Origin of the sequence: Gabonia massiliensis (assembly GCF_001403595.1) — a bacterium.
In the GTDB taxonomy this organism is placed as follows: Bacteria; Bacteroidota; Bacteroidia; order Bacteroidales; family Coprobacteraceae; genus Coprobacter; species Coprobacter secundus.
Genome location: NZ_LN877940.1, coordinates 318,480 through 376,150, shown reverse-complemented (window position 1 = coordinate 376,150; position 57,671 = coordinate 318,480). Strand labels below are relative to the sequence as shown.

Sequence of the window (57,671 nt, the reverse complement as noted above, 5' to 3'; positions counted from 1 at the left end):
CGCTTACATGACGAAGCAGGTGTTCGTTTCAGCTACGGATTAATGAGCGGAGGAACTGATATTGAACGAATTATAAAGGATGCTCGACGATTAGCTCAAATAGGAGCTTTATTAGCCATAGAAGGAAATAATGAACCGAATAACTGGGGTGTAAATTATAAAAATCGTTTTGGTGGTAGAGATTCTTCCTGGATTCCTGTTGCAGAACTGCAACGAGATCTTTATCTTGCCGTAAAGAATGATTCAATTTTATCCGATTACCCAGTATTCGGAATCAGTGCCAGCGGAGCCGAATGGGACAATGTCGGGTTACAATATCTGACCATACCGAAGAGTGCGGGAACATTAATGCCCGATGGTACCCAATATGCCGATTATGCAAACTGTCACAACTATTCGACCCATCCTTCTTGGCCTGGTATCCATGACAATCAGACATGGAATGCATCTTCACCTTATGCAGATTGTAAAGTGGACGGACTTATCGGAAATTACGGCCAAACCTGGATGAAAAAATTTACCGGATATTCTGAAGCCGGTTTAGAATCTCTACCTCGAGTAACAACCGAAACAGGACTAACACAAAACGAATTCATCAGTGAAGACATGCAAGCTCGTATCTTATTAAATCTCTATCTTGCACAATTCAAACGTGGCTGGTCATATACATCTGTATATCTCCTACGTGACCGTACTGACGAAGAGGGAAATCAGACTTTTGGATTCTATGCTCCAGATTATACCCCCCGTCGTTCAGCTCATTATTTACATAATCTGACAACAATACTGAATGATTCCAATCCAATCAAAAAGTTATCTTCCTTGGACTATACTATCCCCGATTGCCCCGAAACAGTACATGACTTACTATTACAAAAGAGTAACGGGAATTTATATTTAATCGTTTGGGGAGAACGCTACACTGGAGGTGAAGATAAGATAACAATTTCACTCGGAGAAACTTGCAAACAAGTAAATATTTATGATCCGACCTTTGCAACTGATGCGGTAGATGATTACCAAAATGTATCTACTATCGATTTATCACTGAGAGATACCCCCTTTATCTTAGAAATCAAGAAATAAATATATAATCCTTTTTTGTTTAACTTAAAATTTAGTGTATGAAAACATCTACTTTTTTGAGAAATTCTGTAGCGATAGCTGCCTTTTCTCTTGTTTGTTCTCCTCTCGTAAAAGCTCAGGAAATAGCACATGGCTCTATCTTTTTACAAGAGCTGGAGATGCGAGACAATGATGCACCATCCGACCCATCAAAGAGTAATGGACATACTAATGTAAAGGCTGTAGTCATTGATAATACAACCTGGGCATGGATATCTATGAATGCCGACGAATGCTATGCAGGTATTGGCTCTGAAGACTTTGCCTGTCAATTACAATGCTGGAATAATACGGAATTGGTCAGCAACTTAGGTTGTCCGGAAGACAGGGATAAAACCGATATCATCCTACAACGTTATCATCAGCCAGACCAATCAGACTCTGACCCATATTACTTCGCTTATGCCAAAAAAGAAGGATTTGTCCCTGTCAGAATGATTAGCCCGTGGGTAATTATGTCCGGACGCTGGCAGTTCTCTGCAGAACGTCATCCTTTTGATATAACAAAAGCAAATAGTGCCGATGAATATGACCTGGAAGCTCCTGTTATCGAAAGTGCCACCGTTTCTATGAAAGGCAATGTCGCCACTTTCGATTTTACAGCCTCAGATGATGCCAGTGAATGGTTTTATGTTATCGAAGACGAATCTAAAGGATTCAAAGAAGTATGCTTCGAAATGGAACATTGGGAATTTGCTATGCCGGAAGCCGGGGACTACACCTTTAAAATTACTCCGATTGACTTCAGCGGACACCAAGGCGATGCTTATATCGCATCTACATCGGGAAGCGTAAATATAGAAAAATCTGAAATAGCAAGCATTACTGTTGCCCCGAATCCTGCAACGGATATTATAACCATTAATGGTGCAAACATTGCTAAAGTAGAATTATATACTATCGACGGGAAATTGGCTATGACTTCTGTTGAAAACACCATCAATGTTTCAACTTTATCCGACGGGTTATACGTCGTTCGCATTTATACAAATGACGGAACTATAATTACTCATAAAATTACCGTAAAATAATTTGCAAACCAATATTTTCCCCAGAGTCCATTGCTTCATATAGCTCTGGGGAAATAAATAAAAATACAGAATCCTTTAATTCTTAACAATATGAAAAACAATACTCCACTTCGAAATATACTAACAATAATAAGTATTACTGTATTAAGTTGCAGCCTCTCTATTCAGGCACAAATCCAACATGGCTCTATCATGGGGTCTGATGTTTTATTAAATTGGGACAATCCGCAAGATGATGGCGGTAGTAAAGGAAACTTTACTTATAAAGTCGTTACTATCGGGGAACAAGCATGGGGGTACATGCGTTTAGATGACGAAAGCCGCAGAGGGAATGGTTTTGTTCCCGATGGCACTCCGGGACGTATTATGAACTGGGTTGCAGATATTCCCCCTATTCTTGGAAATGACAACCTTACATGGAATAAAAATGATGCTCCAGTCAGTGGCAATCCCGATTATTTTACATCTATCCGATTAGAGTCCCGAATAAAAACCGCCGATGATAAATGCTTTGAAGTATACGGCAAAGGATGGTTACCTGCCGACGCTAAACAAATAGGTGCTTGGTCATATATTGACGGCATGTGGGGAATAAGCCGTTATAGAATAGATTATAAACACGATGTTGCAAATTCTCGTGATGAATATGACCTCGATGGCCCGGTTATGGAAAGTGCAAAAGTTTCAATAGATGGTTCCACTGCAACATTCGACTTTTCTGCTTATGATGAAATGGGGGAATTCTTTTATATCATCAAAGACGAAGCCAATGGTATACAAGAAGTATCCTTTGTCGACCATTTTATAATATCAGACCTGGATGCCGATAAAACCTACAATTTTACAGTAACCCCTATCGACTTTTCTGCCAATGAAGGAGAATCAATGGCTGTAACTTCAGGTGGGGAAGTTGATATTGAACAATCTGAGATGATAAAAGTTACAGTAGCGCCTAATCCTGCGACAGATATCATAAATATAATGGGTACAGATATCTCGAAAGTAGAGCTTTATACCATCGACGGTAAATTGGCAATGACTGCAGTAGAAAATATATTCAACATTTCTTCTTTAAACAAAGGCCTATACATCCTGCATATTCATGCCATGAACGGCTCTTTATACTCAAAAAAAATATCTATTAAATAAAAAAACAAATAAATTTTTAAGAAGGAAAAGAACGACTATGAAATCCTTCATAATCGTTCTTTTTAGACATAAATTTTATCCGTAATCTACTATCAGAAGAAAACCATTGATAACACATTATCAATATATAAAAATATGAGGCTCATACATCAAAAAACAATATACATATCACTATTCTGTTCCCTACTATGCACACCTTTGTCTGCACAGTTTTTACCTGATTTTTCAGATAATTCTTCTGATACGGAATACTCTTCCTCAACTTCTTTAAAAAACAATGAAGACGAACTATCTCATCATTCTGTTGCAGCAAATGATTTTCTGAATACTTTAGGGATAAATTCCTCTCTCTGGACTCGTAGCGAAAAGCTTGATAAAGTCATTGAATGCATTAAATACTGCGGATTCCGTTGGGTACGTTCAGGGAGTATGGAAGACTATTCCATCGAGAAATACCGGCGTTTATATGAGGAAACGGGAGCTAAAGTATCATATGGAGGAGCTCCCCCAAAAGTTATAGAAGAAGGGAAGGAATTAGCTTCTATTGGTGTTTTACTGGCATTTGAAGGCCCGAATGAACCCAACAATTGGACGGTAGAATTCGAAGGTGAAATTGGAGGTGGAAGTGGAACGTGGTTGCCGGTAGCTAAATATCAGGCTAATCTGTACGAATCAGTAAAAGCAGAACCAGAATTAGCAAAATACCCTGTATTCGGTGTAAGTGAAGTAGGAGGCATGGTCGATAACGTAGGCTTACAATATCTTACCATTCCTGAGGGAGCTAACACAATGATGCCCGACGGAACTCGTTTTGCAGATTATTTCAACATACACAATTATGTTACCCACCCAGGATGGTGGGGATTACATGATAATCAAACATGGGTTGCTGCATCTCCTTATTCTGACTGCCGAGTAGACGGTTTATACGGAAATCAATGCGTTCTCTGGCATAAAAAATGGAAGGGCCTTTCCGAACAGGAGGTTGCATCCTTACCTCGTGTAACCACCGAAACCGGAACTACCATCAATGATGAATACGACATAGATGAAGAGATGCAAGCAAAATTATTGACCAACTTATACCTGGCCCAATATAAAAGAGGATGGAGTTATACTGCCGTATATCTTCTTTCTGACCGCACCGATGAAGGAGGGAATCAGACATTCGGTTTTTATAAAAGAGGATATCCCGACTATAAACCTCGACAAGCAGCCCACTATATGCACAATTTTACAACTATTCTCGCTGATGATGCCCACGCTTCCACACAAGCGGGAGGAATATCTTATTATATTCAAGGAAACAATAACAACACTGTACATGATTTACTTCTTAGAAAAAGTAATGGCCGCTATTTTCTAATCATTTGGGGAGAAAATTATAAAAGCGCAGCATCCGAAATCAGCATTCAATTAGATAAAAAATATGGAACCATAAAAGTATATGACATTACTAAAGGGATAAATGCAACTAAAATTTACACCGATACAGATGTTGTGCCTCTTTCTGTCAAAGATTATGCATTTATATTGGAATTTAACGAGAATTCGGAAAGTGTGAATATCGAAAAAAACAACATCGAACAACTACACTATTTCAATCAAGCTTCAGAATTACATCTAATCGGAAACGCTTCTATTAGAACTTTATCTATATATAATATCGGAGGAACCAGAGTATTATACCAAGAATTTCCCGAAAATATAGTCTCCTTAGCAAACCTGCCCAAAGGAAGCTATATAATTCAAACAACAAATATTAATGGGAAGAAAAAGGTAAAAAAAATTGTAAAATAATTATCCTCTTATCACAAAAAATGAGACACATTATTTGGAAAACATACCTAACTGGAGGAATAGGTTGGCTGCTTAGCCTATCATCACTTGCATATAATCCTCAACCATCAGCAAACAATACTGATATTTCCATATCGGAGCAAGTATCTATTGCTGCAAATGATTTTCTAAACAGTATTGGAATAAATTCGGCAATACACGTAAGAGGTGAATCTCCCGAACAGACTTTAAAGTGCATAAAATATTGCGGGTTTCGCTGGATACGATCTGGATACGAAAGTACAGCCTTCTTTAATGACGAAGTATATAAGAACATCCATAATGAGACTGGAGTTTTATTTTCATACGGAGTGGGAAGTGGAGGAACGAATATAGACCGCATAATCTCTGATGCGCGTCGTTTACATCATATGGGAGCTTTACTCGCTTTTGAAAGCCTGAACGAACCTAATAATTGGGGAATCATATGGAATGGAGAAGCTGGAGGGAAAGATAATTCTTGGTTGCCAATTGCAAAATTCCAAAAAGAATATTATGCCCGAGTAAAATCTGATCCGGAACTATCGTCTTACCCGATGTTCGGCATCAGCGAAGTGGGTGGAATGAAAGATAATGTTGGATTACAGTATCTTACTATTCCAGAAGGAGCCAACACAATGATGCCCGATGGAACCCAATACGCTGATTATGTAAATATTCACAATTATGTAACCCATCCTAAATGGCCGGGAGGGATACATGACAACCAAACATGGATAGCCGCATCTCCATATTCTGACTGTCTGGTCGATGGATTGCATGATAACCATGGGCTTACGTGGTGGTCAAAGATACCTGGTTACGAAAATCAAGATTTAGAAACACTACCCCGTGTTACAACAGAAACTGGAACAACCATCAACAATGATGTTGACGAAGATATGCATTCCAAATTATTAACAAATCTGTACTTAGCTCAATACAAGAGAGGATATAGCTATACTGCCATATATTTATTACGGGACCGTTCCGATGAAGAGGGCAATCAGACTTTCGGATTTTACGACCCCGATTACCAGCCCAGACAAGCGGCCCATTATCTACATAATCTAACAACTATCTTAGCAGATAATCGACAAGCTATCACTCCTGAAGGCAGTATTTCTTACAAGATAGATGGAAAAGGAGAGACGATACATGATATACTATTACGAAAAAGCAATGGAAATTATTTTTTAGTCATTTGGGGAGAAAACTACAAAAGTGAAGCTAAAAATGTCACTATTCAATTTAAAAAACAATATAAAACAATAAACATATATGATGTAAAACAAAGTTGTGATGCCATTGACACTCGCCAAAACACAGACGCTATCTCTTTGTCAATAAAAGATGAAATAAAAATTTTAGAGTTAGAAACATCCGAAAGCGTATCTAATGAAAATATTTCCTCAAATACCACTTCTGATTTCTACTATTTGCCACAATCAGACAATCTATATTTTACGTGTCCCCAAAATATTTCTTCTGTAAATATCATAAATGCTCATGGCCAAACTTGCAGCAAAGAAGAATATCCCAATAAGTACATGACTATGAAACACTTACAACCCAGCATTTATATAATTCATTGTCAACTCTCAAATGGAAATATAATATCAAAAAGAATCATAAAATAAAATATAAATGCATTATGAAAATAAGAATATGTAGCCTTGTAGTCTTCCTCACACTATTGTCTAATAAAATAGCAATAGCACAAGATTTGTCGACAAATGTACTATACAAAGTTATAGCACCATCAGGAATGGTCCTGGATACCCGAGATGCAACAGACAATGCATCAACTGTATATTTAGGGAAAAATATAAAAGATAAAAAAAGCCAGCTATGGCGTATCACTACATATGGAGATACCTACCTACTGTATAATCCCTATTCATTCCTTGCTCTGGACTTCGGTGTACATGGAGCTGACAAGCCTGTCGGATTATGGTCTCTTAGCCGGGGAAATACAAATCAGCAGATATTACTAATTCCTGTAGAAAACGGTCAATATCGCATGGTTCACAAAAATTCCGGATTAGAAATACACACTACATCAACAACAGATGTCCATGCCATGTCAGGAGAAGGCATTTTCTGGCAATTTCAAAAAACATCGACAAAAATTCCACCAGAAACTTTAACCGGGAAAAAGGAATGGCAAAATGAACAAATCTTTGCTATAAATAAAGAAGACGGCCATAATACTTATATTCCATTTCTTTCAGTAAAAGACCTAAAATCTGATCCCTATTTCGAAAAACCGTGGTTGACACCATCATCTGATTTATATCAGTCCCTGAACGGAATGTGGAAATTCAATTGGGTAAAACAACCCTCAGAACGTCCGGTTAACTTTTACAAGCCAGATTACAATGTTTCCTTTTGGAAAGAAATCCCCGTACCGTCCAATTGGGAAATGCACGGATATGGAACCCCTATCTACACAAACGTAACTTACCCGTTCAAAAATCAACCATCACTAATTTTACCTCAAAAAGGTTATACTAATGAAAAAGAGCCCAATCCTGTAGGTTCATATCGCAGAGATTTCACATTACCTGAGCAGTGGGACAATAAGGAAGTTTTCATTCATTTTGATGGTGTATACAGTGGTTTCTATTTGTGGATTAACGGGAAAAAGGTAGGATATAGCCAAGGAGCAAATAATGATGCAGAATTCAATATTACTCGGTATATAAAACCCGGAAAGAACACTATTGCTGTCGAAGTATATCGCTGGACTGACGGCAGTTATATAGAAGACCAAGATATGTTCAGGTTAAGTGGCATACATCGCGACGTATATTTGTATGCAACACCAAAGACTCATGTCCGAGATTATACATTAACTTCTCAATTCAAGGATGGACATTTGGATGAGGCGACATTCAAAGTTAATGCAATTGTAAGAAACTACGGAGACAAAAAAACAGCAGCCACATTAGAAATCCTGTTGCTTGATCCCTCTGGAAAAACAGCTGCAACTTTGGTCCAAAAAATCGGTGATATCAAAAACGGAAAAGAAGAAAACTATACTTTACAGACAACAATACAAAATCCTATACTTTGGTCTGCAGAATATCCCAATTTGTACAGTACCATTGTAACATTAAAAGATTATAACGGGAACGTAACAGAAGCTATGAGCTCCAAATTCGGATTTAGAAAAATTGAAATCAAAAATAAACGGGTCTACATCAACGATGAACAAGTATTCTTCAAAGGAACAAACCGCCATGATATCCATCCCAAATATGGGAAAGCTGTACCGGAAGAGACCATGCTTAAAGACATCGTTCTGATGAAGCAGCACAATATAAATACTGTTCGTACCAGCCATTATCCTAATAGCCCCAAAATGTATGCCATGTATGACTATTATGGACTATATGTTATGGATGAAGCAGACCTCGAAAATCACGGAAATCATAATATCAGTGATTTTAAAAGTTGGCTTCCCGCATTTCTTGACCGGATTACCCGTGTAATTCAAAGAGACAAAAACCATCCTTCTGTAATATTCTGGTCGCTCGGAAATGAAGGAGGTGCCGGAGTTAATTTCGATGAAATGTACAAACGAGCAAAAGAACTTGACCCCACCCGTCCTATCCATTATGAGGGGAAAAACGATGCTGCAGACATTGATTCCCATATGTATCCCGATATACCCCGCATGAGTAGATTCGATCAGGAAAAATCGGATAAACCATACTTCTTGTGCGAATATGCTCATTCTATGGGAAATGCTCCGGGCAATCTGGCGGAATATTGGGACTATATCGAAAACAAATCTCAAAGGATGATTGGTGCTTGTATATGGGATTGGGTAGATCAAGGAATTAATAAATTCGGGAAACCCGAAAATCACTATTATTATGGAGGTGATTTTGGAGACAGACCTAATGACCTGGATTTCTGTTGTAATGGGCTGACTACTCCCGACAGACGGGAAACAGCCAAGTTGAAAGAAGTCAAGAAAGTTTATCAATATGTCAAATTCCGGCCAATTGCGCTTTCTGGAGGTAAAGTAGAAATAGAAAACAAATACGACTTTACAAATCTCAATGAATTCAACATAACTTGGGAAATATTAAAAAATGGGACAAAAATCGAAACGGGAGAATTAGATGATTTAAACTTAGCTCCAAATGAGAAAAGCGTCGTTACTTTTCCCTATAAAACAAAAATAGAAAATAACAACGAATATTTCTTAAATATCTATTTTTCACTGAAAAAAGATACACAATGGGCCCAATCCGGCCATGTTATCGCAAATGAACAATTTGCTTTGAATATGCGTCCGACCGTAAGCATGATTGACTTATCTTCCTTAGGAAATCTTGATGTAAAAGATCAGGGAAACAGGCTAACCATAGAAAACGGCAATTTTAAGTGCATATTCAATAAAACAACAGGAACAATGATTTCTCTACAATACGATGGCAAAGAAATGATTTATGAAAATAAAGGTTTTGCCTTGAACTGGTACAGAAGTGTTGGCAACGATAAATTTACAGACCAGAATTATTATGAAACTATCTGCAACCAGCCTATATTCACTTATAAAACAGATTCAAGTAAAAAATTCGTAACACTGCTGACTGATGCTCAAGTTGTCATAAATGCAAAGCAACCTGTTACCATTCCCTACGGAATAAAATATACAATATATTCCAACGGAACAATAGACATAGATGCTAACTTCATCAAACCAGACAACGCAGAAATTATACGTCGTCTCGGGCTCCAACTTATTTTGCCCAATGAATATGAAACGGTTTGCTGGTATGGATATGGTCCTCATGAAAATTACTGTGACCGTATGGTTTCCGCATCTGTAGGACTATATAAAACAACAGTAACCGACATGGCTTCAGAACACTATGTCAGAGCTCAAAGTATGGGTAACAGAGAAGGCATTAGATGGCTAACTCTGACAAACCACGAAAACAAAGGTCTAAAAATAACCGCAAAGAATCAAATGGCTTTCAGCGCTTTGCATTTTACCGATGCTGAATTATGGAATGCTAAACATGATTTCAAATTAGGACAAATAACAAAACCAGAAGTCTATTTGAATTTAGACTGTATCCAACAAGGGCTAGGCAATGCAACTTGTGGGCCATTACCCCTTGATAAATACATGATTCCTGTAAATGTTCCATTAAGTTATTCGTTTCGCATCGAACCGGTAAAATAAAACAGACTAAACTTTAAATATAAAAACAAATGATGAGAGTTTTCAAAAACATATTATTCTTCATTCTGCTATACTGTATACAATGTAACTATACTGTATACAGCCAAGAAAAATATGTAAAAAAGAATTCTCAAAAAGATCGCTTTATTGAAGTTGATATTAGAAAAAAGGCCGGACAGTACGATACATTTCATAATACGTGTGTCAGTACTGGCCGAGCCTATCTTCTTCTTCGAAAAGATCATCAGGAACATATACAGAAAGCAGCCCAAGAATGCGGATTCAAGTATTTACGATTCCACGGTCTATTTCAAGACGACATGGGATTATATCGAGAAAATGCAGCGGGAGAAGCCATTTACAGTTGGCAATATATAGATAAAGTATATGACTTCATTTACGACGCAGGACTTCATCCATTTGTCGTATTCGATTTTATGCCGGAAGCTTTGGCAAGCGAAAAAAAATATATTTATTGGGAACACTCCAACATAACACCTCCGAAAGACTATAAGAAATGGGGTAACTTAATTTACGAAACTGTAAAACATTTCACCGAACGATATGGTCAGGAAGAAGTAAGCCAGTGGTTTTTCGAAGTATGGAACGAACCGGATAAAAACTTTTTTACCGGAACGATTGACAATTATTTAGAAATGTATGAATATGCGGCCCAAGCTGTCAAATCTGTATCTGAGAACTATCGAGTAGGAGGTCCATCTATCGCAGGGAATAATTATTGGATAAGTCGTCTAATAGAATACTGCAATAAAAAGGACATACCCCTTGATTTTATATCCGCGCACAACTATTCAGCAAAGACGTTCTCAGAAGAAAAAACTTATAAAACATGGGAAGTTCCGTCCATTCCATCATGGGAACCCGGTCCTTCTTGGCCATTGGGAAACTTATGCTATGATCCTCATGGGACAACTGAAGCTATAGAAAATGTATACCGCACGGTCCAATCCTCCCTAATACCGACATTAGACATCCACTACACCGAATGGGGACTATCTTGGGATTATTGGGATCCGATAAGAGACTCATATCAGGCACCTTCATTCATTCTATCAAGAATAAATTCCATTGCCAATGACCGTATAAAGTCTCTTTCATACTGTATGGTTTCCGATGTCTTTGAAGAAGATGGTCCACCCACAGATTATTTTCACGGAGGATTTGGTCTTATAAATCTTCAAGGATTAAGGAAACCGGCTTATTTTGCTTACAAATTCTTAAATGAATTAGGAAATACAAAACTTGAGTGCTCCGATAAAAATACCATAGCCTGTTGCTCTGAAAATGATAGCATTCAGATTATATTTTGGGATTGTACTGTACGTCAAGATAAAGAAAATAAAGCATATTATGCCCAAAGTACCCCAGCACTACCAGCAGGAACAGCAAAAGTATCTTTTTCCGGATTAACCCCAGGCATGTATCAACTAACCTTGTACCGTGTAGGATACAGAAGCAATGATGCTTATTCCCATTATTTAGACATAAAGCACAACAATAATTTGACCCGTAGCCAGATAAGAGAGTTGGACAAACTCTGTAGTGGTTCTCCGGAACAGACCATAACTTTAGAAATCTCTCCCGACGGAAAGTACTTATTTCAAACACAGATAAAAGAAAATGATGTTTGCCTGATAAAACTGAACCGATTATAAACAAAATTATAAATACTGATATGAAATACATGCCCAATCTTTTGACACTTGCTATTTTTTCACTGTTGACATTCAATGCATGTCATCAAGAGCAAAAAGAGAAACGACTGATACAGTACGTAGATCCGTTTGTCGGAACCGCATATACGGGACACACAACCCCAGCTGCAGCCTATCCTTTAGGCTTCATGCAGCCGGGTCCACAATCTGGAAATTTCGGATGGGAACATTGTAGCGGATATAACTATGAAGATTCTCTAATATGGGGATTCACTCAAAACAAACTAAACGGTACAGGAATACCTGATATGGGAGACATCTTGATGATGCCATTCTCTGGAATTCCTACACGGAGTGATTACAGAAGTTCCGTATTAAAAGAAAAAGAGATAGCCTCTCCTGGATATTATTCTGTAGAATTGCCCGATAATCATGTAAACGTAGAGTTGACATGTACTCCCCACGTAGCTCTACATCGATATTCTTTTAAAGATGAAAATCCAGGAGTATACATCGATTTTCAAAGTGGTTCCGTAAGCACAGAAGAACAATTCAATAATAGAGTATTAGATGCAAACATCGTTGTAGATGATGACTATACGATTACCGGATATCATAAGTTAAAGGGATGGGTAGAAAGACAATTATTCTATGTCATCAAATTCGACCAGCCTATTGTTTCTCAAGAAACTATTCCCGGAAACATGGGAAATAAAGCTCCCATGAAAATATTTTATTTCAAATTAAAAAAAGGACAGCCCTTGTTGGCAAAAGTAGCATTCTCTACTGTAAGTATCGATAATGCAAAAGAGAATATGATAACGGAAATTAGTCATTGGGATTTTGAACAAATAAAAAGTGATACGGAGAACGCTTGGGAAGACCTTCTAACACGAATTCAGATTGAAGGCTCAGAAGACCAAAAAAAGAATTTTTATACCTCAATGTATCATTTATTTTTTCAACCTAACAATATTGCAGACATAAACGGACAATATAGAGGAGCAGACGATTCTGTATACACCGCCCCCTCAGGGAAATACTACTCTACATTCTCGTTGTGGGATACTTACCGAGCAGCACATCCTTTATATACAATCATAGCTCCCGATATAGTACCTGACATGATAAATACCATGCTTATGCATAGCGATATACAAGGATTTTTACCGATATGGGCTTTATGGGGTAAAGAAAATTATTGTATGGTAGGCAATCATGGAGTCCCGGTAGTAGTCGAGGCATGTATGAAAAATATTCCTGGTATAGACATGGAAAGGGCATACGCCGCAGTAAAAAAATCTTTGACAGAAAATCATTACCGTTCAGACTGGGACATGTACAACAAATACGGATACTATCCTTTCGACCTTATTAAAGAAGAATCTGTATCTCGGACTTTAGAAGGAGCATACGATGATTATTGTGCAGCACAATTGGCAAAAAAGTTAAAGAAAGAAGACGATTATTCTTTCTTTATGAAAAAAGCCAATTATTACAAGAACCTATTCGACCCGGAAACAAAACTTATGAGAGGGAAAGACTCTAAAGGTAACTGGAGAACTCCTTTTGATAAATTCAAGCTATCCCATGCAGGTACTGCCGGAGGAGATTATACTGAAGGAAATGCCTGGCAATATACATGGCATGTACAACAAGATGTCGATTTTTTAATAAATGCAATGGGTGGAAAAGAAGCTTTTGCAACTAAATTAGATTCTCTTTTCTTTCTGGAATCTACCGCTAAAAATACCGGGTTTGTCGGAGATGTTACCGGACTTATCGGACAATATGCTCAAGGGAATGAACCGAGCCATCATGTTATCTATTTTTACAGCATGATTGGTAAAAATTGGCGTACAGCAGAATTGATGAGAGAAGTTTTCGACAAATTTTACCAACCTAAAGCCGACGGCCTATGTGGAAACGATGATTGCGGACAGATGTCGGCATGGTATATATTCGGAGCTCTCGGATTTTACCCTGTTAATACAGTAAATTGCACTTATGTAATTGGAGCTCCGCAAATACCTCAGGCAACGATTAATCTCCCGATGAATAAAACATTCACCATGAGAGCCGACAATTTGTCGGCAAAAAACAAATATGTTAAATCTGTCCGATTAAACGGACAAGAGTTGACCGAACCTCATATCACTCATGAACAGATTATGCAAGGTGGTACATTAATATTCGAAATGACCGATACACCGATTAAATAATTAAAAATAACAAACCCTTCATATGACAACCATCATCATGGATAGAGCAAAATTAAAATGGATGCACCACTTATCTTTGCTGATATGTGGACTGGCTTTCAGTACATACGTAATTGCAAATACTGTAGAAGAGCCTGTAAACCCAGTAGAAATAAAATTCGACCAAGCCGGAGCCGTTTATAATCCTCAAGAAGCAGGATATGCTACCATAAAAGTAAATGATGCTTCACTGAATAAAATAAAAATAACTATTCTCGATGCAAATCATAAACCCGTGAAAAAAGCTAAAACATATATTGTAAAAGAGAATCAGGTTATATTTCCTTTCAAAATAAAAGATTTGGGGTATTACTACCTCCAAATAACTTCTGACATCAATTCTGAAAAAGTGGAAGAAGGATTTGGGGTGATTCCCAATGTTACTCTGACCCAAAAAGATTGGGATTCTCCATTCGGAATCTGCGGGCATTATCAACGCTACAAAGATTGGCGTATCGGAGATATACAAAAAAAATTGGGCATTGCCTGGGTTCGCGACGAAAGCGACTGGCATGGCGTTGTAACTAAAGGTTTGAAAAGCGACCCTTATCTTGATTATTTAGATAGTAAAAATATCTGCTGGCTGGCTCTATTTAACTACATTGACGCATTTAACGGTATACAGGGAGCAGATAGTATCTGGCGATGGGATGCCGACCTTTCTATCCTGAAAAAATACGTACAAATGCACAAAGGCCATTTTTCTGTTTACGAATCTCAAAATGAACCAAATAATTTTGGAGGGTGGTCGAAGCGATGGCCTCATCCTCAAAATCAACAATGGAGACCTCAAGGCTGGGGCAAGCCTTTCGCTGACCTCATCAAACAAATGTACGACTCAGTTAAATCTGTGGACCCCACACTAAAACTAATGTGGCCGGGAGAAGACGAATGGATAGAATATTTCGTAAAAGAAAGAGACGCAGCCCCCTATATAGACATTACATCTATCCATCCATATGTAAACAAATCTATTTACCCTGAAACGGAACAATTTGCATCCGGATTCTATTCCGAACATAAAAAAATGCTTCAAGAAGAATTGAATGTACCCACCGAAATGTGGGTAACCGAAGTCGGTTGGACGACCTACGATAGACCGGACAAAATTGATAGATATGTTCCTGTCACAGAATATGAGCAGGCAGCTTACTTGGTAAGGACTTATTTATTGCATCTCTACTATGGAGCATCTAAAGTATTCTGGTATGAAATGACCGACGAACCGTTTGGATCTCAAAATCCAGAATCCTATTTCGGTATTGTTCGTTATCCGTCGTTCTCCGTAAAACCCTCAGCTGTTGCTTATTCTAATATGGTATACAACTATCGGCACGCCATTCCCGTAGGCAAATATAAAGGTTCATCATATGGCTTTGCTTACGAAAATCAGGGAGAACCTCAATTATGTATCTGGCGTGAAAAAGATACTGCTATTGAAACTCTCTTTTTACCGAAAACTAAGAAAATTTCTGTAATAGATATATTCGGACGAGAAAAAACAATGAAAGTATCTAAAGGAAAAATCGACTTAAATATTGATATATATCCATTAACAATCAAAGGAATACAGAAAGAAGATTTTAAGAAATTATATCAATCCAAATAGAAGTTAAAGTGTGTGTGGTTTTATCATTATAACAAACAAGGATGAATATGAAAAACAATAATTCCAAATTTATTATTGCAAGCCTTATTTGGATTCTGTTTACCGGCTGTAAACAAGCTTCTCCAGAAAAAGAACTTGTAGACTATGTCAATCCATACATAGGCAATATCAGTCATATGCTGGTTCCGACATACCCTACTGTCCATCTCCCAAACAGTATGTTAAGAGTATATCCCCAACGCAATGACTACACAGGGAATCAATTAAAAGGCCTGCCCGTATTATTGACTGCACACCGTGGGATACATGCGTTCAATTTAAGTCCATATCAAGGAGCAGAAAGCGGGCTACAACCCATTATTTCATATAACTACGATAACGAAGACATCAAACCTTACTATTACAATGTATATCTTGACAATATTAACGCAAACGTCAGATTTGCACCGTCTCATCAATCGGCTATCTACAATATAAACTTTTATCAACCGGACTCGAACTATCTAGTAATAAATACGAACAAAGGCCGATTAACAGCAAAAGGCAATAGCATATCCGGATACCAGCAAATAGGTAATGCAAAAGCATATTTATATCTCGAAACAGAACAACAGCCAACAACAACTTATGCTCTCTCCGACGGTAAAATAAAAAATATTTCTGAAAAAGACAATTGTATTGTTTTTCACTTTGCTGATGCCCGACAAATAAATATTCGATATGGAGTATCTTTTATCAGCGAAGAACAAGCTAAAAATAATCTAATCCGGGAAATTCCAGATTACAATATCGACAAAATTATCGAACAAGGCAGAAATATTTGGAACGAGGCATTGGGAAAGATAAAAGTCAAAGGTTCGGACGAGAATCAAAAAACGATATTTTATACCTCAATGTATAGAGTATACGAACGCCCCATATGCATCTCCGAAGATGGACATTATTATAGCGGTTTCGACGGTAAAATACATGATGACGGAGGGACGCCCTTTTACACCGATGACTGGCTATGGGATACCTTTCGGGCAGCACATCCACTACGTATAATCATTGACCCCCAAAAAGAAAATGAAATTCTCAACTCCTTTATTCGCATGGCCGAGCAACGAGACAATTATTGGACGCCAACTTTCCCAGAGATAGGGGGAGACAATCATTCCATGAATTGTAATCACGGAGTGGCCTGCTTTTTAGATGCCTATATTAAAGGCATTAAAAACTTTGATCTGAATAAAGCTTATAAAGCTTGTAAAGGAGCCATTACAGAAAAAACCTTAATTCCCTGGTCTGCAGAAAAAGCCGGTATATTAGATAAATTTTACAAAGAAAACGGGTATTTCCCTTCATTAGCTATCGGTGAAAAAGAAACGGTTGCCGAAGTTAATTCATTTGAGAAAAGGCAAGCTGTTGCCGTAACATTAGGAACTGTATATGACGAATGGTGCCTGGCTCAAATAGCAAAACAATTAGGAAATAATGAAGACTATAGATATTTCCTAAATAGAAGCTTGAATTATCACAAAATATTCAACCCCCAAACTCGATTTTTCCATCCCAAAGATAGTAAAGGCTATTTCATTGAACCATTTGATTATGGACTATCCGGAGGCATTGGATTCCGTGAATATTATGATGAAAACAACGGCTGGATATACCGCTGGGACTTACAACACAATTTCGCAGATTTAGTAAAGATGATAGGTGGCAAGAAACAATTTGTAGCAGAGCTTGAACGAATGTATAATACGCAACTTGTATTATGGAAACCCGATTTTTTTGCAACAAATGCTGATCACACAGGTAATGTCGGCCAGTTTTCAATGGGAAATGAACCTTGTCTGCATATTCCATATCTATATAACTATGCCGGAGAACCATGGCGAACACAGTATCGTATTCGTCATTTGATGAATCAGTGGTTCCGAAATGATGTAATGGGTATTCCCGGAGACGAAGATGGTGGAGGTATGTCAGCATTTGTTGTATTTTCATCTTTAGGATTTTATCCTATTACTCCGGGTCTACCCATGTATGTAATAGGCAGTCCCATATTCGAAAATACACAAATACAATTAAATAACGGAAAAGTATTCAAGATCATCTGTAAAAATTATGCCCCAGAAAATAAATAAATACAATCTGCACGGCTAAATGGACAAGAATGGAACAAATCCTGGTTTACTCATACAGACTTAATAAATGGAGGGACTTTGGAATTGACCATGGGAAAACTTCCGAATAAAAAATGGGCCTCAACAACTGAAGCCATTCCCCCATCATTTGAAATGCCATAAACTTAATATAACTCTCATTCAATTACTAATTTAAATAAAAAATAACTATTATGAAAAAGATGACCAAAAGTTTATTTTGTACAGCCTTTATAACTACAATGCTTATATCCTCTTCCAATATATTTTCTCAAGAAAGTTTTACTATTGACGGAGATGAAAGCTTAATAGATTTTATTGGAGAAAACAGTGCCTTGTATATGACCGTACAAGATTTTACCTTAAAAAATATATCTCCGGAGGTAGCCGAAGCACAAGTTCATATGTTATCAAGTTGCATATCAACAATTAAAGGTACCGCCATGTGGGATAATGTAGGATATTCGACTACTGAAAATTTTTTCAATACCATTAAATGTGAAGGGAGTATCATTGTCCGAAATTGTGATAAGTTGGCAAACCCCAACGGATTCGAAAACTATACTATTATAAACGGAGATTTCATTCTCGAAAACTGTCCGAATATGCCCACAGGTTATGGCGATGGTTGGGAGCAGCACGCATTTACCAAAATTACCAAGGTAGAAGGAGATTTTCGTTTGATTAATGTCGGTCGCATAGGAGACGCATCAATAAAAGTACTAAAAGAAGTAGGAGGTGATTTTGAAATCTCCCAATGCGATAATATGTTCTGGGACTTTAAAGGTGGATTAAGTCTCGAAACTGTCGGTGGAGACTTTATTATAAATAACAATGCTGCTTTTGAAAATTTAAAAGGGCTTGAAGGAATAAGAAAAATTGGAGGAGATATCTCTATCGTTGATAATAACAGCACTTTAGGAGCCTACACTCCGGACTGGGAAGATGGAACATTTTCAAATGCCAAAGGCTTTTGTTTATTAGCTACCTGGAAACAAAATAATGTATTCTCTACTGATGCCAAAGTAACATTAAGGAAAAAAGGTGACGAACAATATATAGATATAGATAAGCTTGTCCCATGTGGAGATGAACATGACGATGATTATTATTTAGGAATATCCTCAACTACAGCCGACCAAGCATTAGTTATAACAACTATTAACGGATGTATATCTATTTCTGCTCCCTGGGAATCATACAATATCGAAATCTATGATATGTCCGGTTGCCAGGTTTACAAAACTATTGCTTTTGAAAGAAATTATATCTGTAATGAAATAAATTTACAGCCAGGGGCCTATGCCGTACGTGTAGGAGGAAACAAGGTTTCTATTGGCCGCCTTATTATTGTAAAATAAAACATACAATAAGAATATGGGATAGCCTAATAAAGCCATATAAAATGCCGAATCTATCATTTCTCTTAATTATTTTAATAAAATGAAATACATCTTATCTCTTATATGGATATCTATATTTCCATATGTTTGTTTTCCCAATACCCATAAAAAAATACAAGCACAAAGTGTAAACGATTTTCTAAATAGTATTGGGGCTAATTCTTCTATAAATAAACGTGGTGAAAATTTAGAAAAAACCATCGAATGCACCCGCTATTTAGGAATCCGTTGGTTACGATCAGGATATGAAGATGGTACAACTATGGAAGTATACAAACGGCTCCGAAATGAAGCTGGAATCAAATTTACATACGGATTGGGAAGTGGTGGGAACAATATTTCCCAATTACTGAACGGAGCTCGAGAAATTGCAGCATTAGATGCCCTATTAGCTATCGAAGGCAATAACGAACCAAACAATTGGGGCATCGAATATCAAGGAGAAAAAGGTGGCAAAGCCAATACATGGATGCCATTAGCCAAATTGCAACGGGATTTATACTACGCAGTCAAAAATGATCCGCTCCTAAAAAAATACCCGGTATTCGGCATTAGCGAAAGTGGCGGAATGACGGATAACGTCGGTCTGCAATATTTACGTATCCCTAAAGGAGCAAACACTTCGATGCCCGACGGGACACAATACGCAGATTATGTAAATATACATAATTATATAACACACCCCTCATGGGATAATGGTAAAATACATGACAACCAAACCTGGATTAGCTCTTCTCCTTTCAGCGATTGCAAAGTTGATGGTCTATACAATAATCATGGCTTAACTTGGTATAAAAAGCATAAAGGATATAATGAAAACGAATTGGCAGCGCTCCCCAAAGTAACAACAGAGACCGGCCTTGTTATCGATGAAAACATTTCGGAGGAACAACACGGAAAATTGTTATTAAACCTATATCTGGCACAATTTAAACGAGGATGGAGTTATACGGCAATTTACATATTGAGAGACCGCTCTGACGAGGGAGGAAATCAAAAATTCGGATTTTACACCCCCAACTACACACCAAGGAAAGCAGCTATCTATTTACATAATCTAACAACGATATTAGAGGATAATAAGCCGACTCCAAAACCTGGAAGTTTATCATACTATATCCCAAACCAACCGGAAACAGTACATGACCTTTTACTACAAAAAAGCGATGGGACGTATGAATTGATAATCTGGGGAGAAAAATACACCGGAGGAACAGATACCATCGACATACATTTTAAAAAAAGATATAAAAGTATCTCTATTTACAATCCATTAATAGGAACCGATGCAACACAAACATTATCAAAAATCAAATCACTAAAATTAAAACTAACTGATCATCCGATAATAATAGAAATAACAGAATAATCGAACCTATTTATCAATATTACAGAAATTTACACATATCCTTTCTGAAAAATAAAAAAATTTATCAACAGAAAAATCAATGGTCGCAAAATCTATAGAAAGAAATATGAAAAATAAGAAACTCAGTCATATTGCTTTTGCCATAGCAGGTATATTATGTACAAGCAATGTCTGGACACAAACAGCAATCAAACCCGTATACGCAAATCAAGTATCAGTATATACTACTGCCGAGAGAAACAACCGACAGATGGTAGAAGCCAAAAATTCACTTTCTCCAGGGTCTCTGGAGCGAAATACCGTAACAATTTTGATAGATCCTAATCATCAGTTCGAAGAATGGATTGGATTTGGAGGTGCTATTACTGATGCTGCTGCAGAAACTTTAGCTAAACTGCCCAAAGAAAAACAGGATGAAATCATGACAGCCTATTTCGACCCACAGAAAGGCATAGGATATAATATGATACGTACCAATATGAATAGTTGTGACTTCTCCAGCGACACTTATGACTATGTAAAAGAAAACGACATCAAATTAGAATCTTTCGATATTGCCCACGACCGGAAATATAAGCTTCCTTTTATCAAACAAGCTCAAGAAATTATAGGAGATAACATGAAATTTTATTTCAGCCCATGGTCTCCTCCTGCTTGGATGAAAACTAATAATAATATGTTGTATGGAGGATACCTCAAAAAAGAACATTACCAAACATGGGCAAACTATTTCATAAAATTTATTCAAGCATATGAAGCGGAAAATATCCCTGTATGGGGGCTGACTGTACAAAACGAACCTATGTCTATCCAAACCTGGGAATCATGCCTTTATTTGCCAAAACAAGAACAAGAATTTCTGAAAAAATATCTGGGACCTACTTTGTGGAAAAATGACATGAAAAATAAAAAAGTTATCGTGTATGACCATAATCGAGACTTCGGATATCACTATGTATCTGATATGCTGAACGATCCTGAAACGGCAAAATATATATGGGGTGTCGGTCTACATTGGTATGACGGTGGTATGTACGAAAATAACATATGCCTAAACCGCGCCTTCCCCAATATAAAAATGGGCTTTACCGAAGGTTGTGTTGAGGGATATGACCCCAATCGCCTGCAATCTATCGCTATTGGTGAAAGATATGCTACGAATATTCTGAATGACATGAACAGCGGATTCGTATTTTGGACAGACTGGAACATTGTATTGGACGAATTTGGAGGTCCCAATCACGTAAAAAATGTCTGCTTTGCACCCATACATGGTATTACCAAGACAGGAGAAGTTGTATATACTTATGCTTACTCATACATCGGACATTTTTCAAAGTTTATACGCCCGGGAGCACGGCGTCTCAACGCGGTAAGTAATAGCCGAGATTTGCAAACAACATCATTTATCAACACAGACGGACATATTGCAGTAGTCATATTAAATACCACTGGGCGAATGATCCCCTATACCCTATACATTGAAGGAAAAACAATGGAAATGGAAAGTCCAGCTCATTCCATTATGACTTGCATATTATGACACATAACAATATAGACCATCTAACACAACAATAAAACACAATGAAAAGTATGAATAATTACAAAAGGAAATGGAATTTCAAGTCTATTCTGACTATTTTAGTCGTCAGTGGAACAATAGGTACATTAAATGCTCAACAAGACCGACGTACCGAATATCCCGATTTCAGTTACGGTGAAGGTGTAGAAAACAATGAATGGATACAAGCAATAAAAGTTATAGAGCCCGCATGCCGCTCCCATGTCAAAGGTAAAGTCAACATATCTTTCCAAGCAAAAGGAATGAAAACCGCGAAAGCTATGTGCTGGAGCCAACCTACAGACGATAATCCCAATACTTGGGGACACGACGTAGACTTGACTCCTAAAGGTATACATCTGAAAAAAGACGGGACTGGTAAATTTTCTTTCAATGCCGACCAATTTCCAAACGGCCCAATGAATGTACGTATTTATGCACAAAATGACGTCAATAAAGATATTTTTGAATTGCAATTATATAACGACGGAGGTATAAAATGGAATCAAGGCATCCCGGCTCAAGACCCTGGTATCGTAAAAGAAAAAGGACTAAGCCTAGTTTTTTCTGATGACTTTGACGGTCCGTTATCCATTTCAAATGATGGCAGAGGAGCCCGATACAATGCCCATAAGCCCTGTTCCGGAGACTTTAGCGGTTGGCCTTTTTCTGATGTAGATCATCCTTTGAAGCCATTCCGCCAGATTGATACTTACTTGCATATCGCTGCTCGTAAAGAACCGGGAACTAACGGTGCCACTGGGTTAATCGCTTCGGTCAATATGGATGGTGAAGGCTTTTGGGTAAAAGCTCCATGCTATATGGAATGCCGTTTTACAGCACAATCTGCTCCCGGCACTTGGCCGGCTTTCTGGACAATCAACCAGATACATAACGCTCCGGGTGATGAATTGGATATCATCGAAGCCTATGGAGGACAAGGCAAAGGCAATCCTAACTATTGGGGATATTCCGTCACCAGTCATTTTTGGGGACAACATAATGCCGACGGTACCCCTAAAGACGCTGTATGGAAATCTATCGATATGCTTAAATTAGGAGGAAAATCATCTTGGTCTACGACTTTCCACACATATGGCATGTATGTAGGCATGGATGAAACTATATACTATTTCGACAACATGGAAGTATTCAGACATCCGACAAATGAAATCTCAAGGGACTTTCCTCACCTATTCATGGTAAACTATGCAATAGGGGGTATTAGCGGTTGGCCTATCGACTTGGAGCGATATGGCAACGGCTCGGACATGTTTGTTGATTTTGTACGTGTATACGCTAAGCCAGAAAAAGGGAAATAAATAATTATCAAAAATTGAGATAGTGTTTTTCTGTTAAATAAAAAGGTAACTTTGGTTTATAATTTGCCAAAGTTACCTTTTAACTTTTTATATCATCGGGACTTCCATCAATAATATAGTTGCTCTCTTTTGTATTTTTATCTCAACAAAAGCCGTATCGTATATACCCATTCCATCCCGCCGATACAACGGTTCCCCGGCAATTTCAACTTCACCTTCAATAATAAATATATATACCCCTGTATCTTTTCTATGCATTTTATACTCTATAACTCTTCCTGCATCAAGAGTACCCATAGAAAACCAAGCATCTTGTAAAATCGAGGCTTTTGTCTCCCCATCAGGCGAAATAAAAAGCGCCAGTTCATTCTCTTTAAGTAAAGGTCGTATATCATAATTATTATACTCCGGAGGTGTACTTTCTTTCTTAGGGAATATCCATATTTGTAGAAACTCGACAGGGTCTTTATCACTCCCATTATACTCACTGTGATAGATACCTCGTCCGGTACTCATTACCTGTATTTCTCCGGGAACTATTGTCTGAACATTTTCTACGCTGTCACCATGCCTCAACCGCCCTCTCAACGGAATAGAGACAACTTCCATATTCTTATGCGGATGTGTATCAAATCCATTACCCGGAGTAACCCAATCATCATTCAATACTCGCAATGCACCAAAATGCATTCTTTTGGGATTATAATAATCAGCAAAACTAAATGTATGATGTGTCTTCAACCACCCATGGTCAAAATACCCTCTCGATGCAGCTTTATCAATAATTGTTTTCATAAACTATATATCTATTTTCGTTTACTATTTATAACAAGTAACCCTATATAAAGGTTTCTGCCCGAATACCTCATTACCATCTTTTTCAAAACTATTACTTCCATATAGATTAAGTCTTTTTCACTAAATACATTTAAAAATCTAAACTTTCATCGCAAACATCAGTTTTATCTCATAGGTATACAATCTATATAAAACAAAGTATGCTAATATGGAGAGACAATTTACTTTAATTTTATTACTTATTACTTTACCCAGGATGTGGTCATACTCTCAGACTATCGTCCTAGACTCTACTACAACATATAATGCTCCTGAAACTATTGTCAAGAACAAAACCGATACTATCACCAAACGGTCTTTTTCCAAAAAATTTCTGGATTATTTTAATGATGCCAACAAAAACAAGAATCACAAAAAGTTCGATTTCAGTATTATCGGAGGCCCCCACTTCTCCTCAGACACCAAATTAGGAATAGGAGTAGTGGCAGCTGGGTTGTACCGAATGGACCGCAAAGATACGATTCTGCCTCCTTCTAACATTTCTTTATATGGAGATGTATCTACAACAGGATTCTATCTTCTGGGAATAAGGGGCAATAATCTGTTTCCTCAAAATAAATATCGGTTAGATTATAACTTCTACTTTTATTCTTTTCCAAGTCTATTTTGGGGAATAGGATATAACAATGCTGTAAACAATGCTAATAAAAGCAAATACAATCGATTTCAAGCACAAATAAAAGTTGATTTCTTACTCAAATTGGTAAAGAACTTATATGTAGGCCCACTCGTAAGCTTTGACTATGTTCATGGAAAAGACTTCAAAAAACCTGAACTATTAGAAAACATGGCCAAAACAACCCGGAATATTAGTGCCGGTATGGCTCTCATTTATGATTCTCGTGATTTCCTGACCAATGCTTATAGAGGATATTATCTAAAACTCGAGCAGCGCTTTAGCCCATCTTTTATGGGGAACAAATATGCTTTCAGTACAACAGACCTACGAGCCAGTTATTATCATAAAATTTGGAAAGGAGGCATTCTTGCAGGAGAATTTCACACCCTTATCAATACAGGAGATCCCCCTTGGGGACTAATGGCCCTATTAGGTAGTTCCTATGCAATGAGAGGATACTATGAAGGTCGGTACAGAGACAAAGATTTAATAGAAATACAGTTAGAACTAAGGCAACATATATGGAAACGTAATGGAATCGTTGTATGGATTGGTGCCGGAAATATTTTTAATTCATTCAAATCTTTTCATTTCAATCAAACTTTACCGAATTACGGATTCGGTTACAGATGGGAATTCAAGAAAAGAGTAAATGTAAGATTAGACTTAGGTTTTGGCAAAAAACAAACAGGATTTATTTTTAATATAAATGAAGCTTTTTAATCAGATAAAAGAACTCTATGTTAAACAGAAAACTATTTTTTTTCTGTTTATTGGGGTACTATTAATTCCCAACCTTTTCCTATTTTTTACAGAACCGGCCTCATTATTAGTTCGTTTCTGTAATATAATTATACCTTTATCTATATATTGGTTACTCCTGTCATCCAGCTCAAAACCCGGAAAAATAATCTGGTTGCTCCTTCCTTTATTATTTCTTGGAGCTTTTCAACTGGTATTGCTTTACCTGTTTGAAGAGTCTATTATCGCTGTTGATATGTTTCTAAATTTATCAACAACCAACTCATCTGAAGCTCTCGAACTATTAGACAACTTATGGCCCGCTATTATTGGAGTTCTTGTACTCTATGTCCCAACTCTTTTTATAGGGATACTCTCCATTATGAAAAAAGAGAAACTATCATCAGTATTTTTACATCATCAACGAAAATTCGCTCTCTATATTCTCGGAATTGGGCTGATATTTATAGGAATAACTTGTTTTACTGATAAAAGTTTTCGAATAAAAAATGACATCTATCCAGCCAATGTAGGATATAATATCGTATTAGCACTGCAAAGAAATGCTTTCACCCGAAATTATGAAAAAAGTTCAGAAGGTTTCCTATTTTACTCTTTACCCGAACATATCAATCATAAGGAAAAAGAAATTTATGTTATGGTCATTGGTGAAACATCTCGGGCTGCAAACTGGCAATTATACGGATACAACCGGAATACCAATCCAAAGCTCAGTACAGTAGAAAATCTTATACATTTTTCTGACGTACTCACTCAGTCGAACACAACACATAAAAGCGTCCCTATGTTGTTATCAAACGCTTCAGCATTACATTATGACTGTATTTACCAAGAAAAAAGCATTATAACGGCTTTCAAGGAAGCGGGTTTCCATACTGCTTTTTTCTCAAACCAACGTCCCAACCACTCTTTCATTGATTTTTTCGGTAAAGAAGCCGACCGGCATATATTCATCAAAGAACTTGTAGATGACCCTGATTACAACCCCTCAGACAATATTTTATTAGAATTGTTAGAGAATGAAATAAGAAAAGGATATCAAAAATTATTTATTGTATTACATACATATGGCTCTCACTTCAATTACCAAGAACGTTATCCCCTATCTGCTGCATATTTTTTGCCCGACAACATTTCCGGAGCTCAGATAGACAATAGGCAACAAATGATAAATGCCTATGATAATACTATAAGATATACCGATAACTTCTTGTATCAGATAATAATATTACTCAGTCAAGATGATACACATTCGGCAATGATGTATGCTTCAGACCATGGAGAAGATATATTTGATGACAAAAGAAAACTTTTTCTTCACGCATCTCCAGTTCCTTCTTATTATCAACTCCATATCCCACTTATTCTTTGGATGTCAAATTCTTATAAAGAATCATTCCCAATTTGTTATGAAACTGCCAACAAAAATAAAGACAAAGCTATTTCAAGCCGCAATGTTTTCCATACCATATTGTCTTTAGGAGGAATTCACACCCCATATCGCAGTGATTCTTTATCCATAGTCAGCCCTCTTTTTGTAGAAACAAAAAGATATTATCTCAATGACCACAATCAGCCCAAGCCGTTCGATGATATTGGATTAAAGAAAGAAGATTTCATGATGTTCAAGAAAGCCGGCATCAAACATTAAAAAAAGCCGCTTACAACCAAATGCAAGCGACTTTCTCTATTTAATTTACAGAAAAAAGTTATTCTTTGTCTTCTTTTTTAGGCTTATTAAAAGGTTTATTTCGGCGTTCAACCTTTTCAGGACGTTCTGTACGCTCTACTCTTTCAGGACGAGGCTGAAGAGCTTTCATTGACAACCGGAACTTTCCTGTTTTCTTATCGATTTCAATGAGTTTTACCGTTACATCATCTCCTTCTTTAATCCCCGAATTTTCCATTGAATCTATCCTATCCCAACTTATTTCAGAGATATGCAACAGACCATCTTTTCCTGGCATAAACTCGACAAATGCTCCAAACGCCAAAATTGATTTTACTTTTCCAGTATATACCTCTCCTTCTTCAGGAATAGCGACAATACCTTTAATCTTTGCCATAGCTGCATTAATTGCATCTCGGCCAGGAGCAGAAACTTCTACACGCCCGATATTATCTATTTCCTCAATAGTCACCACGGCTCCAGTCGCTTCCTGAATACCTTGTATTATTTTTCCACCCGGGCCAATCACTGCACCAATCATATCTTTAGGAATATTGATTACTTCAATACGCGGTGCATGAGGTTTCATCTCTGCTCTTGGTTCCGGTATGGTCTCTAATATTTTACCCAAAATATGCATCCGGCCTTCACGAGCCTGAGCTAAGGCCTTTTCAAGAACTTCATAGGAAAGACCGTCCACCTTAATATCCATTTGAGTGGCAGTAATGCCATCTTTCGTCCCAGTCACTTTAAAGTCCATATCTCCCAAATGGTCTTCATCACCCAATATATCTGACAAGACCGCAAATTTAACATTATCCTTATCGGTAATCAATCCCATAGCAATACCGGATACAGGTTTCTTTATCTGTACTCCAGCATCCATAAGAGCTAATGTTCCGGCACAAACCGTAGCCATAGAAGATGAACCGTTAGATTCAAGAATATCCGATACCACACGAATAACATAAGGATAATCTTCCGGAATCATTCTTTTTAGCGCCCGATTGGCCAAATTGCCATGTCCGATTTCGCGACGTCCTACGCCACGGCTTGCTTTCGCTTCCCCAGTAGAGAATGGAGGAAAATTATAATGCAATAAGAAACGCTCCCGACTCTGGTCCAAAACATCATCTACGATTTTTTCATCCAATTTTGTACCCAAAGTTACTGTTGAAAGAGACTGTGTCTCTCCACGAGTAAACACGGCTGATCCGTGAGGGCCTGGTATATAATCGACTTCTGCCCAAATAGGACGAATTTGTGTTGTAGTACGACCATCAAGACGCTTCCCTTCATCCAATATGCAACGGCGCATAGCTTCTTTCTCAACATCATGGTAATAACGCTTTACTAAAGCTTCTTTCTCTGCTGCTGCCTCTGGGTCCATTGCTGCTAAATAATCTTCTACGATTCCATCAAAAGCAGCCATCCGTTCATGCTTGTTCGTGTTACCAGAACGAGCTATTTCATAAGCTTTATCGTAACATTTTTCCCAAACGTCTTTGCGAAGCTCCTCATCATTCACCTCATGACAATATGTTCTCTTTACAGTAGAACCTACGGCCTCTGCCAATTCTATCTGGACTTGACATTGAACCTTTATAGCCTCATGTGCAAACTTTAATGCTTCTAATAATTCAGCTTCTGAGACCTCATCCATTTCTCCCTCGACCATCATAATATTGTCCATGGTAGCACCCACCATCAAATCAATATCAGCTTTCGCAAGCTCCTCAAAAGTCGGGTTTATTTTAAATTGTCCATCAATACGAGCAACACGTACTTCAGAAATAGGACCGTTAAAAGGGATATCAGAAACAGCCAATGCTGCTGAAGCTGCCAAACCGGCCAATGCATCAGGCATATCTTTACCGTCTGATGAAAATAAGATAATATTCACAAATGTATCAGCATGGTAATTATCGGGGAATAAGGGACGTAATACCCGATCCACCAGCCGGGATGTTAAGATTTCATAATCAGAAGCCCGACCTTCTCTCTTTGTAAAACCTCCGGGAAAACGTCCAAACGCTGAAAATTTCTCTTTATACTCTACTTGCAAAGGCATAAAATCAACACCTTCTCCTGCCTCTTGTGCAGATACTACAGTAGCCAGTAACATAGTATTACCCATGCGAACTTCTACTGCTCCATCGGCTTGCTTAGCCAATTTTCCTGTTTCGATCGTGATGGTCCGTCCATCGCTCAATTCGATCGTTTTTTTAATAGGATTAATCATAAATCTTTATTTCATTTTCACTTTCTGTCCAAAATCATGCAAAGATAAACAAACTTTTATGCGCAACCGCGTGAAAATGAAAGAAAAATATAAAAACTACTTTTTTATATATAAGAAATCCTTTCCTAAAGAGCACCTTTTTGTATTTTTACTTTCTTTTTAATCTTACCAAAGAATTGTGAGTACAATGAAAAAACATATCTTTGTAACAGATTATCTCAATAATCCAAACACATTATCTATATGAAAAAATATATTTTAATATTATTTACTGCCGTATTATTTAGTGCTTGTCATCATAATGATTTCACAGTAAAAGGTGTTATTTCTGGGGCAGGCGGAGAAATACTTTATTTGGAGGCTAATGAAATACATAGAATACAAGTCTTAGACTCTGTCAAACTTAAGACTTCTGGTGAGTACGAATTTCATGCCAAAGCTCCCGAATATCCTGAATTTTATCGACTCCGTCTAAAGAACTCATATATAAATTTTTCGATAGATTCTACCGAAACAATTATCATAAATGCTCAAGAACCGGGATTTACATCCAATTATAAAGTTGAAGGTTCTGATAATAGTGAAAAAATAAGAATAATCGCATTAGCCGGTCAAGAATTAAAGAAATACGTTGATAAATACAACGAACAAATCAAAAATCCGGAGAACAATTCTCAACTACTTGCACAACAACTACTTGAAAAAGTACAGAACTATAAAAAAGAAATTCTCCCTTTAATCTATGAAAATCCCCGTTCTACAGCTGCTTACTTCGCTATTTTCCAACAAATCAACGGGCAAGATATATTTGACCCATATGATAAAGAAGATAGCAAGGCAATCCGGGCTGTCGCTACACAATACGATTTTTACTATAAAAATTCTGTACGGGCGAAGCAATTACATAATATGGCTATAGAAGCTCTAAAAATGGCTCGTATCGCTGAGAAGGGTAACACCATAAAAATAGATACCATAGCATCGGTCATCGATATATCTTTACCAGATATATATGGAAAAAAACAAACTCTTTCCTCATTAAAAGGTAAAGTGGTCTTATTGGACTTTACAGCCTATCAGACTGAATATTCTCCACAATACAATTTATTATTGGCTGAAATATATCGGAAATATAAACAACAAGGAGTCGAAATCTTCCAAATTTCTCTTGACAATGATGATAATTTCTGGAAAGTATCCGCGTCAAATCTGCCTTGGATATGTGTAAGAGACGCAAATAGCCTGAATTCTCGTATTGCTGCTACCTACAATGTACAGCAATTACCAACAGCTTATCTTCTCGACAGAACTGGAGCTATCCGCACTCGATTGACATCTATGAAAGAGATTGAAAATGAAATAAAAAAACTTTTATAATAAAACTCCATAAATAAATATTTCTAATATAGAAAGTTAGAAAGATTTTGCTTTTTATTTGGCAAGTCAAAAAAAGAGATTATCTTTGCAATACAGAAGAACACAAAAAGGAGTTCCGGCTGAACAGCGGGGATTCTTTTTTGTTTTATAAAAAACGGAAACAATTTAAATAATAAAAACTATAGGAGATCAAAATTATGGCAATTAGTTATATGACCGAAGAAGGTTATAAGAAAATGCTTGAAGAAATCGCTTACATGGAAAATGTAAAGCGTCCGGAAATTTCAAGACAAATCGCAGAAGCACGAGATAAAGGCGACCTTTCTGAAAATGCAGAGTATGATGCAGCCAAAGAAGCTCAAGGCATGCTTGAAATGAAAATAGCTCAATTAAAAGATAAAGTAGCTAATGCTCGTTTAATTGACGAAACAAAGTTAAATACCCACACTGTCCAAATACTGAACAAAGTAAAAATAAAAAATACCAAGAATAATGCTGTTATGCAGTATATGTTAGTATCAGAAAGTGAGGCTAACCTAAAAGAAGGAAAAATAGCAGTAAGCACACCTATAGGGAAAGGATTAATCGGTAAAAAAGTAGGAGACATTGTAGAAATACAAGTTCCGTCCGGTCTAATGACATTTGAAATTATTGATATATCGATATAAAGAAAAAGCGATTCAAGCCAACTTAAAAGTGCGTTTGAATCGCTTTTCAAATTTAGTAAAAGAATCTCTCTTTCCATCCTATAGTTATTGGGGAAGAGAGATTTTTTTATATATTTGTAACTAGAATTCAAAGGTTTGCCGTTTAAAGTTTTAAAGAAGGCTTTAAGATTATTCATAGAGCAAAAAGTTCCGAAGTCATTTATATTGAGACTTCCTGTAACATACAAAATAATACATTTATATTTTTATGAAATAACCTAATACGCAAGACATTGAAAACAAAAGGTTTAATCTTAATCAGTTTATTATTTATTGTCTTCGCAAAAGTAAGCAAAGCTCAAGACTTTACTTTCCGGCATTTGACGACCAATGAAGGACTATCTCAGATTACAGTCAACTCCATTTACATAGATGAATATGGTTTTGTTTGGATTGGAACACGAGATGGTTTATGCCGTTATAATGGCAACGATATCAAAACATTCAAATTACAAAAAGGGAATCCGAACAGCTTATTTTGCAATACAGTAATCCAATTGGAAGGAAATCAAGAAGGAATTATCTATTTACTTTGTACAGAAGGTCTCTCTGAGTTTAATTTTAAAACAGAGAAATTCACTACCCTTATAGAAGGAGATGTAGGTGCTATCTATTATAACGAAGTCCTTTATATTGGTCTCGGCAATGAACTATGTATCTTCGACCCAGATTTAAGAAAGATAGTACCTTTTTTCAGACTACCTGACAAATACGCAAGAATCAGTCGCTTGCTGAAAGATAACAATGGCATATTCTGGATCGGCACCTCCAATAATGGTTTATACCGATTAAATACAGAAAACAAAGTTTTGATAGACCAGCCAGTAAAAAAGGGGAATATAACCAGTATCTACAAAGACAAAGAATATGGCATTTGGGTCGGCAGTTGGACCAACGGGCTCTTTTGGTTCACAAAAGACTCTATCAAGAACTTTCGCTACAATCCAATTGATAAAAATGGCTTATGTTCTGATTTTGTCCGTGACTGTTGTGAAGACAATGCCGGTTATATGTGGATCGGTACTTTTCATGGGTTAAACCGTTATGATAAAAAAACAGGAGAATTTATGCGTTTTGAAGCAGATATAAATAATCCGGAAAGTCTGACCCACTCGTCTATCTGGTGCATTGTCAAAGATCAGCAAGGCTCTCTTTGGATGGGAACATATTTCGGAGGCGTAAACTATTTTAATCCAGAATACGAAATCTATACCCGTTTCAAGATGTCCACCAAAGAAGAAGAAGGGTTGAGCTCTCCCATTGTCAGCCATATGTTGGAAGATAAGCACGGTAACTTATGGATTGCTACCGAGGGAGGTGGATTGAATAAATATGACCCTAAAACCAAAACATTCAAATGGTATAAACATATTCCCGGACAGAATAGTATTTCACAAAACAACATCAAAGCTCTATATTACGATACAGACCACGATTGTTTATGGATAGGCACACATTTAGGAAGCTTGAATAAACTAGATTTGAAGACAAACCTTTTCACTAACTATCCCTCTAAAGAAGGAGATAATGAAAGTCTCCCGTCCAATATCATCCGAGATATTGTCCCTTATAAAGATAGTCTTATCATTGCCACTCAAAATGGGGTCTGTATGTTCAATCCAGTGGATGGAAAATGCCGACAAATGTTTAAAGACATTAAACTGGGACATTCCATAAAGATGGTCGCCTCTTTATTTTTCGATCACGAAGGCACCTTATGGATCGCTGCCACTGGAGAAGGAGTTTTTGCTTATCGTTTCGATACCAATGAATTGACCAATTATCGTCATGACCCAAAAGATTCGACAAGTTTAAGTAATAATAATGTAAATGACATTACCGAAAGTCATTATAATGATCTATGGTTTTCTACTTCTGGAAGCGGGCTTGACAGATACAATTACAAAACTAAAACCTTTGAAAACTTTGATATGCAAAGTAATGGATTATCCAGTGACTGTGTCTACTCTGTTTGTGAGTCCCGTTATGGTAAATTATTAGTAATTACCAACAAAGGATTTTCGCAATTCGACCAATCCAGTAAGTCTTTTTACAATTATACAATAGAAGACGGATTCCCACTAATGACAGCCAACGAAAACGCCCTCTACCTATCCGCTGAAGGTGAAGTCTTTTTAGGAGGTGTTACCGGTCTTATTTCTTTTAATGAAAAAGATCTCCGATTTGCCCCAAAACCTTATAACATTATACTAAACCGTTTAAGTGTCAACGGAAAAGACGTAAAAATCAACGATGATACAGGCATATTACACAACTCGCTCTGTAATACAAAAGAAATTACTTTACAAAGTCAACATTCCGTATTCAGCATAGAATTTGCAGTATCAAATTTTATCCCAGCCAATAAAGATGAAATTATTTACAAATTAGAAGGATTTTCTGATAAATGGACCGAGACACACGGCCAACACTCCATTACTTACACAAATTTAAATCCAGGCAAATATATATTAATAATAAAAGGAAAAAATAATCCATTCACTCCTGAAGCTAAACTTTATATCAAAGTACTCCCTCCTTTTTATAAAACTATTTACGCTTATACGATATATATTTTAGTTATCGGTATCATTCTCTTTTATTTAATAAGAACATACAAAGGGCGTATCAAGCTACAAGAGTCTTTGAAATATGAAAAAAAACATATTCAAGATATAGAACGGCTGAATCAGTCCAAATTACGTTTCTTTACCAACATTTCCCATGAGTTCCGTACACCTTTGACTCTTATTACCGGTTATGCAGAAATGTTAATGCAAGTACAATCTTTTGCTCCGGCTGTATATAACAAAATATTAGGAATTTATAAAAATTGTCTGCAATTACAAGAGCTTATCACGGAACTACTCGATTTCAGGAAGCAAGAACAAGGACATATGAAAATAAAAGTATGGCATTATGACATTGTAAATTTTTTGTATGAAAATTACTTGATATTCAAAGAATATACTGCAGCAAAACAAATACAATTTATATTCCAAAAAGAAATAGATACATTGGATGTATGGTTCGACGCAAAACAAATGCAGAAAGTAATAAATAACCTGATATCCAATGCCCTTAAACATACGAAGAAAGATGGTATAATTACTATTAAAGTACGGAAAGAAAATAACGAAGCAGTCATTGATGTTAACGATACCGGTACAGGTATTGCTCCAGAAGATATAGATAAAATATTTGATCGATTTTACCAAAACGCACAAACCCAATCAGGCACAGGTATCGGTTTAGCTTTCGCAAAAGGTATTGTAGAACTTCACCACGGCACAATCAATGTAAATAGTGAATTAGGAAAAGGGGCTACATTTACAGTACGACTCAAATTAGGCGAAACTCATTTCAAAAAAGAGCAAATATGCGAACCCGAAAATACGACTAAACCTCTGCTCGAAATTGCCAAGCCTGAAATAGACCTAAGGGAACAAGAATTGACAGATACACCAGCTTTGAAAAATAATAACGTAAAAATGCTGATTGTAGAAGATAACGATGAACTGAAAGAAATGCTCGTCAGTATCTTCTCCACTTTTTATACAGTCATAACATCTTCTGATGGTCAGGATGGTTGGGAAAAAGTAAAAGAAGAGCTACCGGATATTGTTTTAAGTGATGTGATGATACCCAGAATGTCTGGAACGGAATTATGCAAATTGATAAAAAATGACATCGATACTTGCCATATTCCTGTCGTATTGATAACCGCCAGGACAGCAATAGAGTATAATATGGAAGGACTACGTTTAGGGGCCGATGACTATGTCACCAAGCCTTTTAATATTAATTTGTTGGTATCTCGTTGTAACAACTTGGTAAACAGCCGTATTATTCTTCAAGAAAAATTTAGTAAGCAACCTCAAACTGCGCTGAAAATGCTGGCAACCAATGCTATGGATAAAAATATACTGGACAAGGCCGTGAAAATTATAGAAAAATACATAGATAATCCCGAATTTAATATTAATATTTTTGCACGAGAAATGGGAATTGCTCGTACTAATTTATTTGCCAAAATAAAAGCTATAACGGGGCAGACACCCAATGAATTCATCTCTACAATTCGCCTGAAAAAAGCAGCAATTTTATTAAAGAACAACCCTGAACTGAACATATCCGAAATCTCTGATATGGTAGGCTTCAACTCATCTCGCTATTTCAGCAAATGTTTCAAAGCCCAATATCATATCAATCCCATATCTTATCGAAAAGGAATATCTGGGGAAGAAGAAGATAACAATGAATCAATGTCTGAAAACGTGTATTGATTAACCGATATGAATAAAAAAAGTACTATTTCTGTACGATTTTTATCTCCATTTTATCGTATAGTTACCATCTTTGTGTGACAAAATCTCGTATATGCTATGAAATGTAACTTATTTAAACACGGAACCGGCCTTCTATTGGCATCTTTATTTTCTTTAACAACTTCTGCTCAATTAGTACAGCATGAGCGGTTGCTCTCTTTCGAAGCCCCAGAAGTGCCGTCTTTTATCAGTAGTGAAAAATCCGAACTAAGCATCACCCCGGAGCATTATAAAGACGGAACTCAAGCTTTAAACTGGAAATTCAAACCGGGGGGCATATTATCTATTCAGAAGGATTTGCAATTTGAGCCCAAAGACCCGACAGGAAAAGATACTTATTTATCTGGATTTGTCGTTTGGATATATAATAAAAAGGCAACAGATAAATTGCTAAACTTTGAATTCCTGAAGGACGGAAAAATCTGTTCACACTTCCCTATGGGATTAAATTTTACCGGTTGGCGTGCTGCGTGGGTATGTTACGAACGAGACATGCAAGGAACTCCGGAAATCGGGATGAATGAAATACGTATCGTTGCCCCTGACGAAGCAGGAGAGCTTTGTATTGACCATTTATTGACTGCAGCAAAAATGGACCATCGTTATCAGACTGCAGACATACAAGTGCCGTTTGTCAACGCTGCAACAACCAGCCATTGGTTAGTTGTATATAAAAATTCAAAAATCCGTCCGGACATTGCTTTAGAAGCAACGGTAACCCCTCAACAGAAAAAAGAAATCGCTTTATTAGAATCCCGCCTGCGTGAGATAATCTATCAACCCTCCCAACTGACTGATAAAACCATGCAAAGTATTCGTAAAGCCTATGCAAGATATGGCATTACTTACAACAATAAAGGAGAAGTAAAAGGCATGCCTTTGTTTTTCGGACGTGCCGTCGAAGCATATGAACGGATTGTACCAAACTATAATCCCAATATATTCAATGACAATCACATGGAGTTGAAAGAATATTTCAACTTAATGAACAAAATTGCAATCGCATACAACAACGCTACAGAAGAAAAGGACAAACTTGAATTGAAAAAAATGTTTTTGGCAATGTATGACCATGTAACAGACCAAGGAGTCGCTTATGGCAGTTGCTTAGGAAATTTTACTCATTATGGGTATAGTTTTCGAGGATATTATACATCTTACTTTTTAATGAAAGATGTACTCCGTGACGCAGGCAAACTGGATGATGCAGAAAAAGGTATGCGCTGGTATTCTATTGCCAACGAAGTATTTATCAAGCCAAATATATGGGGGCTGGATATGGACTCGTTCAATACCACCACCACCGGACGCATTGCCAGTATTTTAATGATGGAAGATTCTCCCGAAAAAGTACAGTATTTAAAAGCTTTTTCCCGCTGGATCAATAATGGCTGCCTCCCTGCCGACGGGCTGCTCGGTTCATTCAAACCGGATGGAGGGGCATTTCATCACTGTAACAATTATCCGGCCTATGCAGTAGGTGGCCTGGATGGTGCTACAAACATGATTTACCTATTAAGCCGCACAAGCTTTGCCGTCTCTGAGTTAGGTCACAATACAGTAAAGAATGTCTTGTTGGCCATGCGTTTCTATTGTAACAAATTAGACTTCCCATGGTCTATGTCCGGCCGTCATCCTGACGGAAAAGGGAAACTAGTCCCGATGCATTATGCCATGATGGCATTAGCCGGAACTCCAGACAAATCCCAAACGATAGATAAAGAGATGGGCAATGCCTATTTGCGATTAGTAACAAACGTAAAAGAGCATGAAACCGATAACCCAGAATATATACCCTTTGTCCCCAGCAGCCGGGAACAAGCGATGAAAGAAAAGTTACAAGCAGAAAACTGCATTGCCGAAGGTAACCCGCAAGGCAATTGGAACTTAGGATATGGCTGTACCAACATTCAGCGTCGTGATAACTGGTCGGCAGTCGCACGAGGTCATTCCCGTTACTTTTGGGCTTCTGAACATTATCGGGGTGTAAATATCTATGGTCGTTATTTGGCACATGGTTCCCTGCAACTACTAACAGCGCGTAATAAGTACGATGACGTATCGTCTAAAACAAGCGGTTGGGTAGAAGAAGGTTTTGATTGGGGGCGTATTCCGGGAGCAACAGCCATCCATTTGCCTATTGAGCAATTGAAAGCCGTTGTTTTGAACGTCGATAAGTATTCAGGATATGAAGAAATGCTTTATTCTGATGAAGCCTTTGCCGGAGGCATTACGCAAGAAAAAAAGAATGGTGCTTTCGGAATGAAACTCCATGAACACGACAAATATAACGGTTCACTTCGAGCACGTAAATCTTATCATTTTTTTGATAATAAAATTATCTGTTTAGGAAGTGATATCGAAAATATCAACAATGATTATGACACAGAAACTACGGTATTTCAATTAGCTTTGCTCAACAAACAAGACAAATCCTATTGGAATAATCCCATTATCGGAAAAAATTACTGGATCGATCATATAAACACAGGATACTATATTCCGGCTATAAAAGGTTATGACACAGCTATATTGGAGACACATTATAATCAGCATTCTATGTCCAACGAAGGGAAACCAACAACCGGAGATTGGATATCCCTGACCATCAATCACGGCAAAGCTCCACAAGGGCGTGCTTACCAATACGTTATATTGCCACAAATAAGCAAAGAAACGATGGAGCTGTTCATTAAAAAGCCGACTTATAAAGTTCTCCAGCAAAATAGTAAGGCTCATATCGTACAAGATCTGAATACAAATACAACTTCGTATATCTTATTCGAAACGCCCGAAGTATTACCGGAAGGCCTGATTCAACACGTAGATACAACCTGCCTGGTGATGATACATGAATTAGACAAAAAAGAGGCAATCTTAACTGTATCCAATCCAGACTTAGCACTCTACCGTGGAGCATCTGATGAAAAACTGGATGCACAAGGCAAACGGATCGAGAGAAGCATTTATTCCCGGCCATGGATATCAAACAAAAGTCAGGAAATTCCGGTTCGCGTAACGTTAAAAGGCAGATGGAATATAAGTGAGAATCCGGCATGTAAGGTTATTTCTTGTAACAAGAAAGCCACTACATTGGAATTTACATGTAAGGATGCGGCAAGTTTTGAAGTGAAATTGACAAAATAATCCATCCACAGTCATCTTATCTTACCCCAATAGTACAAAAAAGTCCAGCCTGATTACAAGAAATCGGTTGGACTTTTTTTTATTTCTTTTGCACTATCTACTTAATAAGGAATCCTATCTGATAAAATCCGCTCCTTATACCAAGGGTCATCTATCCCTTTCAATAAATTACCCATCTCTTGATATAATTGCTTTACAATTTCGGGATGTTCTTCCAATGACAAATTATGCATTTGATAAGGATCATTTACATCATCAAATAATAAGCTTCTGACCAGCTTCTTACTATCACGATCTATATAAAGAGCCATAGTATATTGTGCAGTTTTGATACCTCTCGATGAAGGGAAATAAGAGACAACCTTTCCTTCGCTATCTTTTTCTCCATCCAAATTTTGAATATACAAAGCTGATACAGGACGTTCGATATCTGCATTTTCATCAAAAAACAGTGGAGCGAAGTTACGTCCTTGTACCTCTTCGGGAATGGAATCTGACAGACCGCATAAACCCAGTAACGTAGGCATAATATCTGGAGAAGAAAGCATCAGATTATCTACTCGAGGAACGAGTTTATCCGGATAACGTACAAGAAAAGGTACATTCATAGATTCGGAATAAGGAGAATTCTTTGGATCATTCGTCCCTTGGCTACATAATGTTTCACCATGGTCTGACGCAAAAACAACAATGGTATTCTTGTCCAATCCAAGGTCTTTCAGAGCCGCCAGTATCTGGCCAAAAGCTCTGTCAACCCCAGACACAGAAGCAAAGTAGTAACGGGCACAAATAGCCTTCTCCATCTTGGTATCAGCGTTCGGGCGAACCAGAAGACTGTCTAATGGTACATCTTTGTATAGATTGAAGTCTTCTTCCATGCAATCATCCAACGAACGGTAAGGGCTATGTGGGGGATTCATACCTACCATAATAAAAAAAGGTTTCTTCGTATCGCGAACATTCCCTTCATTCTTTAAATAAGATACAACTTTCTCAGCCTCATGCAATGGAGACCACATCTTTGGTTCATGACGTACTCCGTCCGTATCCCAATAATGCGGATTTTTATGTTCATCAAACGTCCCGTAAGAATACCAATAATTAAAACCATGTCTTCGTTCCTCCGGTGTATAAGCATCCCACACAGGATTCTGTTCTTCTACATATTGGCCTGGACGTTCTGGATCATTCGGTGTAGGAAAATCGACATGAAGCTTACCGAAATAAGCACATTCATACCCAGACTTGCGAAAAACGTCTCCGATACATTCAGCATCTTCTCTCAAAGAACTAATCGGACGATTAGAATTGCAGTTTAAAGGGACACCGCTCTTATTTGCATACATTCCTGTAAGTAACATTCCTCGATGGGGACTACTAAGCGGGCAATTACTTTGTGCAGAAGTCAGTACGACCGATTCTCGTGCAAATTGGTCCAACACAGGAGTATGCACCGGATCTCCTCTGAAGTTTACTTTATCCCGAAATCCTTCCTGGCTCCAAAAACCCATGGCCTGATTTCTATACTGATCAGGAAATACATAAATAATATTAGGATAAGTCATTTTCTCTGTCTGGGAAATACTACATCCAGACAGAGAAAATAACCCTACTCCTCCTAATAACAAATTCACTGAACTTTTCATATTTTCTCACTTCTTTTCCAGTTCTCTTTTTCGTATCAACCCTTCCAAAAAGTAATAATCAGCATAATTCAACGGTACATCAATTTCACTTCCATGAGGTATACTACCCACCGAATGCATCAAGATAAAGTTCCCATTTGTCCCAATTTCAGCACGATAAGCCGGAGAACCTAAACTATACATAATCTTATCGGCAACTTCCTTATAATTCTTTTCCGGGACATAAGTGCTCAATTCATACAAAGCGGAAGCTGTACAAGCGGCAGCAGAAGCATCACGAGGCTCATTCGGGATATTGGGGGCATCATAATCCCAATAAGGCACCAAATCTTCCGGAAGGTTTTTATTACCAAAAATAAAATCATAAATCTTCTGGGCATGTTCCAGATATCTCTTGTCTTTTGTATAACGATAGCACATTGTATAACCATACAATGCCCAAGCTTGTCCCCTCGCCCATGAAGACTCATCTGCATATCCCTGGGCTGTCTGTTTACTCCGTACTGCTCCAGTCTCCGGATCATAATCCACCACATGGTAACAGCTGTTATCTTCTCTAAAATGATTAGCCATCGTTACATCAGCATGGCTCACAGCTATATTATAAAACGTAGAATCCCCAGACAAAAGGCTCGCTTCAAACATCAATTCAAGATTCATCATGTTATCAATAATTACTGGGCATGCCCATCCTCTTTGGCTCTGCCATCCACGGTCAGCATCCCATGATTGAATAACACCAGCTCCCGGACGGAAACGAGTAGAAAGCGAACGCGCTGTTTCCACAACTACATCCTTATATTCAGGTATATTTGCTATACGCAACCCATTCAAATAACTGCATCCTATCATAAATCCCACATCATGATGCCATTTCAAGTATTTGACCGAGTCTAATGCTTCTGTATATTTCCGAGCTAAAGGTAGCCATTTGGCATCTCCAGTCAATTTGTATGTATACCAAATATTACCGGGGAAAAATCCACTGCACCAATCATCAATAGGAATATACTTGATGTTCCCATTTTCATCGATAGTTCTCGGATTGAGAATCTTACCAGACTTTTCGATAATGTCAGTCTGAAGTGTTTCTTGAGCCACGGCATTAGCAATATTATCTTCGATGAAATCGACTTGACGTTCCTTGGAAGACGAACATCCTATTGCCGCAAACAACGATAAACTTAAAAGACAAAGAATATTTTTCATAATTTAAAAAGTTAAAATAAAATAGATGTGATTTTTGACNTCCAAAATTGGAGTTAATCAAAAACAAATTGAGGCACCTACAAGAAATGGATGTTTTTAGCCAATTTCCGAACGATTTTACACAATAATATTTTCGCAAAATAGGACATTTGTAGCGATACTTTTTTACATTAACTTTTAGATTACATATTATGAAAAAGAGATTACTTCTTATGTCATTACTTGTGACATCATTGGGTGCCTCTGCTCAATTCAACTGGCTATCAAACGGTGATTTTGAAGCAAGTGATAAAACTTTGGAAAGATTTACCAGTGCAGCAACACCGGAGAAAGGAGACTGGGCCATTTATGGTCAAAATGGTACCGATGCTTTTACTGGGGTATTGAAACATGAAGACGATACTTACAAAAATGTAGTAGAAATTACCGGTTCCAGTTCCGTAAGTTGGTACAAAGCTTATTTGATGCAAAATGTACAATATCCATTGAAAGCGGAAAAATTCCAATTGGTCTTCGATGCTAAAAACGTCAGTGGCAATACAAATATTTCAGCATGGATTTATTTGGGAGGGGGCAATACATATGCATTGAAAACCGATTTCGACGACAAAGAGGGAACTTCTGCAGCGTCCGGTGCTCGTTACGATTTTGCCGGGACATCCGAATGGCAAACTTTCACTGCAGATTTCGACTTTACATACCAATGTAATAATATAAATGCACCAAAATCTGTAGCTGATTGGGCCAAAACAGCAACTACAGATTCAGATTTGGCAGACGTACGCGTAGTTTTCGGGACAAATGCCAAGACAGGAGCTTTTCTAATCGATAACGTACGGTTAATCCCTGTAAATCCCGAAACAACACCTGATGGTGAAGAACCGGACCCAAAACCAGACCCAACTCCGACAGTTCCCGAAGATCCTGAATTTCCGGCTTACGTAGAAGTAACAGATGAAGGAGACTTCTTAAAAGACGGAGGCTTTGAACTTGACGTGGACGAAATCCAAAACTGGAGAACTCTGAACAAAGGTAAATTTTTAGGAGATATCGGCCATTGGTATTTCTATAACGAGGATAAAGATGGTGTTGACCCATATGCTTCAAGTGCAAAAATTCAAGATTCAGGAGACTCTCACGGGAAAGTGGCCGCTTTGGTAAACAAATCGCCTATTAGTAGCTGGTGGGGACACAACCTGATACAACGTATAGGTGTAAAGCTACAGCCTATGACTTATCGTCTGAGTTTCTATGTTCGCTCCAATAGTGGTGCAAAAGGAAAGCTAAACATCGCCCTGAAAGAAAAAGATGCAGAAAAATGCACAGGCTATGCTTTACTGGATGGATTTGTTCCGGCAGATCATCCCAAATCAAGCGGAACGACACCCGACTTTACAGCAACAACAGATTGGCAATTGATGGAATATGTCTTTGATCTTTCCAAAATGGCTACAACAATCTGGAGTCCGACATCTGGAACTACTACTGAAGAAGAAGCAAACGAAAGTATCGCCAATTACATTCAGGAAGTTACCAATGAAGAACTATGGAAAAATGCTTATCTCATAATGTGGAATGAAACTGCAAATTCTACGTTAGAAATAGACAACGTCATTTTTGAGCCGATAGACACATATACCGAAATTCAAAACCCCAGTTTCGAATCAAATACACTACTCCCGATTATGGTAGCCGCAGAACCTGCACCTGGAGCACGCAGTGGTCAATGGGTCGTTGTCAATAAACGTGGCGGAGAAATGAATCTCTCTATTGACGAAGAAGATGCTTTCGAAGGCAAACGGTCTATGAAATTGGAAACCGTCAAAGCTGCAAGTTATCCAAGAATGGACCAATACATGGCCATGGATATTTATGAAGTACCCGAAGGGGACTACACATTTGACTTTGCAGCCAAAGCTTCCCAAGAAGGGGCACCTATTCGTGTAGATGTATACGTTTACACCGATTCCGAAACATTTATGGCGGTAACAGGTGAAAACGGAGATGTATATGAACCCGATACTAACACTGGCCATGGGTTGAAAGTATTCAACGCAACCACAGAATGGACAGAATATAGTCAACCGGTAAAAATCGAAGAAAATATGTTGGTACGTTTAATTATCCGCCCCAATATCAAAGGGACAAACAATACCGGTTTACCTGACGATTATACACTCCCGGTATCACATTGGTTCGACAATTTCGCACTCAACGAAGCTGTACCTTCAAGTATAGAAGCAAATACTGTCAACAACAATGTACGGGTATATGCTCTGAATGGTTCTATTCAAATCAGCACTTCAGAAAATACAAATGTCAATATCTATAACATGAATGGTGCATTGGTAGACCAACTTAACAACATAAATGGAACTACAGCACGTACAGTGGCCCCGGGATTCTATACTGTGAAAGCAGTTTCTCCCAACCATGTACAGACATTTAAAGTCCTGGTAAAATAATGACAACGTTAGAAAGAAAATAAAACTGGAAAGAAGAAGAGGGGGGCAATCATAGTCCTCCCCTTCTTTCTCCATAAATTTCTTGTCTGGACCTTTATGATATAAATACTCACACTTGTTTGAGGAAAAACATTCCGATACATCGAAAACAATCAATTTCATAATATTACTTACTTAAACACATGTATATGAAAAAGTTTTTTACAATTGCCAGTGCTCTATTCTTGGCAACAAGCCTTTCGGCAAAGGTTGTCTATGTTGCTACAGACGGCAACAATAGCAACGACGGCTCTACATGGGACAATGCAGTTGCAGATATTCAGAAAGCTTATACTTTAGCTAATGCCGGTGATGAAATTTGGATAGCTGGAGGGACATATGTTATGACAGATGGTTCTGCTCTTTTAGTAGACATGAAAGACCAAGTAAATGTATACGGTAGTTTCCAAAAAGGAGATGCCAGTATAGATGCTCGTATTCGCCCAGATGCTGTAAATAAACCTTATGAGTTTGCCAATCCTACAATTTTCACGACTGAAGGAGTAACATTGTCTCAACGTCCTTTCGGTCGCTCAAATACAACAGACGAATGGGTGGGNTTCTCTGATATGGCAACAAGCAACGGTAAACTGCTTTTCTTACAAACAGGTGTAACCATGCAAAATTGTATTGTCAAAAACTGTGGCGGTACTGAAATTATTGTTTATTTCGAAGGTAATGGTTTGATGAAAGACTGCCTGGTAGAAGGTTGTTACTCACTTGGAAGTGATAAAACTAAATTTTATGCTGTCCGTGTTTGTGCCTCAGCCACCTTCAAGAAAATAAACAATGTAGAAAACGTTACATTTAAAAATAATAAAGATGGTTCTTCCTTACACCTGTATAACTACGCAGAAGGAAATGGCCGTAGCTACGTAAAAAATTGTACATTCGATGGAAATACCAATTATTGCTTGGCATTCAAAAATGACGGAGCCAGCACCCCTGTATTAGTAGACCACTGTTTGTTCGAAAACAACAAGTGTGCAACAGCAGCCAATACAGTAGGAGAAGGTGTCGTATTTACCGGTAATTCTGCCAGTGCTGTCGCTATCACCAACTGCATCATCCGTAACAATGAAAATACAGCTGCAGCTACTGCCGATAGTAAAAATGCCATTATTGCACTGAATGGCGGTTCTATGAAACTGGTAAACTGTTTGATTCATAATAATAAATCTAATCGCCTGAATATCTATGTTGCTGGACACATGATCAATAATACCGTTGTAAACAATATTGGTTCTGTAGGTGCAGCAACAAAGAGTATGGGCGATTATATCAACAATATCTTCGTTAATAATACACCGACAGAAGGTAATACTGTATTCACAGCCGATTCTGAATCAAACATAGAATTTATATATAACGGTATCGCAGAAACAGATATAACCATAGCCAACGATAATGCATACGCAGACTACTATATTTCTGGAATAGATGCTTCATCTTTTGTAAATCCGACTTTGACTGCAGGATTGGTTACAAACGAAGAAGCCGCTAATGCTGATTTCTCTTTGGCAGCTTCATCTCCAGCTATAAATGCCGGGCTTTGGAATTATGACGGTTACGATGCCTATCCAGAACTATATGTAGGTTATATCGACGGTACGGAAATTCATGACGAAGCAGTTGCTGCATATCAGAAAGATTTAGCTGGGAATATACGCGTAGAAGATGGAAAAATCAGCTTAGGAGCTTACCAAGGAGCAAAAACAACTTCTGATATCGAAAATGTTGTACTTGACAATCGTTCAGCTATTGTATACGGAATAGCCGGAGCTATCATTGTCGAAACAGAAGAAATGACAAACGCCTTTGTATATGATATGACAGGTTCACTCATCAAAACCGTAACCATCAATGCAGGAAGCAATACAATTTCGGTAGCAGGAAATGGATTATACTTGGTCAAAGTGGGTAATGCTGCCTATAAGACAATCGTTAAATAATTAGATATTAATAAAAGGGTGCACATCAAAACGATGTATGCCCTTTTATTATTTTTATAAATATCTTAAAATATAAATTATGAAAAATACTTTTTTGTGGATTTACCGGTTGCTTAACCTGTTTATCATTACTTGTTTCTGTTCGTTACCGATATACGCACAGAATCAGCAAATAACAGGTAGAGTCTTGGATAAAGGGAATGAACCAGTCATTGGAGCTTCTGTTTTGGTAAAAGGAACAACAAATGGAACAATTACCGACTTGGACGGAAACTTCAGACTAAACAATGTAGCCAAAGATGCAACTATCCAAATTTCTTACATTGGTTACAAAACACAAGAATTTAAATTGGATGGAAAAACACATTTTCCCATTACATTAGATGAAGATACTCAAACATTGGATGAAGTTGTAGTAGTAGGTTACGGTGTACAACGCAAATCAGACTTAACGGGTGCTGTCGCTTCCGTAAAAGCCGCAGATGCATTGAAAGGAACTCCTGTATCTGATATCACCAATGCCCTACAAGGTCGTCTTGCCGGTGTAAGTATCATGTCCTCTTCCGGTCAACCCGGCTCCAGTGCAACCATTCGTGTTCGTGGTTCCAACTCATTAGCCTCGGAAAGTGGTCCACTAATTGTTATCGACGGTTTGATGGGCGGTTCTCTTTCATCTTTAAATCCCTCAGACATTGCTTCTGTCGAAGTCCTGAAAGACGCTTCCGCCACAGCTATTTATGGATCAAAAGGTTCTGCCGGTGTCATCTTGATTACCACTAAAAATCCGGAAAGCGGAAAAGTCAATGTGGAATATAATGGTTATATCAATTTCAAAACACCATATGAGTTACCGGAAATGATGTCTGCCGGTCAGTTTGCCGAGTTAGCAAATGATTATGTTAATGAAATTAACGCATCGACAGGGTCTTCCATGTCTGAATTTTATACACCGGAACAAATCCAGGAATTCTATCAAAATGGCGGATATGACTATATAGATAAAGTTTTCCGAAATATGTCTATAGAACATACTCACGAACTTTCAATTTCTGGAGGAAGTGAGAAAACGAAATTTCTATTTTCAGGTAGCTATAATGACAATCAGGGAATTGTTAATAATTCTTGGGGAAAACGTTTCAATTACCGTTTGAAAGTTGATACCGATATTCGCAAATGGTTGAAAGTCGGTTTGAATTTCTGGGGTGACTACCAAAAAAGTTCCTCTATTCGCTTTTCTCAATACAACAATTTGCTCATTGGCGCATTAACTTATCCGAACACTTTATCTCCGACAGACGAAAACGGGGACTATCGGACGAACAATTTGATTAGCCCTCAATATAACCCCTCTATCTTTGTGGATACGCCCCAAAATGATGGATACATCTATACATCTCGGTTACAAGGATATGTAGATGTGAAATTGGCCAAAGGACTGAATTTCCGTATGACACAGGGTTTCACATTCTATAATCGAAACACCCAAAACTTGTATGGAACAGGCAGTTATGAATACTACCAGTCATATGGACAACAAACATCTGCAGATGCACGCAGTTACCACAATTATAGCTGGATAAATACGAATATCCTGTCTTATATACGAGAATTCAATGAAGATCATCGTATCAATGCAACAGCCGTATTAGAACAACAATATGCAAATAATTATTACTTGAGAGGATTTGGCCGAGACTTGATTTCTGAGAAATTGGGTTATGACGCTTTGGGTATGTCTTCTCTTCATACAGTCGAATCGGAAAGAGACATTACTACCATGCTTTCTTACTTATTACGTGCCAACTACGTATTCAAGAATCGTTATATGGTAACGGCATCTTGGCGTCGTGACGGTTCCTCCGCTTTGGCAAAAGACAACCGTTGGGAAAATTTCTGGGCTATGGCTTTAGCTTGGGATATCAAGAAAGAAAAATTCATGCAACAAGTTGATTTCATGGATCAGTTCAAACTACGTTTCGGATACGGAGAAAATGGTAACCAAACAATGCCTTCCGGTCAAGATTATCTGGCTTGGACACAAATCACGGCAGAAAAAGATAAAGACGGTAATTTGAGCTTCGTCACTGAACGGCTGGCCAACCGTGATGTAAGATGGGAAAGAACCAGCCAATTTAACTACGGTCTGGATTTAGGCTTTTTCAATAATCGGTTGACTGCATCAGTAGATTATTATACAAAAGAGACCAAAGATGTATTGTTATATGTAAATATGCCTATCTATACCGGATTTACCAGTCGATACGCGAATGCCGGTACAGTAACGAATAAAGGGTTCGAAATAACTTTAGGTGCAGATCCCGTAGTAACTAAAAACTTCCGGTGGAATACATCTGTCACCTTGTCAAGAAACATAGGTAAAGTAAAAGAATTAGCAGACGGAAACAGTTATGCCGACTTATCCGGTAACTATGAAAACAAATATTTCAGAAACATAGTTGGTGAAAAAATAGCAACAATGTGGGGATATAGAAATGAAGGCGTATGGACTTCGGAAGAAGTAAATGCAGGTTTGGCCCCAGTAGGAACAGAGGCAGGTTCTTATAAATACAAGGATAAAGACAATAACGGAGTAATCGACGAAAATGACCGTGAAATTATCGGAAACGGACAGCCAAGTTTCCAATGGAGCTGGAATAATGCGTTGAGCTATAAAGGTTTCGATTTTAGCTTATTCGTAATTGGAGTACACGGTTTCGACATTTACAATTATACCCGCGAAGCACGCCTTTCTACAAATGGTTCAATTGTATTAAGCCCGACTCCGGAATGGGAAAACCGATGGACTCCGGAAAATGATAAAAATACAGGAGTTGCAGGTTTTATTGGCAATAGAAACGCCTTAACTCCCTCTTCTCAATACGTAGAAAATGGAAGTTTTGTAAAAGTCAAAAGTATTACATTAGGTTATACTTTCCCGGAAAATTGGATGAAGAAAGCCACCATCAACCGATTAAGAGTCTATGTTTCTCTGCAAAATCCATTTTTATTCACAGGATACTCCGGTATGGACCCGGAAGTTACTTTACAAAAGTCATTGACTTCCGGTATCGACTGGGGATATTATCCCAATGGTCGTAATTATTTAGTTGGTTTAAATCTCTCATTCTAATCTATATGAAAATAATGAAGAAACAAATATTAATTGCATCCTGCTCAGTAAGCATGTTGCTATGCGGATGTGTAGACCTAATGCAGGAACCCAGAAGTTTCCTGACTCCGGAAACCATGGTTTATGACCAAAAGACCATCGAAATCATGGCCAATGGTTTATATAACGATTTATGGTTCGAGAACTATGCTTATAATTGCCGCTCACAAATATTAGGAGTAGGAGCCGATGATATAGTAACCGGAACTATGACAAAACGTTATACATTTGTTGACCAGCTAAATGTTACTAACGCACAGCATGATGCCGATGTAGAATTAATGTGGCAAAACATGTATGCTGTAATCCGTTCGGCTAATTCGATGTTGAGAGACGTGGTCAAGTCTGAAGATGTCTCCGATGAAGTAAAAAATCCATACTTGGGTGAAGCTCATTTTATGCGAGCTTTCGCTTATTTCAATTTAGTACGCTACTTCGGCCCGGTACCGGCAATTTTAGATCCGGATTGCAATGAAGATATGTATGGCAATGCTTCAGGTTCAATCATACGAGCAAGTGTAGCAGATATTTATGATAAAATTATTGTTCCCGATTTGATTGCTGCCGAAACAATGCTCCCTGAAAGGGCTCGTACCAACGATAATTCACGTGCCAGCCGGGCAGCTGCAAAAGCTTGCTTGACAGATGTATATCTGACTATGGCGGGTTGGCCTCTAAAACGTGGACACGATTATTATGTTTTGGCTCGGGATAAAGCCAAAGAAGTAATTGACCATACAGATACAAAAACTTATACATTAGTACAACCCTACGAAAATTTATGGAAAGAGGCAAACAAATCTGATGATACAGAACACATCTTTGCCTTGAATCATGATTCGAATAATGGGACGGCAAGTAACTATGGTCGTTCATACTACGCTACAGAAGAAAGTTCGTCTGCATGGAGTGACTATTTAGCGGATTCCTGCTTCTATGAACGTTATCCAAACGATACACGAAAAAGCTTCAACTTCATCGCAAATTTTAAAGTCGAAGGTACACCTCGTCCTTTAAATTATAAACGGACTTCTATGCGTTCACCGGCAATTAATAAGTATAGAGACTATACTCCGCTGGATGCAAATGGGAAAGTGATTATGACTGCTCAGACAAACGGCATCACGCCCATTTACCGATATGCCGATATATTGCTGATGTATGCCGAAGCCCAAAATAAAGCAGACGGCAGTCCCAACGCATTGGCCTATCAATGTCTGAATGACATTCGTAAGCGTGCTGCAAATGGCGGAACTTATACAGAAGCTGCCAATTTATCTCCGGAAGATTTCGACAAAGCTGTTTTCGATGAACGTGGATGGGAATTTTTTGCTGAATTCAAGCGCTGGTTCCACCTGGTACGTACAGAAAAAGTATTAGAAGCCAACATGTACAACCCTCGCGTGAAAGCGGCTATCGAAAAAAACGGTATTGCAGCTAAAAGCAAAGAGGCATACTACTGGATGCCACTTCCTATACAAGAAGTACAATCGTGTGGTTTTGAACAAAATCCCCGCTAACTACTTTTAATACAAACTTAGTAAAAGGGTATTCCGGAAGTTGTGCAATCTGTTTTAGTAAATGGCAATCCGTTTTGTAAGCAGTAACTCACTACCTCAGGTATACCCTTTTTAATTCCATTAAAGAAAAAACATATGAAAAAATTAGTATTGACAGGAATGTTATTGTTAGGAGGATGGATAACAGCCTCTTCACAACACTCCTTTACATTTGAAGATGAGACGGTTCCCTCCCAATGGGTAGCAGAACAAGGTACACTCACTCTAAGTACCGAACATATGACAGAAGGAACACAATCACTATGTTGGGAAGTCCCTGCAGGACAAAAAGCGTCAATGCTTATCAACTTTACATCCTTCAGAACGTCAGTAAGCTACGCTTCCATATTTGACATTTACAGTCTCCAAGCTACAGAATCTCCACTAACTGTGGAATTTTTAAACGGAAGCAAAGAAGTACAACATACAGCTAACGTTACCATCAATTTTAAAGGATGGAGAGAATTTAATAGAGCCTACGGATACGATTTTAAATCAAAGGTAGCAAAAACTCTTGCTTACGTTCGTTTCACATTGGATAATACAGCTCTATCCTCCCCTCAAAAACTTTTTTTCGATGACGTAAACTTCAAAGGTTCGACCAACAGCAGCCGTCAGGCAATGGATTTAATGGTAAAAGATGTACAATATATACAAGATGGTTGTAAAGACCTGCTGCAGATTTACGCTTTTGAACCGGATATCGAACTGACAACGCCGACGCAAGAAGAGCTGAATGATATTACTTCTATTAAAGGAAAATATCCTTACACACCTACACCAGCCGAAACTCCACGAGTTTTAAGAGATGTAAGAAATTATGTTGGAACACTTGATATCGTTAGAAACGCTGACGGCTCAATCAAAGGAAATTCGATTATTACGAGTTCTACAGATTTAACAACGACCAAACAACGCGAATTGCTAATTCAGTTAAATGCCTTAGCTGCATCTTCGACAGATGGAGATTCTGAATTATTCCGAGACTTTCTGGACTTAGTCATAGACCAAGGTGTAATGTACCAATACCCTCAATTACCTTCAAATAATTATAGCGTAGTTCGTGAATATCCTCAATTACTGTTAAATCTCCTCCCAAAATCTACAGAAGAACAGCAGACTGAGATATTAAAAATGGTTCGCTGGATATCTGAAGCCGGATGGGCTTATGCCGACACAGATTATCTATCTACAGAATTCAGTTCGGATATCATGTACAATTATTTATCTCATTTCTTATCATATGCAGCCTACCAGCCAGATACAAAAATTGCTGTTCGAGAACTAAAAGCAATGTCCCGGTTTATGGAACGGATAGTAGCGCCTGTATCCGGAGGATACGACACGGTAAAACCGGATGGTGTAGGGTTCCATCATGGTACACATTATAATAACTACATGTATGCATATAACGGATGGACCGATGCCGTCTATAATTTGAAAGGGACAGCATTCCGTATATCAGAAACAGCATACAATTATATGAAGAAAGCCGTTTTGGCTTGTTATATAATGAGTAATCGTTCCAATACTGGCTCCAATTATTATGCAAACAGTTTGAGTGGCCGTCACCCATTAGATGGAGGTCATGTGAATCAATTCTCTAAAGCTTATTTAGAAAAGTTCATTGAAATCGGGACAGACATTTTCGGGATGGAAGATACAGAATTGACTTCTGCATACAACTACTTCTTACTGAGCGATAAATACAACGCACCTGAAGCCGATTATACAGGTTTTTACCAATTCAATTATAGTCCAATTGGAGTTTATCGAGGTAACGATTGGGTTGTAACCATGCGTGCCCCAACAACAAGAATGTGGGGAGCTGAGATTTATAGTGGTACCAGTCGATTTAGCCGTTATCAATCACACGGAACAATGGAAGTTGTTTATAGTGGCGCATTGACAAACTCCGGATTACCTCTCTCTCCTACCGGTTACGATTGGAATGTTGCCCCTGGAGGAACAACCGTACATTATACTTCATGGAGAGAAATGATGCCTAAACAAAATACAACCCAACGGTTTGACCAATTTACAGCCACTAAAGATTTTGCAGGAGCATTAGCTTGGGGGAACTATGGTATGTTTGCCTGTGATTTCGACCAAATAGACACCTGGGGAGGACAATGTTTCACTCCTACTAACTTGGTATTCAAAAAATCGGTATATGCCTTTGACAGCATGTTGATTAGCTTGGGCTCCAATATCAGTTCTTCCGGGTCATATGGAGACGACCGTGTCACGGCAACTAATCTTTTCCAAGAAGTCGGCTCTGATATGGGCAATTTGAATATAAACGGTACAATGATGAGCTCAGGTGATGCTGATAAAGAACTTTCATCCGAAACAGATACTTGGATAGTAACTCCTAAAGGCACAGGATACTTTATCCCTAAAGGAAATGATAATATTGTCGTAAAATATGGAGAACAAGAAGGTCCGAATGAGGATGGCTCCGATGTAGATTCTCCAGCAACAGCAATTGCGACGAAAGCATACATCAACCATGGAGTGAAGCCTACAGATAAGAACTATACATTTGTAATGGTTCCTCAAACAACAGCAGAAAAAATGCAAAACCTGGCCTCAGAACTGACAAATGGTGGGGGAGAACGTTATACAATCTTATCACAAACAGATAAATTCCATGCATTGACTTATAAACCGGCCGGAATCACAGCCTATGCTTTCTTTGAAGCAGTAGACGATACCAAATTGAGCGTAGTGAAAGCAGTAGGGTCTGAAATGTTATTGATGCAACGCCCTCAATCTGACGGTTCGCTCCATCTGGCCGTATGTAACCCCAATTTACGTCCTCAATCCAAAAGTTCTTCCCTTGGAGACTGGTTGCCTGGTACTACCGAAACAAGTATTACATTAGAAGGAGAATGGTATACAGATATGGAAGCAGAAGGATTTAAAATCAACGATCCAGAAAACGGACAGACTGTAATCGAACTGACATTGAATCACGGATTACCCATTTATATACAAGTCGGTCCAGAAGGATACACCTCCTCTATTGACTCCGAAGAAATCGAAGGAGATTGGTTAAGAGTATTTCGCTCAGGCGAAGAAATGGTCGTAGAACTGACAAAACCGAGTTCAAATGCCACATTCGTCGAACTTTATTCCATTGACGGAACAAAAACCAGAAGCGAAGTTCTGAATCCAGGAATACAAAAAGGGAGTATAAAGTTGCAGCAAGGTAATGCCGTACAAATATTACGCGTTCGCAATGGAGATAAAGTAAAAGTTCTTAAATGTATTCACTAACCATACAAAATAGAAATAAAGATAAAGTTTGATGTATTATCCTTATCTTTATTTCTATTTCGAATAATATATCAAAAACTATAATATCATATGAAAAATCGAATCATCACTATTCTTTTATTATTTTGCTGTTTATTAGCAACAACTCCAATTTCTGCAAAAAAATGGCGTGCTAAGCATACTGTGTTGATTGCATTGGATGGCTGGGGAGCATACAGCGTATCAAAAGGAAATATCCCTCATATAAAAAACTTAATGGAGCAAGGTTCTTATACTTTGCATAAACGCTGTGTTTTTCCTTCCGCCAGTGCTATCAACTGGGCATCCATGTTTATGGGTGTAGGAACAGAACTTCACGGATACACTAAATGGGGTTCTAAAACGCCTGAAATTCCATCTCGCGTTGTAAACGAACACAATATATCTCCTACCATTTTTTCTATTATGCGTGAACAGTATCCAAATGCAGAAATCGGTGTATTACACGAATGGGAAGGAATAAAATATTTAGTGGACACTTTGGCATTAAGCCATCGCGGCCAAGCACCCTCTTATGATGATTATCCAGAAGCCCTATGCGAAATGGCAGAAACGTATATCAAAGACAAAAAACCAGCATTAGTAGCTGTATGTTTCGACCAATTAGACCATGTCGGACACAAATCCGGTCATGATACCCAAGAATACTATAATTGTCTCCATACTTTGGACGGATATATCGGTCGTATTATTCAAGCAATCAAAGATGCTGGAATCTGGGACGACACGATTATCATGTTAACGGCAGACCATGGAGGAATCAACAAAGGCCATGGAGGTATTACACTGGAAGAAGTAGAAATACCGTTTATCATTGCAGGAAAAAATATCAAACAAAGTGGAGAATTTCAGGAAAGCATGATGCAATTCGACACAGCAGCAACCATTGCTTATGTATTCCGTTTAGAACAGCCTCAAGTTTGGACAGGTCGTCCAATGAAGCAAGTTTTCAAGAAATAAGTTACCTATTTCATTTTTCCATATTTCACTTTTTTGTAGTACCTTTGGTTATAATAAACATAAAAACTTATCGACATGCCAACTATTTTTAGTCGTATTGTAGCCGGAGAAATTCCTTGCTATAAAGTGGCCGAAAACGACCGTTTTTTTGCTTTTCTGGATATCAATCCAATAACCCAAGGTCATACATTAGTTATACCTAAAAAAGAAGGGGATTATATTTTTGCCATGGATGACAAAGAATTAAGCGACTTCTCCTTATTCGCCAAAAAAGTAGCAAAGGCTATAGAAAAAGCCATACCTTGCAAACGTGTAGGAATGGCTGTTATCGGATTAGAAGTGCCACATACACATATTCACTTAATTCCTATTAATAAGGAATCCGATATGTTCTTTACTAATCCAAAACTTAAATTATCTCCTGAAGAAATGAACGACATTGCTGTTCGTATATCTTCGAAATTTGAATAATAATTTCTTATAAAAATAGCCGGAGTTTATTCCGGCTATTTTTATCTTCTGTATAAAGTATTGAAACATATAAAATTGGGATGAAGAGAACTGTTTTTCAATCCTATTCCCAACAATAAAGGCTGGTATCTTAAGCTTTAAAGCAATTTAGAACGCATATATCTGACAGGGTACCACGCTGATAAAAATCCCAAAAGAGAAACAATACCCATTACAGCAATAACATCAACCCACATCAATTCCACAGGATAAGCGTCTACTACAAATGCTCCAGTCCCCTCTCCCAATCGTAATAACCCGAAATGCTGCTGTAATAAACATAAAGTAATACCTAATACAAGGCCAATAACTGCACCTATCGCTGAAATCAAACAACCTTCGGTAAGGAATATCTTGGATATAAGTCTATCATCTGCACCCATACTTTGTAAGGTAAGGATATTTTCTTTCTTATCGATAATCAACATTGACAATGAGCCTATGACATTAAAAGTAGCAATCATTAAAATAAAAGCCAATATCAAAAAAGTCATCCATTTCTCAATCTGCATCATTCGAAAAGAATCTTCTTGCTGCATCATACGGTCTTTTACTGTATAGTTTTCTCCTAAAACTTCTTTCAAATGAGATATCATTCCTGATATATCCGCCCCCGGTTTCAATTTTATTTCTATTGCTGAGACCTCGGTTGTATAATCCAAAATTTTCCGAGCAAAATCAAGAGGGACAATAACCATCTGGTCGTCATACTCCTGCTGATTGACACTGAAAACCGCTGCAACAAAAAGATTTCCCTCATTAAACGACGCTGCAGGGTTGGCCATATTGACTCGAACATTTCGCTTAGGAGTATAAAATTGTAATGGATGTACAAAGCGAGCTCCTGCTTCCAACTGATTAGCTATACCAACTCCTATCGTAGCGTAACCTACAATAGAATCACGAAGCATAAAATTCCCATCCAATAGAATCTTGTCTATTTCTGTCAATTGTCCGAAATTGTCAGATACCCCTTTCATTAATGCAGGCATTTGTTTATCTCTATACACTAACAGAACATTCTCTTCAAGTACCGGAGACCACACCTCAATATTCTCCCATTTAGAAATATCCGTAAACAGAGTATCTGAAATATCAAACGTTTTTCCCTTTATCGGTTCAATTTTTATATCTGGGTCAAGAGTCGAATATAAAGATGCTATCAATTCCTGAAAGCCGTTATATACTGATAAAGTACAAATCAAAGCCATTGTAGTGAGAGCAACACCACAAACCGATACCATAGAAATAATATTAATTGCACTATGTGATTTTTTAGAAAAGAGATAACGCCATGCAATTGTAGATGATAACCCCATTTTTCTACTGGTTTCTTGTTTTCTCTACTTTTTCAACAACATATCAATATTTTCGATATAGTCAAGAGAATCATCCAAAAAGAAAGACAACTCTGGAGTTTTACGTAACTGGAACCTTATCCTCTGAGCC

General features: G+C 37.8%; 32 protein-coding genes and 1 pseudogene (2 of these 33 cut by a window edge). 27 read left to right on the top strand and 6 right to left on the bottom strand.

Annotated features, from left to right (window positions below; all coding sequences use genetic code 11):
* The 14 genes and pseudogenes from BN2628_RS11515 to BN2628_RS11450 form a co-directional block, all read left to right on the top strand.
* Positions 1-1,086, top strand: the 3' portion of a protein-coding gene (locus BN2628_RS11515; RefSeq protein WP_044226812.1) for a hypothetical protein. Its footprint begins 267 nt before the window's first position; the window shows 1,086 of its 1,353 coding nt (coding positions 268-1,353); its start codon lies beyond the left edge, outside the window; it ends in the stop codon at positions 1,084-1,086.
* 38 nt (positions 1,087-1,124) lie between these two features.
* A complete protein-coding gene (locus tag BN2628_RS11510) occupies positions 1,125-2,156 on the top strand; it encodes a T9SS type A sorting domain-containing protein (protein ID WP_044226809.1) in 1,032 nt (343 codons plus the stop codon).
* 90 nt (positions 2,157-2,246) lie between these two features.
* The gene (locus BN2628_RS11505; protein ID WP_082002228.1) at positions 2,247-3,305 is read left to right on the top strand and encodes a T9SS type A sorting domain-containing protein; all 1,059 of its coding nucleotides are present in this window, start codon (positions 2,247-2,249) and stop codon (positions 3,303-3,305) included.
* A gap of 135 nt (positions 3,306-3,440) precedes the next feature.
* Positions 3,441-5,105: a T9SS type A sorting domain-containing protein gene (locus BN2628_RS11500; RefSeq protein WP_154668469.1), complete on the top strand. Its 1,665-nt coding sequence runs from the start codon at positions 3,441-3,443 to the stop codon at positions 5,103-5,105.
* A 20-nt stretch (positions 5,106-5,125) separates the two neighbouring features.
* Positions 5,126-6,763, top strand: coding sequence for a hypothetical protein (locus tag BN2628_RS11495; RefSeq protein ID WP_055097339.1), 1,638 nt, complete (start codon positions 5,126-5,128; stop codon positions 6,761-6,763).
* A gap of 14 nt (positions 6,764-6,777) precedes the next feature.
* Positions 6,778-10,332 (top strand): glycoside hydrolase family 2 TIM barrel-domain containing protein, encoded by a 3,555-nt coding sequence (locus tag BN2628_RS11490; RefSeq protein ID WP_044227058.1) that lies wholly within the window; start codon positions 6,778-6,780, stop codon positions 10,330-10,332.
* Positions 10,333-10,361: 29 nt separating this feature from the next.
* Positions 10,362-12,008, top strand: coding sequence for a GH39 family glycosyl hydrolase (locus tag BN2628_RS11485; RefSeq protein ID WP_055097336.1), 1,647 nt, complete (start codon positions 10,362-10,364; stop codon positions 12,006-12,008).
* A gap of 29 nt (positions 12,009-12,037) precedes the next feature.
* Complete coding sequence (locus tag BN2628_RS11480) at positions 12,038-14,230, top strand: GH92 family glycosyl hydrolase (protein ID WP_044227052.1); 2,193 nt, start codon at positions 12,038-12,040, stop codon at positions 14,228-14,230.
* 22 nt (positions 14,231-14,252) lie between these two features.
* Positions 14,253-15,878, top strand: coding sequence for a hypothetical protein (locus BN2628_RS11475; protein WP_154668468.1), 1,626 nt, complete (start codon positions 14,253-14,255; stop codon positions 15,876-15,878).
* Positions 15,879-15,919: 41 nt separating this feature from the next.
* A pseudogene (locus tag BN2628_RS11470) lies at positions 15,920-18,172 on the top strand (GH92 family glycosyl hydrolase).
* Between the two features lie 50 nt (positions 18,173-18,222).
* Positions 18,223-19,389, top strand: coding sequence for a T9SS type A sorting domain-containing protein (locus tag BN2628_RS11465; protein ID WP_154668467.1), 1,167 nt, complete (start codon positions 18,223-18,225; stop codon positions 19,387-19,389).
* Positions 19,390-19,471: 82 nt separating this feature from the next.
* Entirely contained in the window at positions 19,472-20,800 is a 1,329-nt protein-coding gene (locus tag BN2628_RS11460) for a hypothetical protein (RefSeq protein ID WP_052431431.1), read from the top strand.
* 106 nt (positions 20,801-20,906) lie between these two features.
* Positions 20,907-22,343, top strand: coding sequence for a glycoside hydrolase family 30 protein (locus tag BN2628_RS11455; RefSeq protein ID WP_074024240.1), 1,437 nt, complete (start codon positions 20,907-20,909; stop codon positions 22,341-22,343).
* 50 nt (positions 22,344-22,393) lie between these two features.
* A complete protein-coding gene (locus BN2628_RS11450; protein ID WP_044227038.1) occupies positions 22,394-23,683 on the top strand; it encodes a family 16 glycosylhydrolase in 1,290 nt (429 codons plus the stop codon).
* Between the two features lie 87 nt (positions 23,684-23,770).
* Here BN2628_RS11450 and BN2628_RS11445 read toward each other — a convergent pair whose 3' ends face one another.
* Positions 23,771-24,478, bottom strand: coding sequence for a pirin family protein (locus BN2628_RS11445; RefSeq protein ID WP_044226799.1), 708 nt, complete (start codon positions 24,476-24,478; stop codon positions 23,771-23,773).
* A 211-nt stretch (positions 24,479-24,689) separates the two neighbouring features.
* Here BN2628_RS11445 and BN2628_RS11440 point away from each other — a divergent pair, with 211 nt between their 5' ends.
* Together BN2628_RS11440 and BN2628_RS11435 are read left to right on the top strand one after the other, a co-directional pair.
* Positions 24,690-25,883: a BamA/TamA family outer membrane protein gene (locus BN2628_RS11440; RefSeq protein WP_082002227.1), complete on the top strand. Its 1,194-nt coding sequence runs from the start codon at positions 24,690-24,692 to the stop codon at positions 25,881-25,883.
* Positions 25,870-27,573, top strand: coding sequence for a phosphoethanolamine transferase family protein (locus tag BN2628_RS11435; RefSeq protein ID WP_044226793.1), 1,704 nt, complete (start codon positions 25,870-25,872; stop codon positions 27,571-27,573). Before BN2628_RS11440 ends, BN2628_RS11435 begins: the two co-directional genes overlap by 14 nt.
* Before the next feature lie 58 nt (positions 27,574-27,631).
* On the opposite strand, the gene pnp is transcribed toward BN2628_RS11435, so the two are convergent.
* On the bottom strand, positions 27,632-29,833 hold the full coding sequence (pnp, locus tag BN2628_RS11430; protein WP_044226790.1) for a polyribonucleotide nucleotidyltransferase: 2,202 nt from the start codon (positions 29,831-29,833) through the stop codon (positions 27,632-27,634).
* A gap of 243 nt (positions 29,834-30,076) precedes the next feature.
* Here pnp and BN2628_RS11425 point away from each other — a divergent pair, with 243 nt between their 5' ends.
* From BN2628_RS11425 to BN2628_RS11410, 4 genes are all read left to right on the top strand, one after another.
* Positions 30,077-31,210 (top strand): TlpA disulfide reductase family protein, encoded by a 1,134-nt coding sequence (locus BN2628_RS11425; RefSeq protein ID WP_044226787.1) that lies wholly within the window; start codon positions 30,077-30,079, stop codon positions 31,208-31,210.
* Positions 31,211-31,407: 197 nt separating this feature from the next.
* The gene (gene greA / locus BN2628_RS11420) at positions 31,408-31,878 is read left to right on the top strand and encodes a transcription elongation factor GreA (protein WP_021929817.1); all 471 of its coding nucleotides are present in this window, start codon (positions 31,408-31,410) and stop codon (positions 31,876-31,878) included.
* Positions 31,879-32,150: 272 nt separating this feature from the next.
* The gene (locus BN2628_RS11415) at positions 32,151-36,203 is read left to right on the top strand and encodes a hybrid sensor histidine kinase/response regulator transcription factor (RefSeq protein ID WP_257606474.1); all 4,053 of its coding nucleotides are present in this window, start codon (positions 32,151-32,153) and stop codon (positions 36,201-36,203) included.
* A 99-nt stretch (positions 36,204-36,302) separates the two neighbouring features.
* A complete protein-coding gene (locus BN2628_RS11410; RefSeq protein WP_055097327.1) occupies positions 36,303-39,392 on the top strand; it encodes a chondroitinase family polysaccharide lyase in 3,090 nt (1,029 codons plus the stop codon).
* A gap of 101 nt (positions 39,393-39,493) precedes the next feature.
* Here BN2628_RS11410 and BN2628_RS11405 read toward each other — a convergent pair whose 3' ends face one another.
* Positions 39,494-41,038 (bottom strand): sulfatase family protein, encoded by a 1,545-nt coding sequence (locus BN2628_RS11405; protein WP_044226778.1) that lies wholly within the window; start codon positions 41,036-41,038, stop codon positions 39,494-39,496.
* A 6-nt stretch (positions 41,039-41,044) separates the two neighbouring features.
* Positions 41,045-42,247: a glycoside hydrolase family 88 protein gene (locus BN2628_RS11400; RefSeq protein ID WP_055097323.1), complete on the bottom strand. Its 1,203-nt coding sequence runs from the start codon at positions 42,245-42,247 to the stop codon at positions 41,045-41,047.
* Positions 42,248-42,438: 191 nt separating this feature from the next.
* Here BN2628_RS11400 and BN2628_RS11395 point away from each other — a divergent pair, with 191 nt between their 5' ends.
* From BN2628_RS11395 to BN2628_RS11365, 7 genes are all read left to right on the top strand, one after another.
* Positions 42,439-44,712, top strand: a complete 2,274-nt coding sequence (locus BN2628_RS11395; protein ID WP_044226773.1) for a DUF4627 domain-containing protein — start codon at positions 42,439-42,441, stop codon at positions 44,710-44,712.
* A gap of 188 nt (positions 44,713-44,900) precedes the next feature.
* Entirely contained in the window at positions 44,901-46,703 is a 1,803-nt protein-coding gene (locus BN2628_RS11390; RefSeq protein WP_257606473.1) for a right-handed parallel beta-helix repeat-containing protein, read from the top strand.
* Positions 46,704-46,782: 79 nt separating this feature from the next.
* Positions 46,783-49,833, top strand: a complete 3,051-nt coding sequence (locus tag BN2628_RS11385) for a SusC/RagA family TonB-linked outer membrane protein (RefSeq protein ID WP_044226766.1) — start codon at positions 46,783-46,785, stop codon at positions 49,831-49,833.
* A gap of 14 nt (positions 49,834-49,847) precedes the next feature.
* Positions 49,848-51,392: a RagB/SusD family nutrient uptake outer membrane protein gene (locus BN2628_RS11380; protein ID WP_021929809.1), complete on the top strand. Its 1,545-nt coding sequence runs from the start codon at positions 49,848-49,850 to the stop codon at positions 51,390-51,392.
* Between the two features lie 135 nt (positions 51,393-51,527).
* Positions 51,528-54,713, top strand: a complete 3,186-nt coding sequence (locus BN2628_RS11375) for a chondroitinase family polysaccharide lyase (protein ID WP_052431428.1) — start codon at positions 51,528-51,530, stop codon at positions 54,711-54,713.
* A 90-nt stretch (positions 54,714-54,803) separates the two neighbouring features.
* Entirely contained in the window at positions 54,804-55,712 is a 909-nt protein-coding gene (locus BN2628_RS11370) for an alkaline phosphatase family protein (RefSeq protein WP_055097319.1), read from the top strand.
* 75 nt (positions 55,713-55,787) lie between these two features.
* On the top strand, positions 55,788-56,183 hold the full coding sequence (locus tag BN2628_RS11365) for an HIT family protein (RefSeq protein ID WP_021929806.1): 396 nt from the start codon (positions 55,788-55,790) through the stop codon (positions 56,181-56,183).
* A gap of 137 nt (positions 56,184-56,320) precedes the next feature.
* Here BN2628_RS11365 and BN2628_RS11360 read toward each other — a convergent pair whose 3' ends face one another.
* Both BN2628_RS11360 and rbfA read right to left on the bottom strand, forming a co-directional pair.
* A complete protein-coding gene (locus tag BN2628_RS11360; RefSeq protein ID WP_044226763.1) occupies positions 56,321-57,541 on the bottom strand; it encodes an FtsX-like permease family protein in 1,221 nt (406 codons plus the stop codon).
* Between the two features lie 24 nt (positions 57,542-57,565).
* Positions 57,566-57,671: the end of a 30S ribosome-binding factor RbfA gene (gene rbfA / locus BN2628_RS11355; RefSeq protein WP_021929804.1), read on the bottom strand. It continues 230 nt past the right edge of the window; 106 of the gene's 336 nt are visible here — the last part of the coding sequence; the start codon falls outside the window, past its right edge — the gene reads right to left on this strand; the stop codon is at positions 57,566-57,568.

What these genes read in the sequence shown, in the direction of transcription:
- BN2628_RS11510 (WP_044226809.1), top strand. Translation starts at nt 1,125, where the DNA reads ATGAAAACATCTACTTTTTTGAGAAATTCTGTAGCGATAGCTGCCTTT.
- BN2628_RS11505 (WP_082002228.1), top strand. Translation starts at nt 2,247, where the DNA reads ATGAAAAACAATACTCCACTTCGAAATATACTAACAATAATAAGTATT.
- BN2628_RS11500 (WP_154668469.1), top strand. Translation starts at nt 3,441, where the DNA reads ATGAGGCTCATACATCAAAAAACAATATACATATCACTATTCTGTTCC.
- BN2628_RS11495 (WP_055097339.1), top strand. Translation starts at nt 5,126, where the DNA reads ATGAGACACATTATTTGGAAAACATACCTAACTGGAGGAATAGGTTGG.
- BN2628_RS11490 (WP_044227058.1), top strand. Translation starts at nt 6,778, where the DNA reads ATGAAAATAAGAATATGTAGCCTTGTAGTCTTCCTCACACTATTGTCT.
- BN2628_RS11485 (WP_055097336.1), top strand. Translation starts at nt 10,362, where the DNA reads ATGATGAGAGTTTTCAAAAACATATTATTCTTCATTCTGCTATACTGT.
- BN2628_RS11480 (WP_044227052.1), top strand. Translation starts at nt 12,038, where the DNA reads ATGCCCAATCTTTTGACACTTGCTATTTTTTCACTGTTGACATTCAAT.
- BN2628_RS11475 (WP_154668468.1), top strand. Translation starts at nt 14,253, where the DNA reads ATGACAACCATCATCATGGATAGAGCAAAATTAAAATGGATGCACCAC.
- BN2628_RS11465 (WP_154668467.1), top strand. Translation starts at nt 18,223, where the DNA reads ATGAAAAAGATGACCAAAAGTTTATTTTGTACAGCCTTTATAACTACA.
- BN2628_RS11460 (WP_052431431.1), top strand. Translation starts at nt 19,472, where the DNA reads ATGAAATACATCTTATCTCTTATATGGATATCTATATTTCCATATGTT.
- BN2628_RS11455 (WP_074024240.1), top strand. Translation starts at nt 20,907, where the DNA reads ATGAAAAATAAGAAACTCAGTCATATTGCTTTTGCCATAGCAGGTATA.
- BN2628_RS11450 (WP_044227038.1), top strand. Translation starts at nt 22,394, where the DNA reads ATGAATAATTACAAAAGGAAATGGAATTTCAAGTCTATTCTGACTATT.
- BN2628_RS11445 (WP_044226799.1), bottom strand. Translation starts at nt 24,478, where the DNA reads ATGAAAACAATTATTGATAAAGCTGCATCGAGAGGGTATTTTGACCAT.
- BN2628_RS11440 (WP_082002227.1), top strand. Translation starts at nt 24,690, where the DNA reads ATGGAGAGACAATTTACTTTAATTTTATTACTTATTACTTTACCCAGG.
- BN2628_RS11435 (WP_044226793.1), top strand. Translation starts at nt 25,870, where the DNA reads ATGAAGCTTTTTAATCAGATAAAAGAACTCTATGTTAAACAGAAAACT.
- pnp (WP_044226790.1), bottom strand. Translation starts at nt 29,833, where the DNA reads ATGATTAATCCTATTAAAAAAACGATCGAATTGAGCGATGGACGGACC.
- BN2628_RS11425 (WP_044226787.1), top strand. Translation starts at nt 30,077, where the DNA reads ATGAAAAAATATATTTTAATATTATTTACTGCCGTATTATTTAGTGCT.
- greA (WP_021929817.1), top strand. Translation starts at nt 31,408, where the DNA reads ATGGCAATTAGTTATATGACCGAAGAAGGTTATAAGAAAATGCTTGAA.
- BN2628_RS11410 (WP_055097327.1), top strand. Translation starts at nt 36,303, where the DNA reads ATGAAATGTAACTTATTTAAACACGGAACCGGCCTTCTATTGGCATCT.
- BN2628_RS11405 (WP_044226778.1), bottom strand. Translation starts at nt 41,038, where the DNA reads ATGAAAAGTTCAGTGAATTTGTTATTAGGAGGAGTAGGGTTATTTTCT.
- BN2628_RS11400 (WP_055097323.1), bottom strand. Translation starts at nt 42,247, where the DNA reads ATGAAAAATATTCTTTGTCTTTTAAGTTTATCGTTGTTTGCGGCAATA.
- BN2628_RS11395 (WP_044226773.1), top strand. Translation starts at nt 42,439, where the DNA reads ATGAAAAAGAGATTACTTCTTATGTCATTACTTGTGACATCATTGGGT.
- BN2628_RS11385 (WP_044226766.1), top strand. Translation starts at nt 46,783, where the DNA reads ATGAAAAATACTTTTTTGTGGATTTACCGGTTGCTTAACCTGTTTATC.
- BN2628_RS11380 (WP_021929809.1), top strand. Translation starts at nt 49,848, where the DNA reads ATGAAGAAACAAATATTAATTGCATCCTGCTCAGTAAGCATGTTGCTA.
- BN2628_RS11375 (WP_052431428.1), top strand. Translation starts at nt 51,528, where the DNA reads ATGAAAAAATTAGTATTGACAGGAATGTTATTGTTAGGAGGATGGATA.
- BN2628_RS11370 (WP_055097319.1), top strand. Translation starts at nt 54,804, where the DNA reads ATGAAAAATCGAATCATCACTATTCTTTTATTATTTTGCTGTTTATTA.
- BN2628_RS11365 (WP_021929806.1), top strand. Translation starts at nt 55,788, where the DNA reads ATGCCAACTATTTTTAGTCGTATTGTAGCCGGAGAAATTCCTTGCTAT.
- BN2628_RS11360 (WP_044226763.1), bottom strand. Translation starts at nt 57,541, where the DNA reads ATGGGGTTATCATCTACAATTGCATGGCGTTATCTCTTTTCTAAAAAA.